Origin of the sequence: Brucella sp. NBRC 12950, assembly GCF_030268145.1 — a bacterium.
Classification (GTDB): domain Bacteria; phylum Pseudomonadota; class Alphaproteobacteria; order Rhizobiales; family Rhizobiaceae; genus Brucella.
On record NZ_BSQC01000006.1, the window covers coordinates 57,672 to 115,342 of the forward strand.

Consider the following 57,671-nt stretch of genomic DNA (forward strand, 5'->3'; position numbering starts at 1 on the left):
CACGCCTATGAAAGAGACCGAGATTGTAACCAGTGTCCAATATTGGGAACTTATCAGCTGTTCTGTCGTGCTAATTCCACTAAGCATTCTGACGGTAAGAATGCTTCTAAGGAAGAAATGCGCGGCAAGGATCGTGACAAAACCATGCAATGTGCGCTCGATCCATTTGCCTTGCATTAGCCCCCGCGACTGAAGACAAAGCGTGGCAATCATTGCGCCAAGCCCCAAATTGGATGCAACGGCCATATATTTATAATCCGCCCCCAATTGAGCCAGATAACCTATTACCGCCAGTGTTAGCACGCTAATCGATGCGCCCGCAAAAGGTGAAAACTGCTTGTCCAGCCGAAGCATGACGGCTTCACAGAAGAAAAGACCAGCCAAGAGATAAAGCGCTGTTGCTGTAAATACTGCCGCATTCAAACTCGGTAAGAGCTGTAAGACCTGCAGCAACAAACCAGCAGCAAAGGTTGCGAAACCAAGCCCGAAGAACAATATATGCCTGCGTCTGGTGTCTAGCATCCAAACACCAGACATTGTCGTCGCAAACAATATAATCAGGAGTGGCGGTAAAAATTTCACGAGCTATGATACCGTTTAATTAAAAATTTTATGGAACATCAAATTGCTTTTCTTTCAAACGACAATAAAGGATTCAAATCAAGAATAAATTCGATATAGAAATTTAAATATTATTTTCATTTACTACGTTATAATATAATTATTTTCTGATAAATAAATACAATCAATGCATTCCCAGCAAATGTTACCGTGTAAAGAATTTCGAAGGAACAACTTATCCCCAAATATCGATTTCAAAAAATTACTTAAATACGAGAGCAGCAAGCTGAAACACCAACATTACCTGTTACTAAATTTATTGAGGGCTTGGTCAGCAAGCTGCGAAATGCCATTTTATCGCTAGGCACAGCCCCAATGCGGAGAAAACATATGCGCCACCAGTTCGACCTCTTTGTCCCTTCTGCCGAAGGCGACTTTAAGCAGGCAGAACTGCGCCCTGCCCGCACCAAACTCGCAAAGGCGACCGGCCCTGACGAAGCGGAAATGGTTCAACGCCTGAAAGACAGCGGGCGCTATCGTATCTTGCAGCGGCTTGACCCATCGCCGACAGTACCCGATGCGGACACGGTTGCGTTTCCTCGGCTCGGGGTTGTGGTTGACACCGAAACGACGGGATTGAGTGCTGCGCAGGAAGAAATCATCGAGATTGGTGCTGTGGCTTTCCGCTATGCGGATGATGGCTCAATCGGTGATGTTTGTGCAACTTTTGGCGCTTTGCAAGAACCTTCAAAGCCAATTCCAGCCGATATTACGCGTATCACCGGCATTACCGATGAGATGGTCGCCGGGCAGATCATTCCGCGTGCGAAGCTTGAAGCGCTGATAGGTAATGCGGATCTCATCATTGCGCATAATGCAGGTTTTGATCGACCCTTTCTGGAACGTTTTTCACCAGTCTTTGGAAACAAGCCCTGGGCTTGTTCGGTCAAGGAGATTGACTGGACGGCACGCGGCTTTGAAGGCACCAAGCTTGGTTATCTGATCGGCCAGAGCGGCTATTTCCATAATGGCCATCGTGCAGAAGACGACTGTCAGGCGTTGCTCGCCGTGCTGAAGGAACAATCCGGCAAGACGACACCATTTGCAGAATTGCTGAAGGCCAGCCAGAAATCGCGCCTGCGCATTTATGCAGAAAACAGCCCTTTTGAAATGAAGGACAAGCTGAAAGAACGCCGCTACCGCTGGTCTGATGGCAGCGAAGGGCGCCCGAAATCCTGGTGGACGGAAATCGACGAAGATGAACTTGAAGCCGAACTCGAATATCTGCGCACAGAGATTTATCCTTGGCGTGATGCGGAGCCGCTGATTCAGAAACTCACTGCCGTCGATCGCTATAAAGAGCGAGCGCCATTCAGATCAAAATAAAGAAAAGGCCGCATTAAGCGGCCTTTCATTTGAGACGCGTGTGATTTTGTCTATCGGTAGCCGAAAATGGTAGCGTTCGAGAACCGGAGCGGAATGTACTTAAGGTTCGTGAGCACCGAAAGCGCAGAACGACGCCATTTTCAGTCAGCCAGAGGCGAAATCTAGAGAACTGGCCAAGGGCGCTGCGTTGGTCGCATATCTTCATATGCTTGGGCGAGACGCAGCACGCCCAGATCATCAAAGCGTTGGCCAAAAATCTGCAAGCCAATAGGCAGCCCGTTGAACGTATAGCCACAATTGAGCGAGATTGCAGGCTGTTCCGACATATTCATCGCAACGGTAAACGCGATGTGCTCGAATGGACGCTGCGGATCATTGACCGGAGAAGCCCATTCCGCCGGATAGGTCGGCATTGGAGCAGTCGGGGAAATGATGAAATCGAAATCCTTCGACGCCGCAAGGGCTGCATGGCGCATCGCATCTATTTGGGAAAAGCCGGAATAGACTTCCTCGCCAGTCAAACCTTCAGCGGTTTCAGTCCATTGATAGATATAAGGCAAGATTTTCGCACGGTTTTCCGGCGTCATCTTAGAGACGTCGGCCCAGGAGCGTGCGCGCCAAAAGCGATCAAGCCCATCGATCATGGCGCGATTGAGGAATGGAGCAACCGGCTCAATAATTGCGCCCGCTTCCGCGAACAGCTTCGCTGCCGCTTCCACAGCCGCGCGTGTTTCATCGCCCGTCGGCTCGCCAAAACCCGCATCGAGCCAAAGGCCGATTTTGAGACCTCTTACATTGATATCGAGGCTCATCCAGTCGATATCCTGATATGGCAGGCTCATTGCGTCACGGCGATCAGGACGCGAAAGCACCGACATATAAAGCGCGCTGTCTGCAACCGTACGCGTCATCGGACCGGCAACGCGACCAAGAAACGCCGGATCGATTGGAATACGCCCGAAAGAGGGCTTCAGACCAACCAGACCGCACCAGCCAGCAGGCAGGCGGATGGAGCCACCAATATCGGTACCGATATGCAGTGGCCCGTAACCAGCAGCACCAGCGCTGCCTGCACCAGCACTTGAACCGCCCGGATTGTTGTCCAAGTCCCACGGGTTGCGTGCCAGCATATGGAAGCTCGAAAGCCCGGAGGACAACATACCGAGATCAGGCATGGTTGTTTTAGCCAAAAGCACGCCACCAGCCTCGCGGGTGCGGGCTGCGGGCGGCGCATCGACGGCTGCAGGATTGAGAGGCAGTGCTGCACAGCCGAGCGGAACAGCAGTACCTTGCGTGGCAATATTTTCCTTGATCGTCAGCGGCACACCGTCAATGGGGCCAGCAGGCTCACCCTTTGCCCAACGTTCTTCCGATGCCTTCGCAGATGCTCTCGCGTTTTCCGGATCATAAGCCCAAAGCGCATTGAGTTTCGGCTCATAGGCCTCGATGCGCTCAATTACAGCTTCCGTAACTTCGACCGGCGAAAGCGATTTCGCCTTATAGGCAGAAACAAGATCGACAGCTGACAAATCGGCAAGTGAAGACATGGCGTTCCCTTATTTCATTCTCGTAATTTGATTGTAGAATTGAGCTTGCGGGCACGTTTGCGCCGTCCCGAAAATGGCTTCGGCACAGCATCAACCAATGCGAGCGTATATTCATGTTGCGGATTATCGAAGACCGCGTTGGTTTCTCCCTGTTCGACGATATTGCCGTGATAAATCACCGCTACACGATCGGTAATTGAGCGCACGACACCGAGATCATGACTAATGAAAAGATAGGAAAGGCCGAACTTTTCCTGCAGATCCATCATCAGATTGAGAACTTGCGCCTGAATTGAGACATCAAGAGCTGAAACGGGTTCGTCAGCAACGATGAGCGCTGGTTTGGTAATCAGGGCGCGAGCTATAGCGATACGCTGGCGTTGCCCCCCGGAAAACTCATGCGGATATTTTTCTGCAGACGCTTTTGGGAGACCGACAGCTTCCAGGACTTCTGTCACGCGCTCATCCCGTTCTTTGCTGTTTGTTCCGCGCTCCAGAGAAACAATCGGCTCCGAAATGATCCGCTTGACCGTGTGGCGCGGATCGAGCGAACCATAAGGATCCTGAAAGATCGCCTGAAAACCTTTACGCGCTTCACGCAGGCCTGAACGGCTAAGCGCGTAGATATCCTGGCCATTGACAAGGATTTGGCCAGATTGTGGCCGTTCCAGCCCCATCACAGCACGCGCAAGTGTTGATTTGCCCGAACCGCTTTCGCCCACGATACCAAGGCTTTGCCCTGCTTCGATCTCGACATTGACACCGTGGAGAACGCGCAATGATCCCGGCTTTGAAAGGAATGATGGACGCGGTAGCTGATATTCGCGGACGACATCACGAACCTGCAAAATCATCTTGCTCATGCCAGCACCTCGCCATCGCGCGGATGCAGACAGGCAGCGCGATGGGCGATGCCTTCGCTTTCACCGATTAGATCGAGCGGCGGAATGAGTTTTCGACAATCGCCTTCAACGAATGCGCAACGCTCAGCAAAGCTGCAATATGACGGGCGCGCGAGCGGATCCGGCACAACACCGGGAATAGCAGCGAGGCGCTGACGCGGCTTCGTATGATCGCGAACAAGATTAGCGCCATGTGGAGAAGCCTGAAACAGTCCCCGCGCATAAGGATGCGCCATACGATTGAACACGGCTTCGGTTCGCCCCGTTTCCACGATCCGCCCGGCATACATCACTGCGATACGATCGGTCATTTCCGAAACAACGCCGAGATCATGGGTAATTAGCATCAACGCTGTTGCTGTTTCGTCGATCAGCTCATCCATGAGGTCAAGAATCTGTGCCTGAACAGTGACATCAAGCGCCGTGGTAGGTTCATCTGCAATCAGCAGATCAGGCTCGCAGGCAATCGCCATGGCGATCATCACGCGCTGGCGTTGCCCGCCGGAAAGCTGGTGAGGATACAGATCGAGATTAAAGCGCGGTGCAGGCAGTCCCACGCGATCCAGCAACTCACGCGCTTTGCGTTCGGCATCAGCGCGGCTTTCGCCAAGATGCAGACGACGGCCTTCGGCAATTTGGGCACCAATGTTTTTAACCGGATTGAGCGCCGTCATTGGCTCCTGAAAGATCATAGCCATGCGACGACCGCGCATTTTGCAAAGTTCGGCTTCTGGCCTGTTTGCCAGATCCTGCCCATCAAAACGCAAGGTTCCGCGCACGCGCATCCGGTCAGGCAGCAAGCCCATGGCAGCAAGTGCTGTAATCGACTTGCCACTGCCAGATTCACCCACAACGCCCAGACGTTCACCACGGTTGAGGGTTAACTTAATGCCAGACACGATATCTGCAGTGCACGTGCCAAATGGCAGCTCGACAGACATATTGTCCATTTCAAGAAGAGGTGTTTTTGGCAAAGCTTTCATCATCTCTGCCTCCTTACGCGCGGATCAAGTATGTCGCGCAGACCGTCACCCAGCATGTTGAGGCCAAGGACTGCGAGTGTAATGGCAAGACCGGGGAAGATCGCCAGCCATGGTGCATCATAGATAAAGGTCTGTGCATCGTTGAGCATCTTGCCCCAGCTCGGCATTGGCGGCTGTGTGCCCAGCCCCACATAGGAAAGGCCTGCTTCCGCCACGATGGCGAGTGCAAACTGGATCGTCGCCTGAACGATCAAAACATGATTGATGTTGGGCAGAACATGCAGCAGCGTGATCGAGATATCCCCACGCCCTGCGCAACGCGCTGCCTGCACATATTCGCGCTTCCAAAGCCCAAGCGACGCACCGCGTGTGACACGGGCGAAGACCGGAATATTGAAAATACCGATTGCAATCATGGCATTGACCGCACCAGGGCCAAAAATAGCGGTGATAATGACTGCGGTCAGCAGCGCCGGAAATGCAAAGGCCAGATCAGTCATACGCATGACAAAGCCATCGACCAATCCACCGCGCGCTGCAGCAAAGGCACCGAGAGGGATACCTATACCCGCGCCAACAAGCACTGCAATAATCGACACGGCAATGGAATTGCGCGCACCGACCATAATCATGGAAAACACATCACGACCGAAATTATCCGTTCCGAACAAATGACTGAAGCTCGGCCCCTGCAGTTTGTCGCGGAAGTTCATGGCGGTCGGTGAATAAGGCGTCCAGAAATAGGAGACGAGAGCCATAGCCACCAGGATAGCGGTAATTAGCGAGCCGATCACAAGGCTGCGGCTTAAAAACAGCGTCCGAAAGCGGCTTGGCTTTGCAATTGTCGGAACCTCACTCATCGGCTGCCTCCTGTCGAAAGGCGCGGATCAATGAAACCATAGACAAGATCGACAATGAAATTGACCGTAATCACGGAAGCCGCAAGCAGCGTCACCAGCGACTGCACCGTTATCAGATCGCGCTGAGCGATTGCCTGAAATACTAGCCTTCCCAGGCCGGGAAGATTGAAGACATTTTCGATGATGATGGTTCCAGCCAACAAAAATGAGAATTGCAGGCCAATAATAGTGACAACCGGGATCAGCGCATTTGGCACCGCATGGCGCCAAAGTGCAGCGTTGCGGGTAAGACCTTTTGCGCGCGCGGTCCGTACGAAATCCTCACCCAGCGTTTCGATGACGGCGGAACGCGTCACTCGAGCGAGAATAGCAGCAAGCGGCAGGGCAAGAGCCAGCGCGGGCAGAAACAGCGAGCGGATACCATTCCAGAATCCACCTTCCCAGCCAGCAAAGCCAGAAGCTGGAAACCAGCCTAGCTGCAAAGCGAACAACAGGATCAAGAGCAGGCCGAGCCAGAAATTTGGGATAGCAACACCCACCTGCGCCACCCCCATGGAAAGTACGTCACCAGTTTTGCCGCGTTTGGAGGCCGCATAAACGCCCACGGGAATAGCGATCGCGACCGATAGAACCATCGATAGCAGCGCCAGCGGCAGCGTGACCATAATGCGTGGTCCGATCAATTCACTGATCGGAACGGAATAGGTGTAACTGGTGCCGAAGTCCCCCTTCAGAAAGCCGCCAATCCACGAAAGATACCGCCACCAAAGCGGCTGATCGAGGCCGAGCTGTTTGTGAAGCGCTGCCAGCGTTTCAGGCTGAGCATTGATGCCTAGGATAACTGCGGCAGGGTCACCCGGCAGCACTTGCATCAAAAGGAAGACGATGACGGAGGCCGCAAGCGTCGTAAGCAAGAGCGAAACTATTCGCCCGGAAATATAAGCCAGCAAAGCGACCTCCTAAGCACAATCTCGAGAAGTTGCCCGAGACTTTCCGGACAAGACTGTGCGTCATAAAAATGCAGGAATGAGCGCTTCGCGCCATTCACTCCACATTCTATTTCTTGCCGTGCCGCAGCCCCTTGGTTGTTATCACTGCACGACTTTTCGCGTAAAACCGCCCCGCCGAAAAACGCCGGGGCGCTGATGGTATTATTCGGCCCAGTAAGCCTGTGTCAGATCATCAGCCGGGATCGGCATGTTCTTCCACAAACCTTTGACGTTCTTATTCCAGACACCGATTTTTGGCAGCGCATAGAGGAAAATATTCGGCTCGTCTGCAGCAAGCTTTTCCTGAAGCTTCTTCACCAGTTCGAGCTGTTCCTCGTCACTGCCAGCCTCGGCATAGGCTTTGTAAAGCGCTTTATATTCCGGGTTGTTGTAATTGAAGTAATATTTGTCGCGGGCATAAATATCGAGATCACGCGCTTCGGTATGTGCAATGATTGTGGCATCAAAATCGGAGCGCTTGAATACCTGATCGAGCCACTGTGCGAACTCGATTGGAACGAGATTGGCCTGAATGCCAACTTCCGCCAGCATCGCTGCAATGATTTCACCACCGCGACGCGCATAGGCCGGGGGTGGAAGCGTGATGGTGATCGACGTGCCAGCCGGAACGCCCGCCTCTTCCAGCAGTTGCTTCGCCTTTGCCGGGTCATACGGATAGGTTTCCGAAAGATCGACATAACCCGGATCGACCGGTGCATAATGCGAGCCGATTGGCGTACCAAAACCGGAATAAACACCTTCGATCAGCGCCTTGCTGTCGATGGCATGGGCCAGTGCCTGACGCACCTTCACATTGTCGAATGGAGCCTTGGCATTGTTAAGCGAAAGCAGAACTTTGCCTGCAGTATCACCGACTTCGACCTGCAACTTATCATCGCTCTTGAAGCGACTGATTAATTCCGGCGCCTGGAACATCGGGAAGACATCAATGTCACCGGCTAGGATTGCAGCCGCCGCTGCCGAAGGATCGCTCACAAAGCGGAAAGTAACCGCCGAAAGCTTTGCGGGCTCATCCCAATAGTCCGGATTGCGGTCGAGTTCTACACGATCGCCTTGCACCCAGCGCTTGAACTTGAACGGACCCGTACCGACAGGCTTGGTCTTGTTATCAGCTGCCGAATTCGGAGCGATCATAACCGCGTCGCCCCACCCCATATTGAACAGGAAGTTCGAGGAAGGCCGCTTCAGCGTGACAACGGCAGTCGCTGGATCTGGACATTCGGTGCTGGCGATGGGTTCAAACAGACCCTTTTGCGCATTGGTGGAATCTGGAGCCACCGCACGCTCATAGGAGAATTTTACAACGGAACAATCGAATGGCGTCCCATCGTGGAACTTCACGCCCTGACGCAGCTTGAAGGTGTAAGTTTTCTTGTCGTCAGAAATAGTCCAACTCTCGGCCAGCTGTGGCTTCACTGTACCGTCTTCGACAATACGAACAAGACCTTCATAGAGATTAGCATAAGTAACTTGCCGGATACCGGCAGCAGCATTTGCCGTCGGGTCAAGGCCCGGCGGTTCCAGCACTTCGCCGACCACCAGCGTATCCTTTGCGAAGGCACCGTTGATCGATGCAAGCATCGTGGCTGTAATCAGCCCGGCTTTTAGCAGTTTACTCATCGTTTCTCTTTGGCTCCCCTTATCAATTCTCAAATCGAACGCCCTCCATCTACATCGAGCGCAACCCCGGTAATCATAGAGGCTTGAGGTGAGCAAAGGAAAGCCGCAGCTTCAGCCAAATCACCAGGTTTCAACAGGCGGCCCATCGGAATGGAATCGCGGAACTTCTTACGGATTTCTTCGGTATCCTCGCCCATAAACGTGGTGAGAAGTGGTGTCTCTCCCGCAACCGGGTTCAAAGCAACTACACGAATCTTCGCTGGTGCGAGTTCGATAGCGAGCGCCTTGGTCACCGAAACCACCCAGCCCTTGGTCGCATTATACCAAGCGAGATTCGGGCGCGGACGACCTGCGCCAGTCGAAGCGACATTGAGAATGACGCATTCCTCTCCCCTGGCACCATTGCTCTTAAAATGTGGGATGAGCTTGCGCGTCATCAGATAAACGCCACGCACATTGACGCCAAGAATGCGGTCGAACTCTTCCGGTTCAACCAGCTCAGCATTTTGCGGCTTATGGCCGATGCCAGCATTGTTGATGAGAATATCGACCCGACCGAACCTCGACAATGCTACCTCTACCGCTTCATCAACATGTGCTTCCTTGGAAATATCCGCAGCGATAGCCAGTGCCGCATCACCGATCTCGCATGCGACGCGCTCTGCCCCTGCCTTGTCGCGGTCGACAATGACGACCTTAGCTCCACCGTCAGCAAAGCGCTTTGCCATGCCCTCGCCAAACCCCGAACCTGCTCCAGTGATGAGCGCGACCTTACCTTCAAGCGACACTGCAATTCTCCCGAATTCTAATTTCAACCGTGGCACACGGAAATCGTCTTCAGTGAGGCAAATCCGTAGAGCGCCTCAAAACCCTTTTTCACGGCCATGCCCGGATATTTTCACGCTTCATTTTCATTCTCCTGTAGCGGCATTTCCGCCTCCAGTCTTGCCGTGGTTACGCGGATATGTGACCGCGCCAGCCGCTCAGCCTCTTCCCCATCGCGCGAGGCGATGGCTTCAACAATTGCTCCATGTTCGCGGATTGCATCGCGTGCTCGATCAACCGAAAGAGAAAAAGACGGCGCGAAAACCTGTGATGTCATGCGTAGCAGCGGCACGAAGGCAATCAGCGAGGCATTACCTGCAGCGTCCATCACCGCCATGTGAAAATCGACATTCGTCTGTGTATACGCTTTCGGATCCCATTGATCGACAACCGTGGCCTGCCCGGCAACGTGGGCACGCAGCTTCGCAATGTCTTCATCTGTTGCGCGTTCAGCCGCAAAACGCGCAGCAACACCATCGAGAACTTCTCTCACAGCATAAGCATCAATCAGACGCGTCAGATCAGCGGAGGCTACACGAACGCCCCTGCCCGGCAGGTGGATAACCAGCCCATCACGTTCCAGAACACGTAAAGCTTCCCGTAATGGTGTGCGGCTAATGCCAAATTCGGCAGCGATATGTTCTTGCCGGAGAATGGCACCCGGCGCATAAACGCCCGCATAAATTCTCTCACGAAGTGCTTCCGCAACTTCGTCCAGCAAACGGGTCTGACTGCGCCATTCAAAAGCCGCCAAAAGAAAAGCCTCCCAACTTTTCTGAGCAGAATATCCTGGATACAAAATCAGTCAATTTAAAATTCGTCGCGCTTTCTGAAAGGATTTATGCGTGCTGACGAAGGACCATTTTGGATACCATCCATCAGCCGAAACAAGGCGAAAATGCAAAAACGCCGCGACGAGCGCGGCGTCTTCTTAAAGTGTCTGAGGCTGCATGATCTGTAGATATGTTGAGCCGAAAACGGTCGTATCCGAGATCAGGCGCGCAGCGTGCTTAAGGTAGGTGAGTACCGGGAACGCAGTCGCGAATGCCATTTATAGGCGGAGAGAGCCCAAATGCTCGCTGTATCTAGAGGAAGCTTTCCGGTATCGGCTTCCACTCGCCATCCTGATTATCGAACTGCGGAATATGCGCGAGGCTGTGAAGCAGCTTCACATCTTCGCCCAGCACGTCCTGCCAATCCTTGGCTTCAGTAAGAATTACACCAATCCCCACGACTTCACCGCCAGCCTTGCGCACCAGCTCTGCCGAGCCCTTGATGCTCGATCCGGAAGCGACGACATCGTCCACCACGACAACGCGTTTTCCTTTAAGAAGCGGGATTGCCTGACGGTCAAGGAGCAGGCGTTGTTCACCTTTAGAGGTGATGGAAGAAATCGTCTGCACGAGTGCATCACCAAGGTGAATCTTAGGCGATTTCTGCAAGATAACGTAGTCATCAAGGCCAAGAGCACGCGAGACTTCAATCGCAACAGGAATGCCAAGTGTCGCAGCGCCAACAATCACATCCGGCTTCAACGGCGCAAGCTTTTCCGCCAGTGCCTTGCCTGTATGTTCGCCAAAACGAACGCCAAGATCGATGACCATCATCAACGAAATGGCGAAATTCGGATTGATCGGCACAATCGGCAGATCGACCTTGCGGCCCGCTACATCGACGGTCCAGACCTGACCGTTTCCAGAGAGTTTCGCGCTGTCTTCAGTCATCGTTTTGCATCCTTGGGATTAAGTCTCGATTCGACCAGCAGGCCGACATTACGCCATGTCGTACGCTTGCGCTTGGTGTCAAAGCCATAAATGGCAAGGGACAGTGAAATTGCATGAGCCATGCGGATCGCCTGAACCAGCAATGGCACCCCGCGCGCCAGCGCAAAACGCAGACGCATTGGGAAGGAAACATCGTCAATTTCCATTCCGCGTGCGCGCTGAGCATCCGCAATACGCTCGAAATCCTCGCGCAGCATCGGAATAATGCCGAATGTGAGCGACAAAACGAGTGTCACCATGGGCGGCAGACGTGCAGCACTGGCAGCAGCCAAAATAGAGCCGGGCGTGCTGGTTTCCATCACGAAATAGAAAGCTGCAGTCGTGGTCACCAGACGCGCAGCCATACCGGCTGCAATCGGCAAAGTATCAACAAAAGCAACACCTTGCAGAACGAGATTAAGAATCCAGCTTGCCATGACAAGCAGTGTCAGAAGCATGGCACCTTTGAGATAGCCACGCAGGCCCGGCACCTTAACCAGCACCAGAAAGGCGACCGTGACCAGCGCCAGTGGCACACCGTATTTCCAACCCGGCACGAGCCAAGCCGCAAGCATAACCAGAAATGCCGCTGCGAGCTTTACGAAGAAGTTCAGATCATAAAAGATTTTCATGCTGCTTCTCCTGTTTCGACAACACGCGGCTTGGGCCAGCCCAGCGCACGATAGGCATCGGAATCCCAGGATGCATCCACATCACCGTCAAAGGTGACATGGCCGCGATCCAGGATCATGACGCGGGAAGAAACGTCATCCACGAGTTCCAGATCGTGAGAGATCAACATGACCGCACGGTTTTCGGAGAGCGCCGTTTCGAGGAACAGTTCCAGCATTCGACGACCATTGAGATCGCGTGCCAAAAGCGGCTCATCAAGAATGGCAACCGAAGCGCCTGCTGCTTCCGCACAGGCAAGGCCTAGCAGAGCCTGCTGACGAGACGAAAGTGCAAATGGGTTGGTTTCCTCATGGCCACCAAGTCCATACTTTTGCAGGCAGGCCGTTGCGCGAGCAGTCACTGCATCGTCCTTTGCTGCACGGGTCGCGGCGGTGATCGCAAAGACCACTTCTTCCAGCACAGTCATGTTGAACAGGATGCGGCGCATGTTCTGCGGCAGGTAGGCAACCGAGCGGGCACGCTTTGCGGCCGTCCACTTGTCGGCATTCTCGCCGCCAATGATGATTGAGCCTGCTGCAATTTTCTGAAGCCCGAGGATCGACTGAAACAGCGTGGTTTTGCCCGCACCGTTTTTGCCGATCAGAGCGACGACTTCACCGGCGCGGATCTGGAAATTCACGTTTTCCAGAACCGGCTGGCCGTCCCGGCGCTGAAGCTGCGTCTTGATTCCAGAAACAGAAACAATAACTTCACCGCCGCTCTTCGCATCCGTCAGACGTTTGCGTGCAGCAATTGGTGGCAGAACGCCCGCATCTTCCCACGCAGCAGCATCGCTGATGATCGATGCAAGCGGCACGACGGGCGCTAACTTACCGTCTTTAACCAGACCGATATGGGTGACGACGGCCTGCAGTGATGCAGGGTCCTGCTCCGCAATCAGCAAAGCTGGAATTTCTGCACCAAGCTTTTTCAGAACCCGTACAAGACGCTGACGCGCTGCAGGATCAAGTCCGGTTGTCGGTTCATCAAGCACAAGCAGTTTCGGCTCGGCCGCAAGTGCCGCAGCCATCGCCACCATGCGCCGTTCACCGCCCGAAAGCGTCAATACGCGCCGCCCTCGCAATGCGTTCAGCTCAAGCTCACCGAGCAGCTCATCGATACGAGCACGAACAGCATCCTTAGCAAGTCCCCGATTTTCAAGTGGAAAGGCGACCAGATCTTCAACGCTCAGATCCCAGAGCTGATCTTCAACATTCTGCGAAACGACGCCGATTGTGCTAAACAGCTCATCCTTCGGCATGGAAGACATGAGCTTGCCATTGAGCGAGATTTCGCCATCGAAGACTTGTGGGGTAATCAGGCGCGGAACGATGCCCGATGCAGCGTTGAGCAGCGTGGTTTTGCCACTGCCGCCCGCGCCACAAACCAGAAGCCGTTCGCCGTCGCGAATTTCGAGGTTGGCTTCGGCGATTGCCAGAACGGAATCGCCAAAGCCTACTTTTACATTCTGTAGTTTGAGCACTTTTACTGCTCTCTATCAGAAACGTGTGAAACCGGACGGGTGAGCGCCCTTGAGAATCTTGAGGGCTGGAACAACCAGTAGCGGCGTACCGATCAGCATCGGAACGATGTCCGAAAGGCCAAGATACATTACCGCCCACCAGTATGGGAAAATGCCGAGATAAGCCAAGCTGGCCGAAACGGCGGCAACCATCAAGAGGCCAACAACAAGGCAGGTTGCTGCAATTTTAATCAGCGTTATGCGATTAAACGTTGTCGTCTTAGGATCGAACAACATGCCCGGGATCAGGCCTGTAAGACCGACCATGATGCCGTCAATGATCAGCGAATGCGCGGGAATGAACGTGCCTGCCAGGAGTGACCAGATGACTGTGCCGAGATAACCGCAGATAAATCCGCTCTTGCGGCCCAGAAGAATGCCGACCAGCGGTGGCAGAAATGCAAAAATTCGCCACTGGATCACGCCCGGAACGAGCTGGATCGGATTGGCATAGGCCCAGAGAACGCCGGTTGCAGCAGCTGCAACGATGGAAAGGACGATCGGAAACAGCGTATTTCCGTCGTTATGCGTGATCGTGGTGTTGGACATTGTCGTATTCCCGTAAAGTGCCTCCCGTCTGCAACAAGCAAAAACCGTGCCGTCTGGTAATTGCAGCAAACGAAGGGAACTTTGAGATGAAGGTGCTGGAGCTATCCTGTCGGCATTTCTGTAGCGCTATCAACAGGCAAAAACACCGCGTTTGCGATAGAGTCAAACAGATTCATTGCTTCTGACGCAATGAGTCACATCAAAACTGACGATTACAGCAACAATCGATCATTCACTCACAATATCGGCTAGCATTTGCACGAGCTGCCGCATTTGATCCGGGCCGTTCTCCATATGTTGAATGACGATTTCCATCGGCTCTACAAATGGTAATGCGGCTTCTTTGGGAACGATGCGATGCGAGGGCAACGCGACTCGCGCAGGCAACAAGCTGACGCCCAGTCCTTCAGCAACCGCACTTTGAACACTGGCGAGACTGGAACTGGTGAAAACGACATGCCACGACCTGCCAATAAGGTCGAGCGCTTCCATCATGTCACTCCGATAAAGTCCATTGGGCGGAAATGCGACGAGGGGCAGTGGATCGGCGTCTGAAACTGGAAAATCAGCACTTTCCAACCAGGATAATGGTTCGGGCCAATGCATGGTGCCAAGCGTTTCACCGCGCTTTTGTTTGATCATGACCAGATCAAACTCGCCCGTTTCAAAACCTTTCTGCAATTCGCGGCTTAACCCGCTCGTCACTTCAAGTTTCATCTTAGGATGCGCGCGCAAAAATGCGGCAAGCGTCGGCGTCACCAATCTCGAAGCAAAATCCTCTGCCAGACCAAGGCGAAAGACTGCCGTGAGCGCACTGCCGGTCATGGCAGCAGCAGCCTCATCATGGAGGTGAAGCATCCGCCGCGCATAGCCGAGCAGCTTTTCACCCGCATCGGTTGGCCGAACATCATGCCTTGCCCGCTCCAGAAGCGATTGTCCGGCAGCTTCTTCAAGGCGCAGAATTTTCTGGCTGACCGTGGATTGCGTCGAATGCAGCTGCAGCGCTGCAGCCGTAAAGCTGCGGCTGTCGACGACAGCCACGAAAGCACGCAACAGATCAAGGTTGAATATTGTATTCATAATTCGAATGAATGCCAGTTGAACATTTAATTTCTAAATATGTCTTATTGCAACTATTTTAGCAACGAATAAGGAGCACCGCCGATGCGTCAAACAATATTCAGCTTGGGTGCCTTGGCATTGATTGCAGGGACAATAGTCATGACCGAACCAGTTTTACCGGGCAGCCATGCCGTCGCACGCGCTGAAACAGCGCTCATTCAATCCGCTTCAGCGGGAAATCTTGCTGCGGTTAAAGAAGCGATCAAGGTAGGCGTCGATCTTGAAACCAAAGGCACTGCTGGTGAAACAGCGCTTCTTGCGGCCACACACGCCAATCATGTCGATGTTGCCCGCGCATTGATCGAAGCTGGCGCCAATGTGAATGCAAAGGATGCGATCAAGGACAGTCCCTATCTTTACGCAGGCGCACGCGGACATCTGGAAATACTAAAACTCACCCTTACGCATGGTGCCGACCTTAAAAGCACAAATCGCTTTGGCGGCACGGCACTCATACCCGCTTCAGAACGGGGGCATGTTGAAACCGTGCGCACGCTGATTGAAGCAGGTGTGAAAGTTGATCACGTCAATAATCTGGGATGGACGGCTTTGCTTGAGGCTGTGATCCTGGGCGATGGCGGTCAGCGCCACGTTGATATCGTAAAACTGCTGATTGATGCAGGTGCTGACGTGAACCTCGCGGACAATGATGGCGTTACGCCATTGCAGCATGCGCGCCAGCGCGGCTTTGCGCCCATGGTTGCGATGCTCGAGAAAGCAGGCGGCAAATGAGCAACGACCAGGAGTTTTTGCAAAAGGCAATCGCGCTTGCATTCGACAATGTCGACCTTGGCGGCCGTCCCTTTGGAGCCGTTGTCGTCAAAGCTGACAAGATTATCGCCATCGGCGTCAATCGTATGCAGGCCGATTGCGATCCGACTGCCCATGCGGAACTTCTCGCATTGCGCGCCGCAGGCAAGGTTTTGCAGTCGCCTCGGCTGGATGATTGCAGCGTTTACGCGAGCGGCCAACCCTGCCCTATGTGTTTCGCTGCAATGCGGATGTCCGGCGTCAATAAAATCATGTTTGCCTATTCCAACGAGCAGGCTGAACCGTTCGGTCTTTCGACAGCAAAAGTCGCCTCGGAACTGGCCAAGCCTGTGACAGAACAGACTGGCGTTCACTTTGAACATTGTTCGCCAGACGATGATGCAGCACTTTATCGGCGCTGGCAGGAAAAGAAGAAATAAAAGACTGAACTTATCATGCAGACCCAGCAAGCCAATGGCGGCACACAAGCCGCACCCGTAGCCCTTATCGCTCTCATTGTTCTGATTGGCCTTAATCTAAGGCCATTCCTGACCGCACCGGGACCAGTGCTTTCCGATATTGTCACAGATACCGGAATGGGCTTTGGCATGTTGTCTCTGCTAACATTCCTTCCCATGATGCTGATGGGCCTTGGCGCATTCATTGCACCACACATTCAGTCGATAATTGGCACGCGCCGCAGCATGTTCACAGCACTTATCATTCTTGCATTGGGTTCTGTTTTGCGGGGCTTCGTGCCAGATGGTTTTTCTCTCGCGCTTACCGCTGTTCTGTGCGGCGCAGGCGTTGCGATGATACAGGCGCTGATGCCGGGCCTGATCAAAGCAAATTTCCCAGCAAGTATTGCAGCTATTACCGGCCTTTATTCCGCAATGATTATGGGGGGTGGCGCACTTGGTGCACGTCTCACACCTTGGCTTGCGGGCACTGAACACAACTGGCGTCTCGCCCTATCTGTTCTTGCAATTCCTGCAGTGCTTGCGTTGCTTACTGCTATTCCAATTCTTAAAGAAACGGCGTCTTCTGGTTCAAAATCCGGCATCACCGGAAAGTTGCTCCGTCGCCCACGAACATGGATACTGATGGTGGCTTTCGGCCTTGTCAACGCAGGATACTCATCTATGGTGGCCTGGCTTGCGCCCTACTATCAATCATTGGGTTTGGAAGCTGCAGAAACCGGCAATCTGGTCGCCGTCATGGCAATCGCGCAGGCTTTGTCGGCCTTTGGCCTGCCGCTGCTTGCAAGACATAGCCTTGATCGTCGCCCTTGGCTTTTCTTAACACTGGCGATGCAAGCGACAGGTTTTGCTGGTCTGGCTTTTGCACCGCAGCTCTCACCTTATTTCTGGTCCGCGATCTGCGGCGCAGGTCTTGGTGGCAGCTTTGCGCTCGCCATGATTACCTCGCTTGATCATCTGCCCAAGCCTCACGAAGCAGGCGCTCTGGCCGCGATGATGCAAGGTGGCGGCTTTCTGATCGCAGCTCTAGGTCCAGTGGCAACGGCATTGCTACACAATTTAACCGGAAACTTTGCCTCGGGCTGGATCATGCATCTGGTTCTGGTTGCAAGCATCTGTCCGCTCTATCTGAGCTTTAATCCGCGCCATTACGCGCATGTGATGAATCTGGCGTTTCCTGCCGAAAGCGGCACACAATAGCGTTACCTGACGCAATAATGCGGGTTCGATCTATGTTCTGCGGGCAATTCTGAGCTAGATGACTTACTGCCCTTCCCATGAGGGTTAAGGTTGCTTAAAATTCCGCATTACTGGTCAATTGAATGAAGCACGAAGCAGTTATAGAGCCGAACAAGTCCACAATTCAGGACGGTTTGCCCAAGCCAAGAATTTACTGGTCGTGGGCGACCCTGATGGTCGGTCTCACACTCGCAGTTATCGACGGTACTATTGCCAATGTCGCGCTTCCCACCATTGCGGCTGATTTTTCGGCAGGACCAGCTGCTTCCATCTGGATCGTGAACGGATATCAGCTCGCCATCGTTATCACTTTGCTGCCATTTGCAGCTTTGGGCGAGATCTATAGCTACCGTCGCGTCTATTTGCTCGGCGTGTCGCTCTTCACACTTGCATCAATTGCCTGCGTTTTTGCGCGGTCACTTGAAGCACTCACGGTAGCCCGCATCATACAAGGCTTTGGTGCAGCAGGTCTGATGAGCGTTAATGCAGCATTGCTTCGTTATACGGTGCCGCAAGCAAAGCTAGGTACGGCAATTGGCTTGAATGCGCTTTTCGTGGCTCTCTCCTCGACCATAGGTCCGACACTGGCAGGTATCATCCTGCATTCGCTCACATGGCCTTGGCTCTTTGTTATCAATATTCCGCTCGGTGTTCTGGCTGTCGTTATGGGACTGAAAAGCCTGCCCTATAACGAACTCTCATCACGTCGGTTTGATTATCTGAGTGCTATCCTCACTGCCTTCACGCTCGGCCTGCTCATTACAGTCATTGATAGTGCAGGCAATGGCGTCAGCTCGACATTTCTGGCCTTACAGGCAATCGGCTGCGCGGTCGCAGCAACATGGCTGATACGGCGCTCAATGCAGACAACCAACCCGTTGCTGCCGCTCGATCTTCTGCGTATCCCAGTGTTCAGCCTGTCGCTCTGCACCTCAATCATGTCCTTTCTCGCACAGATGATGGCATTCATATCGCTGCCATTCCTGTTTCAGAACGTTTATGGCTTCCAACCCATCGAGGTTGGCTTTTTGATGATGCCTTGGCCGATTGCCCTGGCCATCGTTGCACCGCTATCGGGCAAGTTCTCGGACAAATATTCGCCTGCCACGCTCGGTCTGGTTGGGCTTGTGTTCTTCGCTGCCGGGCTTGCACTGGTCGGAACGCTGCCAGAACAACCTTCCGTGGTGGATATTTGCTGGCGCATGGCGATTTGCGGCATCGGGTTTGGTTTCTTTCAAGCTCCAAACAATCGCATGATTATAACGTCGGCCCCACGCTCAAGAAGTGGCGCTGCAAGCGGTATGCTTGGAACGGCGCGCTTGCTTGGTCAGTCACTTGGTGCTGCATTCGTAGCATTCCTGCTCTCGCATTGGGGCATCAACAACATACCTCGCATCCTGCTTGTTGCTGCCGGATTCGCGGCTTTTGCATCAATCATCAGCATTTCGCGCCGCAAGCGCTAAACACCCTGGCAAGATTGTGGTGATATGAAACTCGAAAATGAACAAGCCTGTGAATCTTTTGAAATATCTTAGTCGACACATGAAATTCCCTATTGCAATCCGGATTCCGTTGGTTCATATACCGCCTGCCTAACGGAAACGACTTCTCTCAGAGAAGACTGGCGCGAGCGGGTGTAGCTCAGGGGTAGAGCACAACCTTGCCAAGGTTGGGGTCGAGGGTTCGAATCCCTTCGCCCGCTCCAGTTTTTCCGAGGTGTTTTCCAGCAGCGTCATAATATTGAGCCGCAAAGGCTATAGCTGTATCTCTCTACCGCAATACGCATAATCAGACTGAGACTGCCTCATGATCCGTAGTGTACTTTTGTTGATCGTTGGTGTTGGCGCCCTCGTGCAGGGGATTTTACGTCTGGGAAAACCAGCTCAAACCGTTGAGCGAACCGGCTGGCTATATCAACAGTTCGGTGATCAGGGCGTCGCTTTTGGCATGATGGCTATTGGCTTGGTCGCGCTGATTGTCGGTGTGATCATGTTCAACAACACTTGGGTGAGAGCCATTCGCGAACGCAGAAAAAGCTGAAAATCTATTCATTAAGTAAAAGAACAACGATAGAATTCAGCTTTTAATTACTAGGCTCAGACCATCAATCGCATGCCAGCTATGCTTTATTATTTATTGTCCTTTGCTGTTTTTCGCCCCATATGCGAGATCAACGTCACAGGACGATTAATTCCATGAAACCGGATACTGTTGTCACCGCCGTTCTGGCGATGTGCCTGTTATTTTTGACATGGGCCATTGCGCAACGTGCTTTCGATGAAATGACACATTTGCGTGGTGGTGCCAGCGGACTTGCCTCGCCCGCTGTCTCCAATCAGCATCCTGCGGTAGATTGAAGCCGGATAAACTGATAACGCCTGTCAGACCAAGACCTCAAGGCTTGAGTGTTCTTTGAAGACTCAATGAAATTAAATTCGATAATTCGGCGTGGATATCTTTCCGCGATCTGCTGGTTTCCTCGCAAATCGGATCGATTTCCCCCACCGACTTGAGGAAAGCGCGCGCGTCTTCCTTGCACTCGGGCAGAAAACTGAAGTGATCCGCTCCTCGAACAGTGAGATAAGAGCTACCCGGTACCAACGCTGCCACTTCATCGGCTTTGACTGACAATGGCACCTCACCTTCACTACCCAAGTTGATAAAACTCAAAGGAATTTTGATATTCTTGAGGCTATCTTCGTCATAGGCTTGAGCCATCCCTGAATCGACAAGCACCGCGGCTTTGACGCGCTCATCAAGATTGGACTGCTCAAAGGCCGTTTGATCAACAGTGCGTAAATCGAGCTTTGGCACTGATATCGGCTCCATATTGGCAAAGCCGCGACCACCGGCATACCATGCACAATCCCACTGCGTGTAAGTGTCGCAATATTTGGCATAAGCATCGAGATTTATGCGAGCGCCAGCAAGTTTCATTGACGCGGCACCACCAAGCGAAAATCCGACAACCCCGATCCGTTCTGCATCGATGTGAGACTTCCAGTCTGCGCGCTCAGTGAGATAACTGATAACGGTCGAAAGATCGTTAGTTCGCTTCCACAGTTTAGGCGTTTCAGCGGGGAGCGAGTCGCCTGATGTCGTGCCCGGATGGTTAGGTCCGGCAACGATAAAGCCCGCCTTGGCCAGATCCGTTGCAAGCCAGTTTATAGCTTCAGCACGCCCTCCCGAACCATGCGAGAGAATAACGAGAGGAAAACGATTAACTCCAAATGATGCATCTTTCGACGCAGTTGTCCCCTTAAAAATCCTATCGGCACCAAAGAGTTCAGGATTGCCTCCCCCTGAGGTGGGGTACCAGATCGTTACTGCCAGTTCTTGCCCCCGCATTACAGAAGGCACTTCAATGGTGCGAACGCCCACCTCTGCAGCCATCACAGCAGAACTTAAAAGGGCCGCACAGAGCGCGATGCCGGACCAAATGAAACGAATGTTACTCATCTTGTATCTCCGTGTTTGCAAGATGAGCCAGGTTTTTCAAATCTCCTCAGTTCTGGCGTTCTCAATCACGATTTAGGTCGTCCAGAATCGCGATATAGATCATTAATTGGCGATAGCCCGCCCTTTGATAGCGAGAACGCTTTTGCTCTTCGTACCATTGCCCTTTGTCGTTGCTCTACTGCAGTTTATTCTTCTGGTTGCCATGTGGCGCTACCAGGGCAGAGCGACTGCAGGAAATCCGTTTCAGCTATTGGTCGCTTTGTGTGCGGTGCAATCAGCCGCGGTTGGCGTGCGCTGGGGGTACGGCGTCGAGGAAGTCCGCTATCTCATGCCGGTTGTTGCAAGCTGTCTGCCTCCGCTCATTTACGTTAGCTTTCGAAGCCTCGTTCACAATGATAGCAAATGTTTGAGCGATCGAAATCTCTGGAAAGTTGCAGTTTTCCCGGTAACAACAATATTCATATTGCTCATTGCACCTATATTTTTAGATGTCGCCTTGATCATTCTCTTCGTTGGTTTCTCTATTGCCCTGCTTACTCTTGCATGGGCCGGGCCTGATGCTCTGGATGAAGCACGATTTGACAGTGCGATTTCCGCTCATCGAGCGTTGATAATTGCGGCTGTCTCACTATGCATTTCCGCTTTATTCGACTTTGCAATTCTGATGGATTTCGGATGGGCAAACGGCAGAAATTCGGCGCTAATTGTGAGTAACGCCAATGTGCTCGGACTTTTGTTCGTAGGCATAACCGCATTGGTTGCAAGTCGATCCAAGCCAAATATTTTCAGTTGCAATGAACGCATCATCGATAAGAATGAGATTGAGCAGGACCGAGATACTTTGGCTCGCGTCGAAAACATGCTCACCCAGAACAAGCTCTACCTGGATGAAAACCTGACACTTGTTCGGTTGGCGCGAAAGGTCGGTTTACCCGCGCGACAAATATCGGGCAGTATCAACCGGCTAACAGGCAAGAATGTCTCGCAATATATCAATGATCTTCGTATTGCCGAGGCCTGTCGACTTCTACGGGAAACCGAGATGTCAGTAACGATGATTATGTTGGAGTCGGGCTTTCAAACGAAATCTAATTTCAATCGCGAGTTTCGCCGCGTGACATCGTTAAATCCCGCTTCGTGGCGGAGTCAGATCGGCGCAGAAGAAAGAAAACGCAAGCTCCCAGCTTAAAGTCTAATTCACGCTCACTTTAACATTCAACACAAAATATTTGCTCACTGGGTAATCGCCGTGCGGGAAGCTGTTTAAACCTTGTTTCCCGTCGGTTGCATCATGCCGATTCTCCCGCGCGTCTGTATGCACGTCGAAGCTTTATCGGTCGAATAGATCTGTCAGAGAATTTGTAGAACGAGTTTAAGGCTGGCATATGTGCGGTTACCCCGCCACAGACTTGGGTGTGTGTTCATACCACAACAGGCGTATGGTGTAAGGACGGGAGGCTCCTCAGAAATATCTAGGAGATCATCATGAATGCCCAGTCACTGCTCATTGCTATTTGTCTGTCGTTAATACACGCAGCTACGGCCTCTACAGGTTCAAACATCACATTTGAGAGCACTGCCACATTTCCAGCTGTTCATCCGGCTAAAACTATCATCCCTATGAGAACACCAGCAAAGCCAGCAGACGCAAAGCAGCCAAACTGTCAGTATCAGACTATGTCACAATGCTTGTCAGCCTGCGGGACTGGTCTTTGCATGTGGTGCTCAGGCAATGGAAAATATGCATGCGTTCCGAAGGCATGACCTTTGAAGCGAGAAATCGGTGGATGGAAGAAACGGTGGATGCGGTTTAATCGTGGTTGGGCTCCACACCCGACCGCATCGCGCGGCGGGGGTGATGCCTGAAAACGCGATGCAGCGGCACCTACTGCGAACAGAAGGCCCAACTTATAGATGGGGATAGTTGGGCATGACTACAATGAGAATTGCAACTGGCGGCACGATAGAGCAACTAGACACCAGCCTCACCAATAAGCGGCAGTGACCAATTTTAAATTGGGTATACGAGCGGCCCCAAGCGTGCTTGGCAATTGGGCAAGGCATCGATCAAAGATCGCGGTATTGCCGGCTCCATTCAAAATCTATCCGATTTTTTGGGGAGGAGCCTTACAGTGGCCGTGGAAATTATCCAGCACTTCACCACCATCAGATGGTTTAAGTTGAGGCGTTCGTCCGCGAAAGAGGATCGCCGATTGCGTCCGAGAGGAAAACTGATCATTTCCTATTCTAAAAGCGGTTCATCGCCAGGGAGCGCCTAGGTGGGACGTGGCAAAGCCGAAGAACCGGATGCCAGTGAAGTTTGACACTACGTTTGGCAATAATTACCAAACCGGGCGTCACGCTACCGGCAGCCAACAGAAGAAGCTCGTTCGAGACGATGAGTTTAACGACTTCTCGTCACGTTAATCTTTTTATGCGCTTGAAAAAGAAAATGGCGGAGGGGGTGGGATTCGAACCCACGGTACGATCTCTCGCACGCCGGTTTTCAAGACCGGTGCCTTAAACCGCTCGGCCACCCCTCCGCATCTGCACGAAGCAGATGTGAACGTCTCTTTATCGTTATCAAACAGCAGCGTCAATCTGCCACTTGATGTCATCCTCGATTAAATGACTGATAGTCTTGCTCTTCAGGTTGATGAAGCATAAACTTGAGCATAACAGTCATAAAGAAAAGGGAACGTATGAGCCTGGAATCGGTCAAGGCGTTTTTCGCAGACAAGGCACCCGAAATCGCGGTGATTGAACTGCCAACCAGTACGGCGACAGTCGCCCTAGCCGCCGAGGCACATGGTGTGGAACCGGGACAGATCGCAAAGACACTGTCATTTGCAGCGAAAAATCAGACCATACTTATTGTAACGCGGGGAGATGCGCGTATCGATAATCGCAAGTTCAAGGATCAGTTCGGAAGCAAGCCGCGCATGTTGGATGCAGAAAGCGTCTTGAATGAAACAAGTCACCCGGTCGGCGGTGTTTGCCCGTTTGGATTGCCTAGTGCCCTACCCGTTTACTGCGATTTGTCGCTCAAGGATTTCGACGAAGTTGTTCCGGCGGCCGGGGCTACAAACAGTGCAGTGCGGATCGCTCCCCAGAAAATGGCCGAGCTTGTTTCGGCTGAATGGATTGATGTTTGCCAGTAAGGCAAGTGTTGACCTTATTATCTAATCGCGATGACGTGATGAAATGATGTGCTTTTTTGCCCTTTAAAGGTGAGAAAACACTTCATATATTTTAAGAATAGTTCTAAAGTGGATTCGAAGTGAATGCACTCGCTTGGCACATATCCCTGAAATCTCCGGGCTCCGGAGGTGCCTGATGGGGTTGTGACGTAACCAACAGCAGAGTTTTCCGTGGGTAGGCCCATCAGGAAGGCTTGAGGATGTGCTGAAAGGAATAATCAATGCGTCTTACTCGTCAGACGAATTATGCCATTCGCATGCTTATGTATTGTGCCGCCAATGACGGCAAACTGAGCCGCGTTCCGGAAATTGCCCGCGCTTATGGCGTTTCGGAGCTTTTCCTCTTCAAGATTTTGCAGCCGCTTGTGGAAAACGGACTGGTTGAGACTGTTCGCGGCCGTAACGGCGGTGTGCGTCTCGGACGCGCCGCTAAGGATATCTCGCTTTTCGATGTCGTGCGCGTGACCGAAGAAAACTTCGCCATGGCAGAATGCTTCGAAAACGACGCAACAGAATGTCCACTTGTCGATAGCTGTGGTCTCAACTCAGCCCTGCGTGAAGCACTCAATGCGTTCTTCGGCGTATTGATGAAATACAGCATCTCGGATCTGGTTAAGGCGCGTCCGAATGTTCGCGTGCTTCTCGGACTTGATGAAGATCTCGAAGTGGAACGCGTTGCCAGCTGAATTGCAGGTTGGTTGAATAGAAAAAGGCTGAGAACCGGGCAGGTTCTCAGCCTTTTTGTTTGTGTCAAACATTTTAGATTGCCGAGGCATAGGCCGATTGTGGCAGCACGAATGGCACGCCTTGCGCTGGCGGCACACCGACCCTGAGAGAACATTCATAGACCCGCTCCAACCGATCATCAGTCAGCGCATGTTGTGGCGTGCCTATAGTATCAAGTTTGCCCTTGTGCATGACAGCGATACTGTCAGAGAACATCGCAGTCAGATTGAGATCGTGAAGGATAGCAATAACGCCGCCGCCAGCCGCTGCGAAATCGCGTGCAATTTCCATAACTGTGATCTGATGCTTTACATCGAGGCTCGAAATAGGCTCATCCAGGAACAGATAACGCGGTCTTCCATCCACGACTGGCTTCCAGACCTGACAGAGGACGCGTGCAAGCTGCACTCGTTGCTGTTCACCACCCGAAAGCTCCTGATAAAGCCTGCCGCTGAAGCCTGCGAGATCAACCTTCTGCAAAGCAAGATCGGGCAACTTTTCCTGCTCTGCACCAGTTACGCCGCTGAAACCACCCGTCAAACCGATATGGACGATCTCGCGAACAGTAAATGGAAAAGACAAAGCGCTGGCTTGGGGCAGCACAGCCCGACGCGCGGCCATGCGCCAAGGCTTTATCCCTGCAAAATCCTCGCCATCCAGATATGCAGAACCCGTATGAGAAATATCACCAGAAAGCGCGCGCAGCAGCGTCGTCTTGCCCGAGCCGTTAGGCCCAACAATTGCTGTCACCTCGCCAGGACGCGCAACAAAATTTATATTCTCTATGATCAGCTTATTGCCGATAGATACACTTAGGTTTTTGGTTTCGATCATTCCGCGCCTCACAGATCAAGAACGCCGCGCTGGCGCAGTAATATCCAGAGGAAAAATGGGGCTCCGCACACTGCCGTAATGATGCCAATCGGCAATTCGGCAGGTGCAACAATGGTGCGGCTTACCGCATCTGCAAGCAAAAGCATGATTGCTCCGAGCAGTGCTGCGGAAGGCAACAAGTAGCGGTGATCCGGACCAATGCTCAAGCGCAGCATATGCGGCACGACAATGCCGATAAAGCCGATACCGCCGGATATTGCAACCGTAGCACCAGTCGCCGCAGCAACAGTAACGATTGCAACGTTTTTAATTCGCTGCACAGGAATACCAAGATGGCCGGCTGCTGCCTCGCCCAACGCGAGCGCATTGAGACCCCGCGAAAGAAACGGTGTCGCAAAAAGTATGACCATGATAATCGGGCCAGCCGTGCCGATCTTGCCCCATGTCGCACCCGCGAGCGAGCCAAGCCCCCAGAAGGTAAGATCACGCAACTGTCGATCATCAGAAATATAGACGAGAGCGCCAGTGGCAGCACCTGTTAGAGCGCCAAGCGCGATCCCGGCCAGAAGCATCGTTGCGACAGACGTGCGCCCGCGACGCGTCGCAACGCGATAAAGGATAAGCGTGGTTATCAGGCCACCAAAAAATGCAGCAAGAGGCAGGGCGTAAAGACCGAGCAAAAGATAAAGCGGAGAAAGAGCTGTTCCACCCAAAACTATCATTGAAACCGCGCCAAGGCTGGCACCTGCGGAAACGCCGACAAGGCCAGGATCAGCAAGTGGATTGCGGAACAAGCCCTGCATAACAGCACCGGACACGGCAAGCGAAGCGCCAACCAGTATTCCCATGATGATGCGCGGCAAACGAATTTCCATAATAATCAAATGATCACGCCGGAATGCGTCTGCACTTTCTTGTGTTCCAAAGACGAGTTCGCGCAAAACGCTGATAACAGAGGCATCGGAAGCGCCCGCAGTCAGGCTGAACAGTGCAGTAATGCAAAGCGCAACAGCAAGAATTGCAATAGCCAAGCGAGCGCGTGCAGACCGATCTCCAGCATGACTGTCGTTGGCTTGATCACGCGCCGCAAAGCCCCCGGGTCTTGCCACGCGATCTTGGCTGGTCATTTCGATATTTCCTTATTGCGGGTTTCCGCGATATGCCTGCCTGCAATGACGCTCGACAGGTATATGTTTTAGTTAGCAGCCTGCTTGCCATAGAGCTTTTCAGACAATTCACGACTGGCAGCGCCTGTACGTGGACCAAAGCCGAGCAGATAGAGTGAATCCATCTGCACGATGTTACCGCTGCGTCCGGCAGGCGAATTAGCAAGAGCTGGGTTCTTCAGCAGGTCCTCTTTCTGAACGCTGTCCTTGCCAATATTCATGGTGAGTATCAGATCAGGGGCAGCCTTCTCAACGGCTTCATCGGTGAGCTGCTTATAACCCTGATAAGAGTCGATTGCGTTCACTCCACCCGCAAGCGTGATGATACCATTGGCACCTGTGCCAGTGCCGGAGGCCAAAATACGGCCTTCCTGAGCCGACATGATGAACAGCACGCGCTTGCGCGGATTCTGGTTTGCTGAAATTTTCTGCGCGGCTTCCAGGTCCCGCGATACATCAGCTGCGAGCGCTTTGGCTTTATCTTCCAGACTAAGCGCCTTGCCGACCGCCTTAATCTTGGCAATCACGCTTTCGCCGGTATGCTCTTCGGGAATGACAACCATCGGAACAGAAGCCTTTTTAAGAACTTCAATCGCCTCTGGTGGGCCACTACCCTCAAGCATCAAAATACCAGTTGGATTGACCGAAAGTACACCTTCTGGCGAAAGACGGCGCATATAACCGACATCAACGAGCTTCGCGGCTTCTTCGGGATAGGTGCTGGTTTGATCACGGGCGACGAGCTTATCGCCCGCACCAAGTGCATAGACGATTTCGGTGACAGCTCCGCCAATGGATACAAGACGCGAAGTATCGGTGATTTTCTCGACCGTAGCGGCTTTCGCAACTCCGCCAAAAGCAACCGAAGCGACAATAACCGCCAGCGCCGCGCAACGACCGATGCTAGATGAAATGATTGACATGTTCCGCTTCCCTAAAGCACGCCCGGGAAACGAGTTTTCTCGCAATCCAATGATGACGTGCATATAAATGTGGGCATAGAGTGTATTCCGAAGGGCGAAAACATCCGGAATACACATCAAAACTAGGTGTTAGCTGCGTGTTCGTTAAGCAGCGTTCGACTGCGGCAAGCGCGGCAGATTTTCCGCGATCATGCGCCAGTCAGCCAGCTCCGCTTCGCCCTCGTGACGCTCGCCGAAGAATTGGATAATCATCTCACCATTGGCATCATAAGCCTCAAGCGAAGTGACATGACCGTCCTTGGTTGGCTTACGAACAACCCAGGCATTGGCGATATGATCGGCGCGAAGGTGCAGATGGAAAGTCGGATCAAGCACATTGAGCCATGGACCCATTGTCTTGATTTCTGCAATCTTGCCGGTGTGAATCTGGATACAGCCACGGCTTCCAACGAAGCACATGATTGGGATCTGCTCCTGAACGACATGGTTCATCATCGCTTCGACAGCAGACAGATCAACGCGCCATGCGAAATCCTGCCCAGCAAGATGCACGGCCTGATGACGGTCAACCCCGAAATCTTTCAGAAGACCGATAAACTGATGAACATCGGTGAGTGCGCCCCAGCGTTCACGGAACGCATCGGTATCGATAGCCGAAACATCCGCTTTCTCTGCCTTGGCAGCAACAGGCTTTGTTTCGATCGAAGGCGTCTGATCATCGAGCAACAACAGAGAGACGAGCTGCTCATAGGCCTCCAGATTAGAAGCTGGGCGCAGATGAATTTTATGGACGGCTTCGCCCGATGCATCAAAGAACTGAAGGCTGCGGCGAACGTGTTCGCCATCAAGCTTGGCAACCGCAAAACCATGCACCCAGTGCTTTGGGAAGATGCGGAGATCGATTTCCTTGCCAAGCGTGAGCGACGCGTGCGGCCCCCAGATCGTCTTTTCGAAAGGACCGATCTTCTCGTGCACAGCACTTTCATTGCGTGTCAGTGCCATGACTTCGCCAAGCGAAGGAGCGTGTTTGAGCAAGGTTTCCACATCTGCGCGAATGCGGCGAGTGGAGATCGAGCTGTCAGCATCGGCACCGGTATAAGCCGCAATAAAATCGGCCTCTGATATCCCGAGACTCTGCGCAAAATCACGTTCACGCATTTTCGGGTTATCTGCCCGTGCCTTGAGTATCTGCTCTGGGGAGGGCTTGGTCTGGGTCGTCATCAGTTGTTTGCCTATTTGTTCAGGATGAGCTTGCCTTGACGGGTGATCTTCAAACGATAGAGAGAGCCGCCGTGCTCTATCGCCACTTCACGAGAGCCATTGAAGAGTTCGCGGCTGCCATAAGTTTTGAGTTGCGGCTCGTAGGACTGTTCAGAAACGTTCGACTTAGCTTGTCCACCCGTTTCAAGACGGGATTGAATTTCGGGCATGCGGCTGGAGACGCGTTCACGCGGCAACCGCACCTGCATGTCGATATGGATTCGCCTATTCATTTTTTTGCCTCTGCACCAGTAATGGAGCCGTCTTGTGAACTGACCGAATGGCAACCAAGTCCTTAGTTGACATTGAAAGTCATGTTTTATAATCACTGCCTTACTGGATTAATCGAGTCAAGTTTAATTCTTGTTTTATCCAGCGCAAGCCCGAAGGTCGCTCCTTCCAGCCAGCACAAATGCTCCTCTTGGGATGAGGAGACCATAACCATTTGTAACAATTATCTTTTTGCTGCTTTTTGGAGCGCAAGAGATTTTATTTGGCCTCAGGAGAGTGCAAGCCAATGCGGGCAATAAACGGGGAACAGAAGCGGTCATTTCTGACGAGCACAGGTCTCGCAATCGTATTTCTGGCGATGACATCGACTGCTTACGCGCAGGAACAAACTGCCGCGACTGACAGTGACGGCGTTGAGCTGAAACCTATTGTAATTAAGAACACACGCGGGACCAAGGGTTCGGTTTCCGATACACCTTTGGCGAACGTCACAACGGCTGACGACATCCGCAAGAAGGACATTGATTCCGTCCGGGATCTGTCCAATACGCTGGAACCTGGCCTTGCCGTCAGCTCAACGACCGGTAGCGTGAACATTCGCGGCCTTCAGGATGACCGCGTACTCACGACAATCGACGGCATTCCTATACCTTATCTCGACGCAGCCATCCGTACCGATGTGAACGGCGGCAGCAGCGATGCATATGACATTTCCGCCCTATCCGCATTTGACGTGCTTTACGGTGCCGATGCAAGCCGTCTTGGCTCAGGCGCAATGGGTGGCGCCGTAGCTCTCAAAACCCTGGAGCCTGAAGACTTGCTTGCTCCAGGTAAGGCGTTCGGCGGCATTGCGAAGCTCACATATGATGGCTCCGACAAATCGTTCATCGGTTCAGGCGCTGTTGCTCAAAAAATTCAGAACACCTCAGTTTTGTTTCAGGGTTCATATAAGCGTGGAAACGAAATCCAGGGGACTGGGGACGTAGGCGGATATGGCGCGGCACGCACCGAGTCCGACCCCAAAGATTATGATCGCAGCAACCTGATGTTCAAGCTGCGTCAGGAGCTAGAAGGCGGCCATACAATCGGCATCACTGCTGAGCGCAATCGTTATGATTCAGACACCAATCTAAGTTCGGACGTCGGAACGACATACGACAACAAGAACTACAATCAAAACCGCAAAAATGATCGTGACCGTGTGTCGTTGGATTATCGCTACCAAAGCCAAAACGATGGCCTTGTTAACAACGCCTGGGCGACGGTTTATTGGCAAAAAATGAAGCGCTTATACGAGACAGATACAGTACGCAAAGGAACGGTGGTTGGTCCTTATAGCCGTAGCTATACTCTCGAGGACGAACGTTACGGCGCGAATGGTTATGCAAATCTTGGATTTGATACCGGAATTTTGTCGCACTCTTTGACAATCGGCGGCGATTTTAGTGTGGGTAAGAACACGCAATCTATGACAGGTGACGACGCGTGCATTCGCGGAACGGCAACTTTCGTCGACAAGAATTTCGTCTGCCCGTTCCTGCACATCAATCAAGCTGACACCCCAGATGTCGATTCCTACCGTTTTGGCATTTTCGCGGAAGATCGCATTGAAATCGGTGATACACCGTTTGCCATCACTCCAGGCCTACGTTTCGATTGGTTCAAATATGAACCGGATTCGATCAGTGGATACGAAAACAATTCGGATAGCCGCATTTCGCCAAAGATTCGTTTCTCCTGGCAGGCCACACCTGGCCTTGAACTGTTTGCACAGGTGTCAACGACCTACAAGGCGCCAGAAATCGACCAGCTTTACGTTACTTACCTCTCGGCTGGGTACGGCACGATCGGCAATCCGGATCTCAACCCAGAAAAAGGATATGGTATCGATATTGGTGCAAATTTCGGTGACCAGGATTCAGGCGGCAAGATTACCGCTTTCGTAAACCGTTACAGCGACTTTATTGATACCGTCACGACGCGCACTGTAGAATATCCGCAAGGACTTACAGAGTACCGCAATCTCGACAAGGCGCGAATTGCTGGCATTGAAGTCAAGGCGCATCACAACTTCGTAAATGGCTTTAATGTTCATGGCGCTTTGGCTTATTCGAAGGCTATGAACCTTGATGACAATATTCCATTGGCGTCCTCACAGCCGTTCAAGGGCGTTTTCGGCGTGGGCTATAATACCGAAACCTGGGGCGTAGATACCAGTGTCGTTGCCGCCGCCTACATCAACCAGACTGTTTCAACGCGCGCAGGCACCGAAACGCGACGCCTGCCAGGCTACGGGCTTGTTAATCTTACAGGTTGGTGGGAGCCAAAGCAGTTGAATGGAACCCGCCTTCAGGCGGGCGTTTATAACGTGTTCGACAAGACCTATTATGACGCAATGAACGTCAATAGCGTGTCAAACGTGACCGAACGCTACTCGGAAGCTGGTCGCTACTTCAAACTGTCGTTGACGCAAAAATTCTAATCACATTCGGGAGGTTGCGACCTCCCAGAAACCAACCGTCGTATCGATGAAGTCCGCTCATCTCTGACCGCTGTGGTGGCCTTCATATCCCAAGATACGACGCGGCGAGTGCGGGCCCTACCACCGCACTCGCCGGAAAACCAGCAGGACACGACAGACCATCTGTGCGATTGTCCTGGAGATTTTTTGTAGCCAGTCCATCTTTGAAAAGAAAAGGATCAGCAATGTTCATCGCAATGAATCGATTCAAGGTTATCATCGGCAATGAAGCCGAGTTCGAAACCGTCTGGAGGAACCGCGATTCCCAGCTCGCCGAGCTTCCAGGCTTCGTAAGCTTCAACCTTCTTCGCGGCGCGACCAACGAGGAAGATGGCTACACGCTTTATTCTTCGCATACTGTCTGGAAAACGCGCGAAGATTTTGTCTTCTGGACCAAATCAGAGCAGTTCCGCAACGCACATCGCAATGCAGGCGACCGCAAGCCACTTTATGCCGGCCCACCTCAATTTGAGGGATTCGAGGCCGTTGAAGGCATTTGATCGCTCTTTTGAGTGTGTTTTCCACACGGTGCGGCGAAATGGCACATAAAGTTGAAACGGGGTCAAAATGGCCCCGTTTTGAATAGGTAAAAATGCTAATTAATGTTTAAAGATGGGCTGTTAACTCATATTTAGAATTATTCTAACTTATTGATTTTTAGAACGTTTCAAAAACATAAAATTTGACAGAACCACCCCACAAAAGCCATAACCTGACTTAATTCGGTGGGTTTTAAAAAGACTTATCGAAGTTTACCTTTGATGTTCGGGCCTTTAACCCCTGCAATTGGAGGAACCATTGTTCGGTTCAGAGTTGCGCCAAGCGCGCGTAGAAATAAATTTAACAGCTAATGGCTGTATTTCTGAGGCCTTCACAGGCAACGAACGGGTTTATTCCAACCGTATTGTGAATAATATACTTTCACATCGCATTGCAGATGCCGGAGTTTACTACTCATGCTAGTCTGCAGCTGCAATGTTATTACTGATAAAGATATCGAAGCCGTCGTCATACAACTTCTCGATGAAGATTGCTGGCGATTGATTGTCCCTGGCACCGTTTATAACGCCATGTCCAAGAGCGGCCGTTGCTGTGGCTGCTTCCCAAACGTCGTAGAAACCATCATAAGGGTTACCGAAGAATACCATCTTCGTCGCAACCATATGGACGAAAACGTCATCCAGTTCATGGATCGTGTACGTTCTCTACGAGAAAAATTCGGGAGTTCTTGGAATGAAAGGCGAACCAAAGGTCATCGAGCGGCTTAACGAGGCACTGTTTCTCGAGCTCGGCGCCGTCAACCAATACTGGCTGCACTATCGTTTGCTGAACGACTGGGGCTTCACGCGTCTTGCAAAGAAGGAACGCGAAGAATCCATCGAAGAAATGCAGCATGCTGACAAGCTGATCGACCGCATCATCTTCCTCGAAGGTCATCCAAACCTTCAGACGGTTGCTCCGCTGCGCATCGGCGAGAACGTCAAGGAAGTTCTGGAAGCCGATCTGGCTGGCGAATATGATGCACGTGCATCCTACAAGAAGTCGCGCGAAATTTGCGACGAACTCGGCGATTACGTTTCCAAGCAGCTTTTTGACGAACTGCTTGCTGACGAAGAAGGTCACATCGACTTCCTCGAAACGCAGCTCGATCTGCTCGCCAAGATTGGCGAAGAACGCTACGGTATGCTCAATGCAGCACCTGCCGACGCTGCTGAATAAAGTCGCCTGAATGAACGACCTTAAGCCGGGGCTATGCTCCGGCTTTTTGTTTAGGAAGGGGTTTTAGGACAGCTCGTGAGCGAATAGGCTTATCCCTACAAATTGAAGTCCATGGACGCTGCCAATGACCAATACAGCCATATCCATCCGTAAAGCCAAACAGGCTGATCTGTCGGCGATTGTTGCCATGCTTGCAGACGATGCACTTGGAGCAAAACGCGAAGATGCAAGCCGCCCATTGAACGCATGTTACATCGATGCCTTTCACGCCATAGAAAGCGATCCAAACCAGCTGCTTGCTGTGGTTGAACAAGATGAACAAGTTATCGGCTGCTTACAGCTCAGCTTCATTCCCGGCCTTTCGCGCAAGGGCATGTGGCGCGGGCAGATCGAGAGCGTGCGGATTGCAAGCAATATACGCGGTGGTGGCGTAGGCCGAAAAATGATTGCGTGGGCAATCGATAAATGCCGCGAACGTGGTTGCGGACTTGTGCAGTTGACGACCGATAAATCTCGCGCCGATGCCTTGCGTTTTTATCAATCGCTCGGTTTTTTTGACAGTCATGAAGGCATGAAACTGTCGCTTTAATGAATGCAACTAGTTACTTGATGTAAAAGAAAAAGGGCGCATCAAGCGCCCTTCCTTATTGGATCTTAAAACTGCTTATTGTGGCAGCTTGTCGTCAACGCCTGCGACGTAGAAATTCAGACCGAGCAAGGTCTTGTCGTCTGCCTGCTCGCCTTCCTTGAGCCACTCCGAACCGTCCTGCTTCTTGATAGGACCGGTAAATGGCTTGAAATCGCCCGACTTGATCTTGGCTTCGGTTTCTTCAGCCAGTTTCTTAACGTCGTCTGGCATGTTGGTGTAAGGCGCCATCTTGACGAGGCCTTCCTTCATTCCCCACCAGATGTTCTGCGTCTTCCAAGAACCGTCAAGCGCGGCCTTGGCGCGGTCGATATAATATGGACCCCAATCATCCACGATCGCGGTGAGCTGGGTTTCAGGGCCGAACTTGATCATGTCCGAAGCCTGACCGAATGCTTTGATGCCACGCTCATGCGCAACCTGGATCGGAGCAGTCGAATCGGTGTGCTGGGTCAGTATATCCACGCCCTGGTCGACCAGCGCCTTGGCAGCATCTGCTTCCTTGCCAGGATCGAACCATGAATTGACCCAGATGACCTTGACCTTGAAGTCAGGATTGACCGACTGAGCACCGAGCATGAATGCATTGATGCCCTGCACCACTTCCGGCACTGGAACCGAAGCGATATAGCCAGCAACACCCTTGGTCGACATTTTGGCAGCGATCACGCCCTGCACATAGCGGCCTTCGTAGAAGCGCGCATTGTAAGCAGATACGTTGTCAGCGGTCTTGTAGCCGGTTGCGTGTTCAAACTTCACATCCGGGAACTTGGCAGCAACCTTAATGGTTGGGTCCATATAACCGAAAGAAGTCGTGAAGATCAGCTTGTTGCCTGCACGAGCAAGACGCTCGATCGAACGCTCGGCATCCGCACCTTCCGGTACGTTTTCGAGGAAGGTCGTTTCAACCTTATCGCCAAGAGCTTCGATCATTTCCTTACGGGCCACATCGTGCTGATAGGTCCAGCCGAAATCTCCCGGAGGTCCGATATAGATGAAGCCAATTTTCAGCTTGTCTTCTGCATGTGCTGCCCCGCCAACCATAAAGCTGGCTGCAGTGGCAATCGCCAACAGCGTCTTTTTCATGTTCCCTGCACTCCTTGTTGTCACCCTCAAAACAAAACGGCAGGCCGTGGGAGCCGGTCTGCCGTTCAGAACTCATATTTACCTGTCCGGCACAAAAGGTTTGCCGAGCGACGCAGGCGTATTCATCATCGTCAGACGCCTGTTGCGCGAGATGATGACCAGAACCACAATGGTCGCGATGTAAGGCAAGGCCGAAAGGAACTGCGACGGAAGACCGAAACCAAGCGCCTGCGCATGAAGCTGGCCAATAGTTACGGCACCGAAGAGATAGGCGCCGATCAGAACACGCCATGGACGCCATGAGGCGAACACGACGAGCGCAAGTGCAATCCAGCCACGCCCTGCCGACATGTTCTCCACCCATTGAGGCACATAAACCAGTGACAGCTGCGCGCCCGCGAGCCCTGCACAAGCACCGCCAAACAGCACGGCGAGATAACGCGTGCGAACCACATGCACACCAAGCGCATGGGCTGAGCCGTGATTGTCACCGATAGCGCGCAATTGCAGGCCTGCTCTCGTGCGAAACAGGAACCATGTCACGCCAATCACCAGCAATATGGATATATAGAAAATCGGATCCTGCCCGAAGAGGAAGCGACCGACATAAGGAATATCGCTGAGATATGGGATACTGATCGCACCTAGACGCACGCCCGGCATACCGACGAAGCTTTCGCCCAACATGGCTGACGCACCAATGCCCAGAATAGTGAGCGCGAGACCTGTTGCTACCTGATTGGTCACAAGCGACAGTGTTAGAAAAGCGAAAATGCCCGAAAATAACGTGCCTACCAGAATGGCGGCAATCATGCCGAGCCACGCCGAACCGGTGAACTGCGCGGCAGCAAACCCCGAAACAGCACCCATCAGCATCATGCCTTCGACGCCAAGGTTCAAGACGCCGGAGCGTTCGACAACGAGTTCACCAATGGCTGCAATCAACAAAGGTGTTGCAGCAGTTGCGATGGTGAGGAGGATTGCCTGTGTCAAATCCATTGATCAGGCCTTTCCTGCTGAGCGACCCGCCACAAAGCGGATGCGATAGTGAATGAGCGTGTCGCAAGCGAGCACGAAAAACAGGATCATGCCCTGAAACACACGCGCTGACTTTTCGGAGATACCGATGGCAACCTGTGCCGCTTCGCCGCCAAGATATGAAAGTGCCAGCACGAAACCGGCTGCAATCGCACCAATCGGATTGAGCCTTCCAAGGAAGGCAACGATAATCGCCGTAAAGCCATATCCGGGTGAGATGACAGGGCGTAGCTGGCCGATGGCACCGGAGGTTTCGGCGATGCCTGCAAGGCCAGCCAGCGCGCCTGAAATTGCGAAGACAAAGAAGACCAGCTTACCGCGACTGAAACCTGCAAAGCGCCCTGCCCGTGGGCTTTGGCCTATAACCTTGACCTCAAAGCCTTTAAGCGTCTTGGCGAGCAGGAACCAGACCAGCACCGCAGCAACAATGGCAAAGATGAAGCCCCAATGGGCACGGCCCGATGCACTCCAGATTTCCGGCAAGACAGCACTTGGATTAAATTGGCGCGTTTCCGGGAAATTGTAGCCTTCCGGATTGCGCCATGGACCACGCACCAGCCAGTCGAGAAACAACTGCGCGACATAAACTAGCATCAGGCTGGTGAGAATTTCGTTGGTGTTGAAACGAACTTTCAGAAGCGCCGGGATGGACGCATAGGCAGCACCTCCTGCCATGCCCATCAGCATCATCAAAGGTAGCACGATCCATGTTTGCAGGTCAGGGAACATCACCGGCAGGATCGAACCGGTAATCGCGCCGATAATGAACTGGCCCTCAGCACCAATATTCCAGTTGTTTGACTGGAAACAAACACAAAGGCCAATAGCGATCAGAATAAGCGGCGTGGCCTTGACCAGAAGCTCATGCCACGACCAGACGTCAAACAGTGGTTCGATGAAGAAAACATAAAGCGCATGAAGTGGGTCTTTGCCCATCAATGCAAACGCGATACCACCAAAAATAAGCGTAAGCACCAAGGCCAGCAACGGCGAAACGGCGCTAAAGAGTTTTGAAGGCTGCGGTCGTTTTACGAGTTCAATACGCATCACGCTGCCCCCGCCTGATCCGAGCCGGAAACGCCGCCCATCAGAAGACCAATCTTTTCCAGCGTTACCTCTGCGATAGGCATGGGATGGGAAAGTGTGCCATGGTTCATCACGGCGATGCGGTCACTGATTTCAAGCAGCTCATCCAAATCCTGGCTAATCACAAGCACGGCTGACCCCGAGCGGGCAAGATCAACCAGCGCCTGCCGGATATGCGCTGCAGCGCCTGCATCCACGCCCCATGTCGGCTGATTGACGACCATTACAGAGGGTGAACGATCGAGCTCGCGTCCAATGATGAACTTCTGCAGATTACCGCCAGACAAGGCGGACGCTGGTGGATTTTCCGCGCTCTTGCGTACATCCATTGTTTGAATGATCCGCTTTGCGGCCGAGCGTAGTGCGCTTTCGGCAATAAGCTTCAAGCTGCCGCCGCGCATGAAAGCCTTTGCATCGGTCTTATAGCGTGAAAGGAAAAGATTTTCGGTCAGCGTCAGTGCTGGTACAGCGCCATGCCCAAGACGCTCTTCCGGCACAAAAGCTGCGCCCAACATGCGGCGCTCACTAATATCGAGTTTGCCAGCATCCGTGCTGCGAATGCGGACCGCCGACGGCGTAGATTGCAAAACCTCGCCCGAAATGGCTTCAAAGAACTCGCTCTGCCCGTTACCGGCGACGCCAGCAATGCCAACGACTTCACCGGCTTTGATGCTGAGCGAAATGTCTTTCAGTGCAGTCGAAAACGGGCCGCGCGGAGCTTGAGACAGGTTTTTGATTTCAAAAAGCGGCGCTGCCTGTATTTCTGAGGCTGCCATCGGGCTGCGTGCCACGACCTTGATGTCATTGCCGACCATCATGCGGGCAAGCGATGCAGCCGTTTCCTGTCTGGGATCACAATGCGCGACGACTTTGCCGTGACGCAGCACAGTGGCGCGGTCGCAAAGCCGTTTCACCTCTTCGAGGCGATGACTGATATAAAGGATCGACTTGCCTTCCGCCTTCAAACGCTCCAGCGTTTCAAACAGGCGGTCAGCTTCCTGCGGTGTAAGAACCGATGTCGGCTCGTCAAGAATGATGAGGTCCGGTTCCTGCAAAAGGCAACGCACAATCTCGATACGCTGGCGTTCGCCGACCGAGAGGTCACCGACATGGGCTTGCGGATCAATTGGAAGACCGTAAGCCTGCCCCACATCGCGCGCACGTTTGGCGACATCGGAAAGGGACAGCGAACCATCGAGCGACAGCGCAATATTTTCGGCAGCAGTGAGCGAGTCAAACAGCGAGAAATGCTGGAAAACCATGCCGATGCCGAGTTTTCTTGCCGTAGCTGGTTCGTTGATCGTTACCGGCTGACCTTTCCAGACGATCTCGCCCTCCAGAGGCTGGAGCGCGCCGAACAGCATTTTCACGAATGTGGATTTGCCAGCACCGTTTTCACCCAAAAGGGCGTGTATTTCCCCAGCTTCGATGACGAGATCTACCGCATCGCACGCTCTGAGTTGACCAAATACTTTAGTGAGCCGGCGGACATCCAAAAGAGGCCGGTCGGATAAAGGCGCTGACATTGTTCCCCAAGGTTATGTTTGAACGACCTTATCCAGCAAGTTCGTTCTTGAAAAGCCAAAAAGAAAACGGCGGAGGACATATGCACACCGCCGTTTCATTTCACGCAATTTATGATCCAAAAAGCCTCGCAACTTTTCGGGATCGTGCTCACAGCTTCTATATTACGGAAGCAGAATACTCGCACCCGTCGTCTTGCGCGCTTCGAGGTCTTCATGCGCCTTACGCACATCTTTTAGCGCATAGGTCTGGTTGATTTCGATCTTCACTGCACCACTTGCCACGACATCGAACAACTCGTTCGCCGTCTTCTCGAGTTCAGCACGCTTTGCAACATAATTAAACAGCGTCGGGCGGGTGGCAAAAAGCGAACCCTTCTGAGCAAGAAGATTGAGATCAAACGGAGGAATAACGCCGGAAGACTGGCCGAAGCAGGCAAACATGCCCAGCGGCTTCAGAACATCGAGCGAACCCATATAGGTGTCATGTCCCACAGAATCATAGACAACATTCACGCCCTCACCGCCGGTCAATTCCTTCACACGCTCAACGAAGTTTTCGGTGCGGTAATTGAAAACGTGGTCGTAGCCGTGCGCTTTGGCCAGAGCGATCTTCTCTTCTGATCCGGCTGTACCGATAACGGTTGCACCAAGATGTTTCGCCCATTGACCGGCAATAAGCCCGACGCCACCTGCTGCCGCATGAAACAGGATCGTGTGTCCCGGCTTCACAACAAAGGTCTGACGCAGAAGATATTGCGCCGTCATGCCCTTGAGCATCATGGCAGCAGCGGTTTTCAGCTCGATGCTATCAGGTACTTTAACAAGCCTGTCGGCAGGCAAAATGCGCTCTTCGGCATAGGAACCGGGCGTCGCTGCATAGGCAACCCGATCACCTACTTTGACGGTCTCGACGCCAGAGCCAACAGCCACAACAATGCCGGCACCCTCGTTGCCAGGGGTAAACGGCATCTGCGCCGCTTTATAAAGCCCCGTCCGGAAATAGACGTCGATGAAGTTCAGCCCAATGGCCTCATGGCGCACCTTGGCTTCGCCTACTCCTGGCTCACCAATCTCGATCTTTTCGTATTGCAGAACTTCCGGACCGCCCGTCTGGTGAACTCGAATAGCGTTGATCATGTTTCCTCAGCCTCTCTTCTTCGCTTCTGCAGCCTGTTCAGCCGCTATAACAGCAGCAGTTCGTCCAAGATTGGGGAAGAACTGCATGATTGCGCCGATGAAATAGATATATAGTCCCGTCACTGTGATGCCGACGCGCACCCAGAGTGGCGCATCAAGGGTATAATAAAGACCTGCAGCCCCAAAGGCACACCACAGTAAAAAGATCGTCAGATTGAGCGGGCGCAAACGCACCACACGCACTGGATGCAGGAAGCTGATCGGCAGGAAGGAAAGGATGGCCGACAGGACCACAATCGCGAAGGCTTCCCATTCCCCTGGCCGGACAATGAAGAGCGTAAACACCACCATATTCCAAACGACCGGGAAGCCCTTGAAGAAGTTTTCTTTCGTCTTCATGCCGGTGTCGGCATAGTAAATCGCGCTTGAAACCACAATAATTGCACCGGATATGAAAGACAGGTTCGTCCCCATGAATCCGCTTTGATAGAGCGCAAAGGCCGGGATCAGAACATAGGTCACATAGTCGATAATGTTGTCGAGCAACTCGCCCGACCAGTTCGGCAGCACATATTTGACTTCGAGCTTACGCGCAATTGGTCCATCGATGCCATCGACGAACAATGCAAGGCCAAGCCACCACCACATAGCGGTGTAGCGGCCATCACTTGCGGCCACGATTGACAGAAACGCCAGAAACGAACCGGACGCGGTGAGCAGATGAACAGAAAATGCCTTCGCCTGCGGCGCAGTCACTTTCTTGGCTTTGAGTTTTCCGGTTAGTTTGCTTTTCACGCCGTTTGCCATTTCTCTTGATCGCCGCCTTCAATCTTCCAACAAGGCGTGAGGCGGCAGATAAGACCTCCAACGCGAATGATCGGTGGAAGCCATGCTGTTGTACAAAGCTTTCCCCGAATAAGGCGAAAAGAGCAAGTAAGTCGTGAGACAAAACCGCCCTCATTCCACCAAAGATTGGGTTTTAGCTTATGCGACAATGGCCTTTGACCGCCATTTGCGATTAAGTGGCAACAAATACGACGCGATAAGAATCGCTTTGGGCCTGACGTTTCTGGCCAAGGATAGAGCACATGAATGACGTGGTTGTAGAAAAGCCCCTCACCGAAATCACAATCAGTGGCGGTGGCCCTGCTGGAATGATGGCAGCATTGGCCCTAAGCGCCAAAGGTTATCGCACGGCACTGCTTGGTCCGGAAACAGACAGAAACGACCGCCGCACCACAGCGCTGATGATGCCGGCTATCCGATTTCTTGAAAAAATCGGCGTTTGGAACGATATCACGCCCGAGGCTGCTCCTCTTGCTTCAATGCGGATTGTTGATGCCACTCAGCGTCTTATTCGAAGTCCCGCCGTAACATTCCGCGCAGGCGAAATCGATGAAACAGCCTTTGGATTCAACATTCCAAATGCAGCGCTGAACCAGAAGCTTGCGGGAGCCGTTGAAAACAACCCAGCGATCAAACGCATCACACAACCTGCAATCGAATATCGAAACAATGGCGATCACGTCACCATCACACTTGCAGGTGGTAATACACTGCATACGCGTCTGGTCGTGGCGGCTGATGGACGCAATTCCGCTGCCCGGGACGCCGCTGGTATTCGCACACGCCGCTGGAGCTATCCGCAGACCGCAGTGGTGCTTTCTTTCGCGCATGAAGTAGAGCATGAGAATATCTCAACTGAATTCCATACCGAAGAAGGCCCATTCACACAGGTTCCGCTCAAGGGAAAACGTTCGAGCCTCGTCTGGGTGGTTAATCCGGATCGCGCCGAAATGCTGCTCACACTCGATGACGCAGCCCTTGGTCAGCGTATTGAAAACATGATGCAATCCATGCTTGGCAAGGTGACTATTGATATCCGTCCGCAGGCGTGGCCGCTATCCGGAATGGTACCTCTTTCATTTGCATCAAAGCGCACCATCCTGATCGGCGAAGCAGCACATGTATTCCCTCCAATTGGCGCGCAAGGGCTTAATCTCGGTACACGCGATGTCGAAACACTGATCAGGGCCATTGCAAGCGATCCATCTGACCCCGGTTCGGACCGTGTGATCTACGCTTATGACCGTGGTCGTCGTCCTGATATTCTAGCCCGCACCGGCTCTGTGGATGCACTCAACCGTTCTCTGCTCTCACCCATGCTGCCAGCACAGATTGCACGCGGCGTTGGTCTGGAAATGCTGCGCTCTTTTGCGCCACTCCGCGCTTTCTTCATGCGTGAAGGCTTGCGTCCCGGTAGCGGTTTTTCTCAGCTCTTACCAAGGCTTCCGAACCTCCGTGATCGCGGGAAAAGTGCGACAAAATAATAAATCGCCTCAATAACCGAACCTGAAACCTCCCGCAGCTTTAATTCAGCGCGCGGTGAACTACATATGTCGTATGGGTATGGCACAGATAAAGCACGCTAAGTTTCAGATCGGACAGGTGGTCAAGCATCGGCTGTTTCCTTTCCGCGGGATCATTTTTGACGTTGATCCGGAATTTGCGAACACTGAGGAATGGTATGATTCTATCCCTGAAGAGGCTCGGCCGCGCCGCGATCAACCGTTTTATCATTTGCTGGCAGAAAACTCCGAGTCCGAATATGTGGCCTATGTCTCCGAGCAGAACCTCGTGCCGGACCTCAGCGATGAGCCGCTGCGTCATCCGCAGATCAGTGAAATGTTCGACAGGCTTGATAACGGGTCGTATCGTGTAAAACTGCACGCCAATTAAGCAAAATCTGGCATTTACACGGATTACTTAATTAAATGGACAAACAAAAAGGGCGCTAAAAAGCGCCCTTCTCGATTCATAGCAGCAGAGCAGCTTAGTTAGCCGCGCCCTTTGCCTTGGCCTGTTCAGCCTTCATCTTTTCTTCGAATTCCTTCTGGCGCTTTGCTACAGCGTCCTGAAGTTCCTTCTGGCGTTCTTCGAGTTCAGACTGCTTAAGCCCCGGGCCGGTAAGGGCTGCCGAGAAGCCGGTCAGAGCAACTGGAATAGGGTTCTGCTTGTTCTGATAGTTGACCGAGGTAAGCGTTACCTTGCTGCCCTTTTTGAGAGCATTGATCAGGTCCTCAGAAAGCGGAGCTTCCGCGATGCAGCGATCCGGAAAGCAAATGCCGTATTCGAGCTTGGTCGGCTTGTTGTTGTCGATCTGAAGACCAACGCCAGCAGGGATCAGGCGGCCGATTGGCACGGTAACCTGAAAGATCTTACGATTGATCTTGCCCTTGATCTCGATGAGGTTAACAGCGGTCAGCAACTGGCCGGAGTCTGCAGTGATAATGTTCTGCGTATTGCAGATGTCATTGTCTTCCTGCTTCGAGCAAACCTTGAACCAACCCTGAGGCGGCTGCTGTGCAGCTGCAGGCATCGTCGCGGAGGCAAGCAGGGCGAACGCGCCAGCAAATGCGGATGCGGCAGCGATTGTCTTCGTGCTGGTCATGATCAACAGGTTCCTTTCAACGCTATGATCTTCCGTCTCTGGTTGAGTCAGCGATAGACCGTCACTGATTAGAAAATGCGGCAACAGCGTGACCTTCGGGAATTAACATCCCATTCCGGGCGTCGTGTTACAACGACTTCTGATATGAATCCAGATGGTCGAAGCCATTCAACCAGCAAAATACGACATATTTTCTGTTTTAATCTACACTGTCGCGCGTCAGACACGCTGTTAATCCGCAAAAACTCAAGGTTCATGCTAATTTCGCCACACGAATCGATACTAAGATTTCACACTTATTTACAACGAACCTATTAAGTTGAACGGGAACCGAGAAAGTTGACTGGATTGTTTGCTATTTTCCGCAGCACAGCTTTAGCCAGCCTTATCGGCATTTGTGCCAGCATCGCTCCAGCGAGTGCCGAAAATCGTGCCGCACCAGATTATGCACTTTCGATGCATGGTGACGTGGCACTGCATGCTGATTTCAACAGTTTTCCTTATTCCAATCCCAACGCCCCAAAAGGCGGCACGCTGCGTATGGGCGTCGTCGGCACATTCGACAGCCTCAATCCCTTCGTTCTTAAAAGTATGCGTACAACCGCGCGGGCGCTTTTTAGCGACGCCGATTTTGGGAACTTGGTCTATGAAACGCTGATGCAGCGTTCGCGCGATGAACCTTTCACGCTTTACGGCTTGCTTGCTGAGAAGGTAGCAATCGACCCAGAACGAAAATGGGTCGAATTCACGCTTAATCCAAAAGCAAAATGGTCGGACGGTAAGCCGGTCACAGTTGACGACATCTTATTCACCTATGACATCCTTACCGAAAAAGGCCGTCCGCCGTACAATAACCGCATGAGCCGGATCGAGAAAATCGAAAAGACCGGCGAGCGCTCCGTGCGCTTTGTTTTCAATGACAAATCGGATCGCGAGTTTCCGATGCTGATTGCTGGAACGATGCCGGTGCTGCCCAAGCACGCTATTGATCCGGCGACATTTGGAAACTCGACACTCAAGCCTCCAGTGGGTAGCGGCCCTTACACCATCTCTGGCGTGCAGCCCGGTCAGCGCATCACTTATAAGCGCAATCCGGACTATTGGGGCAACGGCCTGCCAGTTCAGCACGGGCTGAATAACTTCGACACGATCTCGATTGAGTATTATCGCAACGAGACATCGCTGTTTGAATCCTTCAAGAAAGGCATTCTCGACGTATTCATCGATGCCAACCCGACGCGCTGGGAAAAGTCATACGACTTCCCTGCGGTCAAGGAGGGCAAAGTCGTTAAAGAAAACTTCGAGAAAGGAACGCCAGCAAATATGCTTGGCTTCGTCTTCAACACACGCCGTCCGGTATTCGAAGATCGTCGTGTCAGACAAGCACTCGGGCTTCTGTTCGATTTCGAATGGGCCAATCGCAATCTTTTTGCGGGTCAATATAAACGTCTCCAGAGCTTCTGGGAAGGCTCGGACCTGTCGTCGGTAGGCAAAGCTGCCGATGCGCGCGAGCGGGAGCTTCTCGCAGCTTTCCCTCATGCTGTTCGCAAGGATGTGCTGGAAGGTACATGGCATCCATCGACCACCGATGGCACCGGCCATGATCGCGGCCCGGCCAAGGAAGCTTATGAATTGCTCACGGATGCCGGCTTCTCGTTTGAGCATGGCAAGGCGATTGATCCATCTGGCAAGCAATTCCAGTTTGAAATCATGACGCGTTCGGCCGACGAGGAAAAGGTAGCGCTCGCCTATAAGCGCAACCTCGCCCGCCTGGGAATCGATGCCGAAATTCGCACCGCTGATGACGCACAGTATCAGCAACGTTTGCAGACTTTCGACTACGACATGATCCTCGGAGCCCTCACTGGCTCGTTATCACCAGGCAATGAGCAATGGATGCGTTGGGGTTCTGCATCTCGCGATGCACAAGGCAGCTTCAACTATCCCGGTGTTGCCGATCCAGCAGTCGATGCGATGATCGAAGCTATGCTTGCAGCGCGGGAGCGCGATGATTTTGTGAGTGCAGTGCGTGCTCTCGACCGCATTCTCATCTCCGGTGATTATTACATCCCGCTCTATTACCTGCCGTATCAGTGGGTAGCACGATGGGATCGGATCGGACATCCCGAGAAAACATCGCTTTACGGCTATCAGTTGCCATCCTGGTGGCAGGCGAGCAAGTAGACTGAGTTGGTCACGTCGTAATTCACCCAACATTTTTGATCTATAAAGATAAGCAAGTGGGAGGATAGGTCTCCTGCTTGGCGAACGGACGGAGCACCTTATGACCAAAAGAAAAATTACCATCGACGTTGTGTCTGATGTCGTTTGTCCATGGTGCTTTGTCGGCCGCAAACGGCTTGAACAGGCACTCGAATTAACGCCGGAGGTCGACGCGGAAGTTCGCTGGCGTCCTTATCAGCTCGATCCTTCTCTACCTGCTCAAGGCAAGGATCGTCAGACCTATATGCGCGAAAAATTCGGTACGGGCTCGAAAATTGACGATATTCACAAGCAACTAACAGAGCTTGGCGAAGAAAACGATATCGTTTTCGATTTTGAAGCCATTACGCGCGCGCCCAATACACTCGATGCGCACCGTCTGATCCATTGGGCTGCACAGGCCGGCCCCGGCCTTCAGGACAAGTTGGTTGGCAGACTGTTTTCGCTCTATTTCGAGCAGGGACAGGATATTGGTGATCATGAAGTGCTGGTTGATGCGGCAGCAAGCGTAGGTATGGAAGCGCCTATCGTTGCCCGCCTTCTGCAAAGCGAGGCCGATAAAGAGACAATCCGCGAAGAAATCGACACTGCAAACCGCATCGGCGTGCGCGGCGTTCCGTGTTTCATCATCGACCAGAAATATGCCGTCATGGGTGCGCAATCAGCCTCCGCTCTAGCTGACGCTATTCAGCAAACAGCGGAAGGCTTTGAGCCAGGCATTTCCGAAGACCGCTGATATTCGAATAAGAAACGAAAAAAGCCCGCTCGTTCACTCGAATGCGTGGGCTTTTTCTTTAAATATCAAGTAAATGTTTACATGCTTTCGTCGGATACTCGAACCAGAGTCCAGCACGGCTGCTTGGCAAATTCAAACTCCATATATTCGCCATTGTCGGTGCCTTTGATCACGACAACCTTATTGCCGTTTTCACCGTCTTTATACTCAGCCTGTGTTTTTCTTCCAGCCAAAGTTGCCACGTCCGGCATCACCGGCCATTCAACATCAGCAAGCGGAACTTCCTTGCTGACCTTCTTTGGCTCCGGGTCAGCTTCCATATCCAAGCTCTCAAAGATGACTGTCTGTGCCGTAGAAGCTTCCTGAATCGCAATTTCGTGGCTGAACCTCTTAACGAAGTGCTCAATCTCCTCAACCTTGCAATTGGGTGTGGTCAGAGCAAACGCCGATTGACAAATGAATAGGAGCGCAGCCGCAGCGCAGGAAACGTGCAAAGCATTCTTTAGCATCAAAGTTCTCTCCGTTTTAAACTTCAGAGCCTGGGGATGGCTCGGAACCCTCAGTGTTTAATGGATTACTGTTTAGCTTCCAGTAGAAATCTTGGCCAGTTGAGTCATAATGACAGCCGAGCCATTAAGACGCTTTTCGGGCGTTGCCCAGTCGCGAATGAAAACGATGCTCTGGTCTGGTCTGATCTTGGCCATGGAACCCTGCTCACCGATCATCTTCACCAGCCCTACCGGATTGTTGAAAGTTGCATTGCGGAACTGGATAACCACGCCCTTCGGACCAGCATCGAGCTTTTCGACATTGGCACGGCGGCAGAGGGCCTTAATGTAAACAATCTTGAGCAGATGCTGCACTTCTTCCGGCATTGGTCCGAAACGATCGATCAGCTCTGCGCCGAATGCATCGATTTCCTGCGGTTCTTCAAGGTCTGCAAGACGACGATACAGCCCAAGGCGCAATTGCAGATCCGGCACATAGGCTTCTGGAATCATCACAGCCGTACCGATTGCAATCTGCGGCGACCACTGACTATCTTCGACCTCAATGGTGCCCTTGAGGGTTGCAACTGCTTCTTCCAACATCTGCTGATAAAGCTCGAAGCCCACTTCCTTGATATGACCGGATTGTTCTTCACCAAGCAGATTGCCTGCCCCGCGAATATCCATGTCATGACTTGCAAGCTGGAAGCCCGCACCAAGTGTGTCAAGCGATTGTAGGACCTTGAGGCGGCGTTCGGCTGTCTGCGTCAGTGTGCGACCGGCAGGCAGTGTGAATAGCGCGAAAGCACGCTGCTTGGAGCGGCCAACACGCCCACGCAACTGATAAAGCTGTGCCAGACCGAACATATCGGCACGATGCACGATCATCGTATTGGCCGTCGGAATATCGAGGCCCGATTCCACGATGGTCGTCGACAGCAGCACATCATACTGCCCGTCATAAAAAGCATTCATAATGTCGTCGAGCAAACCCGGTGCCATCTGGCCATGTGCCACGGCCACTTTCAGTTCCGGCACATGATCCTTCAGGAATTCCTCGATTTCTGTGAGATCGGCAATGCGCGGGCAAACATAGAAACTCTGGCCACCACGATAGCGTTCGCGCAGCAATGTTTCACGGATCACCAGCGGATCAAACGGCGATACGAAGGTGCGCACAGCCATTCGATCGACTGGCGGCGTCGTAATAAGCGAAAGCTCACGCACGCCCGTCAATGCCAGCTGCAATGTGCGCGGGATTGGCGTTGCGGAAAGGGTTAGGACGTGAATATCCGACTTCAGTTCCTTGAGCCGCTCTTTGTGCTTCACGCCAAAATGCTGCTCTTCATCAATGATGAGTAGGCCGAGATTTCTGATCTTGATGGAGTTACCCAAGAGCGCATGGGTGCCAACGACAATATCGACAGTGCCGTCTTCAAGGCCCTTCTTGGTGGCGGCCAGCTCTTTGGTGCCGACGAGACGCGACGCGTGAGCGACATTGACCGGCAAACCATGGAAGCGCGTCGAAAAAGTCTTGAAATGCTGACGTGATAGAAGCGTGGTCGGTACGACGACAGCTACCTGAAAGCCACTCAACGCCGCAACAAAAGCAGCGCGCAATGCAACTTCTGTTTTGCCGAAGCCAACGTCGCCGCAGATGAGGCGATCCATCGGCTTGCCTGCACCCAGATCGTCCGTGATGGCATCAATGGCGCGCAGCTGATCTTCGGTTTCATCGTAAGGGAAACGCGCTGCGAATTCCGCGTAAAGGCCTTCAGGCGGCTGCATTACTGGTGCGCCACGCATTTGTCGCTCGGCTGCAATCTGGATCAGATGACCGGCAATCTCAAGCAGGCGTTTTTTGAGCTTGGCCTTGCGCATCTGCCAGGCGCCGCCGCCAAGCTTATCAAGAATGGCTTCCGAACCTTCCGACCCAAAACGAGAGAGCAGCTCGATATTTTCAACTGGCAGGAACAGCCGATCATCGCCCGCATAGTGAATCTCAAGACAATCATGCGGTGCACCCGCTGCCGTGATTGTCTTGAGACCTATGAAGCGACCAATACCGTGATCGACGTGGACCACGATATCGCCAGCCGAAAGCGAAGCGGCTTCCGAAATGAAATCCTGATCGCGCTTCCGGCGCTTGGAACGTCGGATAAGGCGGTCGCCTAGAATATCCTGCTCAGCCACGACAACCAGATCACCTGCGTCAAAGCCGCTTTCGACCGCGAGAACCGCAGCCGTGATCTTGTCACGCGATAGCGCCTTCACGGTTGATAGACGATCTACGGTTTCGATTTTTTCAAGGCCATGCTCATCCAGCACCTGCAGGAGGCGGTCGAGCGAACCTTCCGACCATGCCGCCACCAGCACTTTTTTGCCAGCCACGCGCAGATCGGCGATATATTTCACCGCCGCTTCAAACAGGTTCACATCGGTCGCAGCGCGCTCTTCCGCAAAACTGCGACCTTTATGAACATCAGCATGAACAACCGTGCGGCCTGAGACTTCTGGTGTGCCGAACGGTGTCAGATCAATGCGCAGACCATTCGTTTCTGCAATTGCTTCAACTTCGCGTGGCGTCAGATAAAGCGCTTCCGGCTTAACCGGCTTATACGGCACGGCATCGGTGCCAGGTTCTTTGCCTTCTGACTGTCGCAAACGCGACTCAAAATGATCGACGACCATCGTATGACGCTCGGTCAGCGCTTCATGCACCAGATGATCGAACACCACCGGCATGTCGCCCGTATGGTCAAATACGGTTTCGAGATTGTCATAGAACAGCGGCAGCCAGTGTTCCATACCGGCAAAGCGACGCCCTTCGCTGATCGCCTGATAAAGCGCATCATCGCGCTGTGGTGCGCCAAACATCGCCACGTAATTCTTGCGGAAACGGCTGATCATATCCGGCGAGAGCGAAATTTCGCTCATAGGCTGAAGCACGAATTCCTTGCGCGCGCCTGTGGTGCGCTGCGATGCCGGATCAAACGCGCGTATTGTTTCAAGTGTGTCGCCAAAGAAATCAAGACGTAGAGGTTCTTCTGAACCCGGCGCATACAGATCAAGAATGCCACCGCGCACAGCATATTCGCCAATGTCACGCACAGTCGAGACACGCTCAAAGCCGTTACGCTCAAGCCGCGCACTCAGATCATTCATATTGAGCTGATTACCGGGGCGTGCGGAAATCACCTGCTCGGCGATTGCGGCCTGCGGTGGCAGCTTTTGCAGAATGGCGTTGGCAGTGGTGATAATGACAGCTGGATGCGGCGTTTTCTTGAGTGATGCCAAGGCAGCGAGTGCCGCAAGCCTGCGCGCCGATGCATCAGCCCCCGGCGACACACGATCATATGGCAGACAGTCCCATGCTGGCAGATGCAGTACAGGAAGATCGGGCGAAACAAAGTTCAGCACCTGTTCCAGATCAGCAATGCGCTGTCCATCGCGCACAATATACAAGACAGGCCCGCGTTCTCCGATCTCTTCGACCAGACGCGCAAGACAAAAAGCCTCGAAACCATCGGCTACGCCGTCGATAACGATATGCTTGCCATTTTTAACGCTTGGGCCGGTTTTAAGACCAAATTTGCTGAATACGGGCATGGGGATTTATTCTCAGAATTCTATGCGGTCGCGGAAAGCGATAATGTCTCGGAATAAAGGTGTATCGTATTCCTGTGGTGTTTCGCTTTCGCCTGTCACCCACTTCAAAAGATCTCGGTCGAGCACCTCAAGAATTTGCTCAAACTCATCCAACTGTGCATCGGTGAAGTCTGGAAGATATTGATCGGCATATTGACCAAGGATCAGATCCATCTCGCGCATACCGCGATGCCAGGCGCGGAACAGAAGCTTGCGACGCCTTACATCAAGATTCCCTGCCGCAAGTGTGCTGCCAGTCATTGTTTAAGCGCTCCATTAATAAATATGTTGCCGGTATATAGCATCTGTTGGCGATGAGGGAACCTGTTTCCTCAATAAGAACAAAAATAGTACAAAACCATTTCAAAGGCTTGCACAGAAAAGCAAAGCAGTTAATGCTCCCCGCCATGCGTCCGTCTGTGCTCGATCCGTTTTTCGCTTCCGTCCGCTCACTTTCCGGCATTGGCCCAAAAGTGGCAGCTTTGCTTGGCAAACTTTTAGGCACAGACGTGCCAGGAGCTGAGCCAAAAGTTGGCCAGCTTCTCTTGCTGCCGCCTCACAGTGTGATCGACCGGCGCAATCGCCCTGGGGTAGCCTTTGCGCAAGAAGGCGCGATTGTCACGCTTGAGGTGATGGTCGATCAGCATCAGCCAGCACCGCGTGGACGCGGCAATGTCCCACATCGCGTGATTGCGCATGATGATACTGGCGAAATCATCCTCACATTCTTTCATGCGCAATTGCCTTGGCTTGAAAAGATGCTGCCCGAAGGCGAAACTGTAATCGTTTCTGGCAAGGTCGAATGGTTCAACGGGCGTGCCTCGATGGTACATCCGGATTATATCGCAAGCCTTGAAGATGCAGCCAATCTGCCCATGGTCGAACCCGTCTATCCGCTGACGGCTGGGCTTTCTTCCAAAACGCTTGGCCGCGCCATGAAAGAAGCTCTGACACGCGTGCCGGTGCTGCCCGAGTGGATTGACGGGCCGCTGATTGCGCGTGAGCGTTTCACCGCTTTCAAAGACGCACTCAACACGATGCATCTGCCGGAAGACCCCAGCGATATTGCGCTTGAAAGCATCACCCGGCGCAGACTGGCTTATGACGAGTTTCTGGCGGGACAGTTGGCGCTGGCTCTCGTGCGTGCCAAAACACGCCGCCTTTCAGGGCGTCCGCTGGAAGGCAATGGCCGCATCCTTGCTGAAATCATGCGCCATCTCCCCTATAAACTGACAGGGAGCCAGGATCAGGCGGTTCGCGAAATCATCACCGATCTTAAATCGCCTGAGCGTATGCTTCGCCTGCTACAAGGCGATGTCGGCTCAGGTAAGACGGTTGTTGGCCTTTTATCGATGGCACATGCTGCGGAATCTGGTGGTCAGTCTGCCCTGATGGCGCCTACAGAAGTACTGGCACGACAGCATTTTGCGACCATTGCACCTTTGGCGGAAAAAGTCGGGCTGAGAGCCGCCCTTCTTACGGGTCGTGAAAAAGGCAAAGAACGTAATGTCGTGCTTGAGGGCCTGAAAAACGGGGAAGTCGATATAGTCATAGGTACCCATGCGCTATTTCAGGAGAAGGTCGAGTATCACGATCTCGTCTTCGTGATCATCGACGAACAGCATCGGTTCGGCGTGCATCAGCGCCTGATGCTGACGGCGAAGGGCACCGCCCCGGATATGCTTGTGATGACGGCAACGCCTATTCCACGCACACTGGTACTGACCGCATTTGGCGATATGGATGTATCAAAGCTCACTGAAAAACCCGCTGGACGCCGTCCGATCACCACGGCAATTCTGCCAATGGAGCGTATGGGCGAGCTTGTGGAGCGCATTCGAAAAGCCGTTCACGAAGGACAAAAAATCTACTGGATTTGCCCGCTCGTGGAGGAATCTGAAGTGGTTGATCTAACTTCCGCCGAAGAACGCTTTGAATCGCTCAAGTCTGTTTTTGGCGGGAAGATTGGTCTCATTCATGGCCGCATGAGTGGTGCTGAAAAAGACGAAGCCATGCGTGCATTCAAACAGGGAGAGACACGGTTGCTAGTCGCCACCACAGTCATCGAGGTTGGCGTCGACGTACCGGATGCAACGATTATTGTAATCGAACATGCTGAACGTTTCGGCCTATCCCAATTGCACCAGCTGCGTGGGCGCGTTGGACGTGGTGACAAACCATCCACCTGTATGCTGCTATATAAAGGCCCGCTTGGTGAGATCGGACAGGCGCGCCTCAAAGTGATGCGTGAGACGGAAGACGGTTTTCGCATTGCCGAAGAAGACCTGAAACTGCGTGGTGAAGGCGAGTTGCTTGGCACAAGGCAATCGGGCACGCCCGGCTTCCGGCTTGCTTCGATTGAGGCACACGCAGACTTGCTTGAAACCGCCCGCAAGGATGCCCGTTATGTACTGACCTGTGACCCCGATCTTGTTAGCGAGCGTGGAAAAGCACTTCGTATTCTGCTCTATCTTTTCGGTCGCGATGAGGCAATCCGCCTGCTCCGAGCAGGATAGCAAACAAAAAGGGCCGCATCGTTGCGGCCCTTTTATTTATCTATCAAAATAAATCAATAAGACGCTGTTTTTATTCTATTCTACGGTCACCGACTTTGCGAGATTACGTGGTTGATCGACATCTGTACCCATCAAAATTGCAGTGTGATAAGCGAGCATCTGGATCGGCAGAGCATAGACCAGGGGCGTGATAAACTCAGGCACATCCGGCAGAACAATGGTCGCCATCGTATCAAGGCTCGCCGCAGCAGCACCCTTTTTGTCGGTGATCAGAATGATGCGACCGCCGCGTGCTGCCACTTCTTGCATATTGGAAACGGTCTTCTCGTAAAGACGGTCCGACGGTGCAATGACAATGACCGGCATGGTCTCGTCAATGAGTGCGATGGGCCCGTGTTTGAGTTCGCCAGCCGCATAGCCTTCTGCGTGAATGTAGGAAATTTCCTTAAGCTTCAGCGCACCTTCCATAGCGAGCGGGAAGGATGTTCCCCTGCCGAGATAAAGTACATGATTAACCTTTGCCAGTTCATGGCAGACGGCAGCAATCTGATCTTCAAGCTTGAGAACCTGATTGATGAAACGTGGAGCTTCCGAAAGCTGACGCACAAGTTCCTGTTCGCGCTTGTCGTCAATCGCACCGCGCGCTTTCGCAGCTGCAATCACCAGTGACGCCATGGTCGAAAGCTGACAAGTGAAAGCCTTGGTCGATGCAACACCGATTTCAGGACCGGCAAGCGTCGGGAACACGGCGTCCGATTCACGCGCAATGGTCGAACCCGTTACATTGACTACAGAAGCAATTTTCAGGCCCTGAGACTTGCAATAGCGCAGCGATGCAAGCGTATCAGCCGTTTCTCCCGACTGTGAAACGAACATAGCGAGCGATTCTTTTGAGAGCGGCATTTCGCGGTAGCGGAATTCCGAAGCAATATCGCTATCGACCGGCAGGCGGGCGATTTGCTCGAACCAGTATTTGCCCACCGAAGCTGCATAGAAAGCCGTGCCGCAGGCAGAGATCGTCAGACGATCAATCTTGCTAAAATCAATATTGACTGCTTCCTGACGCACCTTGCCGGTGGTGAAGTCGAGATAGTTGGCAAGCGTGTGCGAAATCACTTCCGGCTGCTCAAACATCTCTTTCTGCATAAAGTGGCGATGATTGCCCTTAGAGACCAGCATGTTCGCGGTCTGTGACTTCTGGATCGCGCGTTCAACCTCTACATTGTTCTCATCATAGACGGTCACACCCTTGCGGGTCAGAACAGCCCAGTCGCCATCTTCGAGATAGGCAATCGTGTCCGTGAACGGTGACAGCGCGATAGCGTCAGAACCAAGGAACATTTCGCCTTCGCCGTATCCAACGGCGAGTGGCGGTCCCTGACGCGCACCAATCAGGGTTTCTTCATCGCCTTCAAATAGGAAAGCGAGAGCAAATGCGCCCTGTAGCTTGGGTAGGCAATCGCGAACGGCTTCAACCGGCGACTTGCCTTTTTCCAGTTCGCGCGTAACGAGATGCGCGACAGCTTCGGTATCGGTTTCTGTCTCGAACTTGTAGCCTTCCGTTTCAAGCATCGTGCGCAGTTCGGCAAAATTTTCGATAATGCCGTTATGAACAACGGCCAGTCGAGACGTAATATGCGGATGCGCGTTGCGCTCAACAGGCTTGCCATGCGTAGCCCAACGCGTATGGCCAATGCCAATGACGCCTGGAAGCGGCTCGCCAGCCAGACGCTTCTCCAGATTGACCAGTTTGCCTTCCGCGCGACGGCGATCCAGCTTGCCATCCAAAAGTGTGGCAATACCGGCTGAATCATAACCGCGATATTCAAGCCGCTTCAGCGCATCAACCAGACGCGGCGCGACTTCGTCATTGCCGATAATGCCGATAATTCCACACATAGGGTGCTCCAGATCCGAGATTCACGCATTTAATTGCGATTTAAAGATTCTAACGCCGAACGGCAACCCAAAGGACATCCGTTCTATTCATCTGTTGGTCGTTTATTTCGAGGAGATTTTAGCCGCTTTGATGGCCGCATACTTCTCCCGAAGGATCTTTCCCCGACCTTCTTTGGTTTCCTGTCGCGCGCGACCGAAAGCCAGAGCATCTGCGGGCACATCATCTGTGATCGTGCTGCCGGATGCGATATAGGCATTATCTCCAATCGAGAGTGGCGCAACAAGCGAGCTATTGGAACCGATGAAAGCGTTTTCGCCGATTACGGTCTTGTATTTGTTATAGCCGTCGTAGTTGCAGGTAATCGTGCCAGCTCCAATATTACTCGACGCGCCAACGGTTGCATCGCCGATATACGTTAGGTGATTGATCTTCGCACCTTTGCCGACATGAGCATTCTTCACTTCGCAGAAATTGCCGACCTTGGATTTTTCTCCAAGATTAGCACCCGGACGCAAACGCGCAAACGGTCCGATTTCGGCACTAACGCCAATTTTCGCACCTTCTATGTGCGAGAAAGCATGGATCAGCGCGCCCGATGCTACTTGCACGCCCTGCCCGAAGAAGACGTTTGGCTCAATCACAACGTCAGCTTCAATCAGCGTATCATGCGAGAAAAAGACGGTTTCAGGCGCAATAAGTGTCACACCGGCCAGCATCATTTCCTGACGCTTGCGGTTCTGCCAAATGTTTTCAGCTTCAGCGAGTTCAGCGCGATTATTGATGCCAATCACATTATCGACCGGCACTTCAATCGCAACAACATTCAAGCCCTTGCCATGAGCAAGGCCGACAATATCGGTAAGATAATATTCGCCCTTGGCGTTCTTATTATCAACTGCATCGAGGAGAGCAAGCGCGTGGCTACCGCGAACGGCCATAAGTCCGCCGTTGCAGAAGCCGATTTTCTTTTGTGCTTCGCTCGCTTCTTTTTCCTCGATGATCGCGGTGAGCTTGCCACCTTCTTCGAGCAGACGGCCGTAGCCATGCGGGCTTGCAGGACGAAAACCGATAACGACAACATCTGCGCCTTCTGCAAGCTTGTTACGTGCTGCCTGCAATGAATGCGCTTCAATAAGCGGCGTATCGCCAAAGACGATCAGCAAATCGTCATAGCCGTGCTTAATTGCTTCGCGTGCGGCCAGAACTGCGTGTGCTGTCCCAAGGCGTTCTTTCTGCTCAAAAGCTGAAACCGCATCAGTTACTTTTTCCACAGCGCCACGCACTTCTTCAGCTCCGCGTCCGACGACCAGCGCAACGTCACTCTTACCTGTTCCCTGAACGGCTTTGACCACATGTGAGACGAGTGGCAGGCCTGCTATCGGATGCAGAACTTTTGGCAAATGTGACTTCATGCGTGTGCCTTCGCCAGCGGCAAGCACGATGGAAAGGCAGGTACGGTCTGTCATTGTATCGTCCAAAATGATTGAAGGCTTCTCTGCTCAATAGCATCAAAGCGTATATGGAAGCTTACGGCTCTTTATCCAAGTCTGCCCAATGCAGGAAACGTTTCAAGCAGCCAGAATGAGAATGACTGCATTCCGCCCGTCAGAAACAGAATGCCGGCCATGATCAAAAGTGCGCCCATCGCCTTCTCGACCTTTCCGAGATGCACACGGAAGCGTGACAAAAACCGCATGAACGCTCCAGAGAAAAGCGCTGCGATCAGAAATGGGATACCAAGTCCCAGCGAATATACAGCGAGTAGTGCAGCACCCTCGCCTACAGTGCTGCTACCGCCTGCCAGCGTGAGAATCGGGCCCAGAACCGGGCCAATACACGGCGTCCAGCCAAAGGCAAATGCCAAACCCATGATGTAAGCGCCCAACGGCGATGCGGGAGCATTACGCGCCTGAAATCGTGCTTCGCGCGAAAGAAAAGAAAAACGCAAGACACCCAGAAAATTCAGGCCCATGAGAATGATGACGACACCCGCCGCCATTGCGATTTCCTGCTGCCACATCCTCAGGAATGCGCCAATAGACGACGCTCCAGCGCCGAGAGCGACGAATACGGTGGTGAAGCCGAGTACAAAACAGATAGCCGCAAAAGCGAGCGAACGACGATGCGAGGGGGCAGCAGCGATCCGTGATTCTTTTTCGGCGCGAAAATCTTCAACACTTACACCAGCCATATAGCACAGATAAGGCGGCACAAGCGGCAGAACACAGGGCGAAAGAAACGACAGCGCACCTGCACCAGCAGCTGTCAAATAAGAAACACTGAGCACCAAAACCTCATTTTCACAAAAGAACTTTTCTTATCTTAACCAGATGAATCGTTCTATTGATTTGTTTTTGAACA

53 protein-coding genes and 2 tRNA genes (1 of these 55 only partly in view) are annotated in these 57,671 nt (G+C 52.7%); 21 read left to right on the forward strand and 34 right to left on the reverse strand.

What is annotated here, in order from left to right; all coding sequences use genetic code 11:
* Positions 1-582: the start of a GGDEF domain-containing protein gene (locus tag QSJ70_RS11540; RefSeq protein ID WP_285536535.1), read on the reverse strand. It extends 588 nt beyond the left edge of the window; the window shows 582 of its 1,170 coding nt (coding positions 1-582); it begins with the start codon at positions 580-582; the stop codon falls past the left edge of the window.
* A 369-nt stretch (positions 583-951) separates the two neighbouring features.
* Here QSJ70_RS11540 and QSJ70_RS11545 point away from each other — a divergent pair, with 369 nt between their 5' ends.
* Positions 952-1,947 carry a 3'-5' exonuclease gene (locus QSJ70_RS11545; protein WP_285536537.1) on the forward strand — a complete coding sequence of 332 codons (996 nt, stop codon included), beginning with the start codon at positions 952-954 and terminating at the stop codon, positions 1,945-1,947.
* A gap of 161 nt (positions 1,948-2,108) precedes the next feature.
* On the opposite strand, the gene QSJ70_RS11550 is transcribed toward QSJ70_RS11545, so the two are convergent.
* The 13 genes from QSJ70_RS11550 to QSJ70_RS11610 all read right to left on the reverse strand — a co-directional run bounded on the left by QSJ70_RS11550 (position 2,109) and on the right by QSJ70_RS11610 (position 15,280).
* Positions 2,109-3,494 (reverse strand): amidase, encoded by a 1,386-nt coding sequence (locus QSJ70_RS11550; RefSeq protein WP_285536538.1) that lies wholly within the window; start codon positions 3,492-3,494, stop codon positions 2,109-2,111.
* Positions 3,495-3,508: 14 nt separating this feature from the next.
* Complete coding sequence (locus tag QSJ70_RS11555) at positions 3,509-4,357, reverse strand: ATP-binding cassette domain-containing protein (protein WP_285536540.1); 849 nt, start codon at positions 4,355-4,357, stop codon at positions 3,509-3,511.
* On the reverse strand, positions 4,354-5,382 hold the full coding sequence (locus QSJ70_RS11560) for an ABC transporter ATP-binding protein (protein WP_285536542.1): 1,029 nt from the start codon (positions 5,380-5,382) through the stop codon (positions 4,354-4,356). The genes QSJ70_RS11555 and QSJ70_RS11560 overlap by 4 nt, the downstream gene beginning before the upstream one ends.
* Entirely contained in the window at positions 5,379-6,239 is an 861-nt protein-coding gene (locus QSJ70_RS11565) for an ABC transporter permease (protein ID WP_285536544.1), read from the reverse strand. Before QSJ70_RS11565 ends, QSJ70_RS11560 begins: the two co-directional genes overlap by 4 nt.
* On the reverse strand, positions 6,236-7,189 hold the full coding sequence (locus QSJ70_RS11570; RefSeq protein WP_285536546.1) for an ABC transporter permease: 954 nt from the start codon (positions 7,187-7,189) through the stop codon (positions 6,236-6,238). The genes QSJ70_RS11565 and QSJ70_RS11570 overlap by 4 nt, the downstream gene beginning before the upstream one ends.
* A 201-nt stretch (positions 7,190-7,390) precedes the next feature.
* Positions 7,391-8,869: an ABC transporter substrate-binding protein gene (locus QSJ70_RS11575; RefSeq protein WP_285536547.1), complete on the reverse strand. Its 1,479-nt coding sequence runs from the start codon at positions 8,867-8,869 to the stop codon at positions 7,391-7,393.
* A gap of 29 nt (positions 8,870-8,898) precedes the next feature.
* Positions 8,899-9,657 (reverse strand): glucose 1-dehydrogenase, encoded by a 759-nt coding sequence (locus QSJ70_RS11580; RefSeq protein ID WP_215778716.1) that lies wholly within the window; start codon positions 9,655-9,657, stop codon positions 8,899-8,901.
* Between the two features lie 110 nt (positions 9,658-9,767).
* A complete protein-coding gene (locus QSJ70_RS11585) occupies positions 9,768-10,448 on the reverse strand; it encodes a GntR family transcriptional regulator (protein ID WP_285536548.1) in 681 nt (226 codons plus the stop codon).
* 331 nt (positions 10,449-10,779) lie between these two features.
* Entirely contained in the window at positions 10,780-11,418 is a 639-nt protein-coding gene (locus QSJ70_RS11590) for a phosphoribosyltransferase family protein (protein WP_285536549.1), read from the reverse strand.
* The gene (locus tag QSJ70_RS11595; RefSeq protein ID WP_215778712.1) at positions 11,415-12,089 is read right to left on the reverse strand and encodes an energy-coupling factor transporter transmembrane component T family protein; all 675 of its coding nucleotides are present in this window, start codon (positions 12,087-12,089) and stop codon (positions 11,415-11,417) included. The genes QSJ70_RS11590 and QSJ70_RS11595 overlap by 4 nt, the downstream gene beginning before the upstream one ends.
* A complete protein-coding gene (locus QSJ70_RS11600) occupies positions 12,086-13,612 on the reverse strand; it encodes an ABC transporter ATP-binding protein (RefSeq protein WP_285536550.1) in 1,527 nt (508 codons plus the stop codon). The genes QSJ70_RS11595 and QSJ70_RS11600 overlap by 4 nt, the downstream gene beginning before the upstream one ends.
* Before the next feature lie 15 nt (positions 13,613-13,627).
* Positions 13,628-14,200, reverse strand: coding sequence for an aminotriazole resistance protein (locus tag QSJ70_RS11605; protein WP_215778702.1), 573 nt, complete (start codon positions 14,198-14,200; stop codon positions 13,628-13,630).
* 228 nt (positions 14,201-14,428) lie between these two features.
* Complete coding sequence (locus QSJ70_RS11610) at positions 14,429-15,280, reverse strand: LysR family transcriptional regulator (protein ID WP_215778700.1); 852 nt, start codon at positions 15,278-15,280, stop codon at positions 14,429-14,431.
* 141 nt (positions 15,281-15,421) lie between these two features.
* Between QSJ70_RS11610 and QSJ70_RS11615 the strand changes: the two genes are divergently transcribed.
* From QSJ70_RS11615 to QSJ70_RS11645, 7 genes are all read left to right on the forward strand, one after another.
* Positions 15,422-16,054 carry an ankyrin repeat domain-containing protein gene (locus tag QSJ70_RS11615; protein WP_285536552.1) on the forward strand — a complete coding sequence of 211 codons (633 nt, stop codon included), beginning with the start codon at positions 15,422-15,424 and terminating at the stop codon, positions 16,052-16,054.
* The gene (locus tag QSJ70_RS11620; protein WP_215778697.1) at positions 16,051-16,512 is read left to right on the forward strand and encodes a nucleoside deaminase; all 462 of its coding nucleotides are present in this window, start codon (positions 16,051-16,053) and stop codon (positions 16,510-16,512) included. Before QSJ70_RS11615 ends, QSJ70_RS11620 begins: the two co-directional genes overlap by 4 nt.
* Before the next feature lie 15 nt (positions 16,513-16,527).
* Positions 16,528-17,751 (forward strand): cyanate transporter, encoded by a 1,224-nt coding sequence (locus QSJ70_RS11625; protein WP_285536554.1) that lies wholly within the window; start codon positions 16,528-16,530, stop codon positions 17,749-17,751.
* Positions 17,752-17,873: 122 nt separating this feature from the next.
* Complete coding sequence (locus QSJ70_RS11630; protein WP_285536556.1) at positions 17,874-19,253, forward strand: MFS transporter; 1,380 nt, start codon at positions 17,874-17,876, stop codon at positions 19,251-19,253.
* Between the two features lie 167 nt (positions 19,254-19,420).
* Positions 19,421-19,495 (forward strand) — tRNA-Gly (locus tag QSJ70_RS11635).
* Between the two features lie 101 nt (positions 19,496-19,596).
* Positions 19,597-19,830: a hypothetical protein gene (locus QSJ70_RS11640; protein WP_215778692.1), complete on the forward strand. Its 234-nt coding sequence runs from the start codon at positions 19,597-19,599 to the stop codon at positions 19,828-19,830.
* A gap of 155 nt (positions 19,831-19,985) precedes the next feature.
* The gene (locus tag QSJ70_RS11645) at positions 19,986-20,147 is read left to right on the forward strand and encodes a hypothetical protein (protein ID WP_215778690.1); all 162 of its coding nucleotides are present in this window, start codon (positions 19,986-19,988) and stop codon (positions 20,145-20,147) included.
* Between the two features lie 37 nt (positions 20,148-20,184).
* Here QSJ70_RS11645 and QSJ70_RS11650 read toward each other — a convergent pair whose 3' ends face one another.
* On the reverse strand, positions 20,185-21,249 hold the full coding sequence (locus QSJ70_RS11650) for an alpha/beta hydrolase family protein (RefSeq protein WP_285536558.1): 1,065 nt from the start codon (positions 21,247-21,249) through the stop codon (positions 20,185-20,187).
* Between the two features lie 142 nt (positions 21,250-21,391).
* On the opposite strand from QSJ70_RS11650, the gene QSJ70_RS11655 reads away from it, so the two are divergent.
* Entirely contained in the window at positions 21,392-22,438 is a 1,047-nt protein-coding gene (locus tag QSJ70_RS11655) for a helix-turn-helix domain-containing protein (RefSeq protein WP_285536560.1), read from the forward strand.
* A 1,264-nt stretch (positions 22,439-23,702) separates the two neighbouring features.
* Here QSJ70_RS11655 and QSJ70_RS11660 read toward each other — a convergent pair.
* Positions 23,703-23,792, reverse strand: a tRNA-Ser gene (locus QSJ70_RS11660).
* Positions 23,793-23,951: 159 nt separating this feature from the next.
* Between QSJ70_RS11660 and QSJ70_RS11665 the strand changes: the two genes are divergently transcribed.
* Both QSJ70_RS11665 and rirA read left to right on the forward strand, forming a co-directional pair.
* Positions 23,952-24,410, forward strand: coding sequence for a YbaK/EbsC family protein (locus QSJ70_RS11665; protein ID WP_215778663.1), 459 nt, complete (start codon positions 23,952-23,954; stop codon positions 24,408-24,410).
* Positions 24,411-24,670: 260 nt separating this feature from the next.
* A complete protein-coding gene (gene rirA / locus QSJ70_RS11670; protein ID WP_285536563.1) occupies positions 24,671-25,135 on the forward strand; it encodes an iron-responsive transcriptional regulator RirA in 465 nt (154 codons plus the stop codon).
* Positions 25,136-25,208: 73 nt separating this feature from the next.
* Here rirA and QSJ70_RS11675 read toward each other — a convergent pair whose 3' ends face one another.
* From QSJ70_RS11675 to hemP, 5 genes are all read right to left on the reverse strand, one after another.
* Positions 25,209-26,009: a heme ABC transporter ATP-binding protein gene (locus tag QSJ70_RS11675; protein ID WP_285536565.1), complete on the reverse strand. Its 801-nt coding sequence runs from the start codon at positions 26,007-26,009 to the stop codon at positions 25,209-25,211.
* Positions 26,010-26,017: 8 nt separating this feature from the next.
* Positions 26,018-27,136, reverse strand: coding sequence for a FecCD family ABC transporter permease (locus QSJ70_RS11680; RefSeq protein ID WP_285536567.1), 1,119 nt, complete (start codon positions 27,134-27,136; stop codon positions 26,018-26,020).
* A gap of 68 nt (positions 27,137-27,204) precedes the next feature.
* On the reverse strand, positions 27,205-28,098 hold the full coding sequence (locus tag QSJ70_RS11685) for a heme/hemin ABC transporter substrate-binding protein (RefSeq protein WP_285536568.1): 894 nt from the start codon (positions 28,096-28,098) through the stop codon (positions 27,205-27,207).
* A 144-nt stretch (positions 28,099-28,242) separates the two neighbouring features.
* The gene (locus QSJ70_RS11690; RefSeq protein WP_285536570.1) at positions 28,243-29,319 is read right to left on the reverse strand and encodes a hemin-degrading factor; all 1,077 of its coding nucleotides are present in this window, start codon (positions 29,317-29,319) and stop codon (positions 28,243-28,245) included.
* An 11-nt stretch (positions 29,320-29,330) separates the two neighbouring features.
* Positions 29,331-29,591 (reverse strand): hemin uptake protein HemP, encoded by a 261-nt coding sequence (gene hemP / locus QSJ70_RS11695; protein ID WP_285536572.1) that lies wholly within the window; start codon positions 29,589-29,591, stop codon positions 29,331-29,333.
* Positions 29,592-29,875: 284 nt separating this feature from the next.
* Between hemP and QSJ70_RS11700 the strand changes: the two genes are divergently transcribed.
* The 5 genes from QSJ70_RS11700 (at position 29,876) to QSJ70_RS11720 (ending at position 34,418) form a co-directional block, all read left to right on the forward strand.
* On the forward strand, positions 29,876-32,071 hold the full coding sequence (locus QSJ70_RS11700) for a TonB-dependent hemoglobin/transferrin/lactoferrin family receptor (protein WP_285536574.1): 2,196 nt from the start codon (positions 29,876-29,878) through the stop codon (positions 32,069-32,071).
* A 224-nt stretch (positions 32,072-32,295) separates the two neighbouring features.
* Entirely contained in the window at positions 32,296-32,610 is a 315-nt protein-coding gene (gene hmuQ / locus QSJ70_RS11705) for a heme-degrading protein HmuQ (protein ID WP_215778652.1), read from the forward strand.
* A 456-nt stretch (positions 32,611-33,066) separates the two neighbouring features.
* Positions 33,067-33,378: a (2Fe-2S)-binding protein gene (locus QSJ70_RS11710; RefSeq protein WP_083898663.1), complete on the forward strand. Its 312-nt coding sequence runs from the start codon at positions 33,067-33,069 to the stop codon at positions 33,376-33,378.
* Positions 33,344-33,829 carry a bacterioferritin gene (gene bfr, locus QSJ70_RS11715; RefSeq protein WP_215778650.1) on the forward strand — a complete coding sequence of 162 codons (486 nt, stop codon included), beginning with the start codon at positions 33,344-33,346 and terminating at the stop codon, positions 33,827-33,829. Before QSJ70_RS11710 ends, bfr begins: the two co-directional genes overlap by 35 nt.
* 124 nt (positions 33,830-33,953) lie before the next feature.
* Entirely contained in the window at positions 33,954-34,418 is a 465-nt protein-coding gene (locus tag QSJ70_RS11720) for a GNAT family N-acetyltransferase (RefSeq protein ID WP_285536578.1), read from the forward strand.
* A gap of 75 nt (positions 34,419-34,493) precedes the next feature.
* Here QSJ70_RS11720 and QSJ70_RS11725 read toward each other — a convergent pair whose 3' ends face one another.
* From QSJ70_RS11725 to pcsA, 6 genes are all read right to left on the reverse strand, one after another.
* Positions 34,494-35,561, reverse strand: a complete 1,068-nt coding sequence (locus QSJ70_RS11725; protein ID WP_079212987.1) for a BMP family ABC transporter substrate-binding protein — start codon at positions 35,559-35,561, stop codon at positions 34,494-34,496.
* Positions 35,562-35,639: 78 nt separating this feature from the next.
* A complete protein-coding gene (locus QSJ70_RS11730; RefSeq protein WP_064321619.1) occupies positions 35,640-36,560 on the reverse strand; it encodes an ABC transporter permease in 921 nt (306 codons plus the stop codon).
* A gap of 3 nt (positions 36,561-36,563) precedes the next feature.
* Positions 36,564-37,646, reverse strand: a complete 1,083-nt coding sequence (locus QSJ70_RS11735; protein ID WP_215778644.1) for an ABC transporter permease — start codon at positions 37,644-37,646, stop codon at positions 36,564-36,566.
* Positions 37,646-39,211 (reverse strand): ABC transporter ATP-binding protein, encoded by a 1,566-nt coding sequence (locus QSJ70_RS11740; RefSeq protein ID WP_285536581.1) that lies wholly within the window; start codon positions 39,209-39,211, stop codon positions 37,646-37,648. Before QSJ70_RS11740 ends, QSJ70_RS11735 begins: the two co-directional genes overlap by 1 nt.
* A 162-nt stretch (positions 39,212-39,373) precedes the next feature.
* Complete coding sequence (locus QSJ70_RS11745; RefSeq protein WP_285536582.1) at positions 39,374-40,348, reverse strand: quinone oxidoreductase family protein; 975 nt, start codon at positions 40,346-40,348, stop codon at positions 39,374-39,376.
* A 6-nt stretch (positions 40,349-40,354) separates the two neighbouring features.
* Positions 40,355-41,155 carry a phosphatidylcholine synthase gene (pcsA, locus tag QSJ70_RS11750; RefSeq protein ID WP_007878870.1) on the reverse strand — a complete coding sequence of 267 codons (801 nt, stop codon included), beginning with the start codon at positions 41,153-41,155 and terminating at the stop codon, positions 40,355-40,357.
* A 281-nt stretch (positions 41,156-41,436) separates the two neighbouring features.
* Between pcsA and QSJ70_RS11755 the strand changes: the two genes are divergently transcribed.
* Positions 41,437-42,678: a UbiH/UbiF family hydroxylase gene (locus QSJ70_RS11755; protein WP_285536583.1), complete on the forward strand. Its 1,242-nt coding sequence runs from the start codon at positions 41,437-41,439 to the stop codon at positions 42,676-42,678.
* A gap of 73 nt (positions 42,679-42,751) precedes the next feature.
* Positions 42,752-43,087 carry a heat shock protein HspQ gene (hspQ, locus tag QSJ70_RS11760; RefSeq protein WP_215778637.1) on the forward strand — a complete coding sequence of 112 codons (336 nt, stop codon included), beginning with the start codon at positions 42,752-42,754 and terminating at the stop codon, positions 43,085-43,087.
* A 94-nt stretch (positions 43,088-43,181) separates the two neighbouring features.
* Here hspQ and QSJ70_RS11765 read toward each other — a convergent pair whose 3' ends face one another.
* Positions 43,182-43,799, reverse strand: coding sequence for an invasion associated locus B family protein (locus QSJ70_RS11765; protein WP_215778635.1), 618 nt, complete (start codon positions 43,797-43,799; stop codon positions 43,182-43,184).
* A gap of 348 nt (positions 43,800-44,147) precedes the next feature.
* Between QSJ70_RS11765 and QSJ70_RS11770 the strand changes: the two genes are divergently transcribed.
* Together QSJ70_RS11770 and QSJ70_RS11775 are read left to right on the forward strand one after the other, a co-directional pair.
* Positions 44,148-45,983: an extracellular solute-binding protein gene (locus QSJ70_RS11770; RefSeq protein ID WP_502871681.1), complete on the forward strand. Its 1,836-nt coding sequence runs from the start codon at positions 44,148-44,150 to the stop codon at positions 45,981-45,983.
* A 100-nt stretch (positions 45,984-46,083) separates the two neighbouring features.
* Positions 46,084-46,758, forward strand: a complete 675-nt coding sequence (locus QSJ70_RS11775) for a DsbA family oxidoreductase (protein WP_215778634.1) — start codon at positions 46,084-46,086, stop codon at positions 46,756-46,758.
* A 77-nt stretch (positions 46,759-46,835) separates the two neighbouring features.
* Here the strand turns inward: QSJ70_RS11775 and QSJ70_RS11780 are convergent, their stop codons facing one another.
* From QSJ70_RS11780 to QSJ70_RS11790, 3 genes are all read right to left on the reverse strand, one after another.
* Complete coding sequence (locus QSJ70_RS11780; RefSeq protein ID WP_215778632.1) at positions 46,836-47,267, reverse strand: hypothetical protein; 432 nt, start codon at positions 47,265-47,267, stop codon at positions 46,836-46,838.
* Positions 47,268-47,339: 72 nt separating this feature from the next.
* The gene (gene mfd / locus QSJ70_RS11785; RefSeq protein WP_285536586.1) at positions 47,340-50,855 is read right to left on the reverse strand and encodes a transcription-repair coupling factor; all 3,516 of its coding nucleotides are present in this window, start codon (positions 50,853-50,855) and stop codon (positions 47,340-47,342) included.
* 12 nt (positions 50,856-50,867) lie between these two features.
* Complete coding sequence (locus QSJ70_RS11790; RefSeq protein WP_064321612.1) at positions 50,868-51,155, reverse strand: FAD assembly factor SdhE; 288 nt, start codon at positions 51,153-51,155, stop codon at positions 50,868-50,870.
* Between the two features lie 134 nt (positions 51,156-51,289).
* On the opposite strand from QSJ70_RS11790, the gene recG reads away from it, so the two are divergent.
* Positions 51,290-53,410 (forward strand): ATP-dependent DNA helicase RecG, encoded by a 2,121-nt coding sequence (gene recG / locus QSJ70_RS11795; RefSeq protein ID WP_285536590.1) that lies wholly within the window; start codon positions 51,290-51,292, stop codon positions 53,408-53,410.
* Between the two features lie 75 nt (positions 53,411-53,485).
* Here recG and glmS read toward each other — a convergent pair whose 3' ends face one another.
* The 3 genes from glmS to QSJ70_RS11810 all read right to left on the reverse strand — a co-directional run bounded on the left by glmS (position 53,486) and on the right by QSJ70_RS11810 (position 57,597).
* A complete protein-coding gene (gene glmS / locus QSJ70_RS11800) occupies positions 53,486-55,309 on the reverse strand; it encodes a glutamine--fructose-6-phosphate transaminase (isomerizing) (RefSeq protein ID WP_215778626.1) in 1,824 nt (607 codons plus the stop codon).
* A gap of 102 nt (positions 55,310-55,411) precedes the next feature.
* Complete coding sequence (glmU, locus tag QSJ70_RS11805) at positions 55,412-56,776, reverse strand: bifunctional UDP-N-acetylglucosamine diphosphorylase/glucosamine-1-phosphate N-acetyltransferase GlmU (RefSeq protein ID WP_215778624.1); 1,365 nt, start codon at positions 56,774-56,776, stop codon at positions 55,412-55,414.
* A gap of 71 nt (positions 56,777-56,847) precedes the next feature.
* Complete coding sequence (locus QSJ70_RS11810) at positions 56,848-57,597, reverse strand: cytochrome c biogenesis CcdA family protein (RefSeq protein ID WP_285536593.1); 750 nt, start codon at positions 57,595-57,597, stop codon at positions 56,848-56,850.
* Positions 57,598-57,671: the final 74 nt, after the last annotated feature.

What these genes read in the sequence shown, in the direction of transcription:
- QSJ70_RS11575 (WP_285536547.1), bottom strand. Translation starts at nt 8,869, where the DNA reads ATGAGTAAACTGCTAAAAGCCGGGCTGATTACAGCCACGATGCTTGCA.
- QSJ70_RS11735 (WP_215778644.1), bottom strand. Translation starts at nt 37,646, where the DNA reads ATGCGTATTGAACTCGTAAAACGACCGCAGCCTTCAAAACTCTTTAGC.
- hmuQ (WP_215778652.1), top strand. Translation starts at nt 32,296, where the DNA reads ATGTTCATCGCAATGAATCGATTCAAGGTTATCATCGGCAATGAAGCC.
- bfr (WP_215778650.1), top strand. Translation starts at nt 33,344, where the DNA reads ATGAAAGGCGAACCAAAGGTCATCGAGCGGCTTAACGAGGCACTGTTT.
- QSJ70_RS11650 (WP_285536558.1), bottom strand. Translation starts at nt 21,249, where the DNA reads ATGAGTAACATTCGTTTCATTTGGTCCGGCATCGCGCTCTGTGCGGCC.
- QSJ70_RS11780 (WP_215778632.1), bottom strand. Translation starts at nt 47,267, where the DNA reads ATGCTAAAGAATGCTTTGCACGTTTCCTGCGCTGCGGCTGCGCTCCTA.
- QSJ70_RS11730 (WP_064321619.1), bottom strand. Translation starts at nt 36,560, where the DNA reads ATGGATTTGACACAGGCAATCCTCCTCACCATCGCAACTGCTGCAACA.
- QSJ70_RS11615 (WP_285536552.1), top strand. Translation starts at nt 15,422, where the DNA reads ATGACCGAACCAGTTTTACCGGGCAGCCATGCCGTCGCACGCGCTGAA.
- QSJ70_RS11685 (WP_285536568.1), bottom strand. Translation starts at nt 28,098, where the DNA reads ATGTCAATCATTTCATCTAGCATCGGTCGTTGCGCGGCGCTGGCGGTT.
- QSJ70_RS11640 (WP_215778692.1), top strand. Translation starts at nt 19,597, where the DNA reads ATGATCCGTAGTGTACTTTTGTTGATCGTTGGTGTTGGCGCCCTCGTG.
- QSJ70_RS11765 (WP_215778635.1), bottom strand. Translation starts at nt 43,799, where the DNA reads ATGACCAGCACGAAGACAATCGCTGCCGCATCCGCATTTGCTGGCGCG.
- rirA (WP_285536563.1), top strand. Translation starts at nt 24,671, where the DNA reads ATGCGTCTTACTCGTCAGACGAATTATGCCATTCGCATGCTTATGTAT.
- QSJ70_RS11720 (WP_285536578.1), top strand. Translation starts at nt 33,954, where the DNA reads ATGACCAATACAGCCATATCCATCCGTAAAGCCAAACAGGCTGATCTG.
- glmU (WP_215778624.1), bottom strand. Translation starts at nt 56,776, where the DNA reads ATGACAGACCGTACCTGCCTTTCCATCGTGCTTGCCGCTGGCGAAGGC.
- QSJ70_RS11630 (WP_285536556.1), top strand. Translation starts at nt 17,874, where the DNA reads ATGAAGCACGAAGCAGTTATAGAGCCGAACAAGTCCACAATTCAGGAC.
- QSJ70_RS11645 (WP_215778690.1), top strand. Translation starts at nt 19,986, where the DNA reads ATGAAACCGGATACTGTTGTCACCGCCGTTCTGGCGATGTGCCTGTTA.
- QSJ70_RS11775 (WP_215778634.1), top strand. Translation starts at nt 46,084, where the DNA reads ATGACCAAAAGAAAAATTACCATCGACGTTGTGTCTGATGTCGTTTGT.
- QSJ70_RS11755 (WP_285536583.1), top strand. Translation starts at nt 41,437, where the DNA reads ATGAATGACGTGGTTGTAGAAAAGCCCCTCACCGAAATCACAATCAGT.
- QSJ70_RS11710 (WP_083898663.1), top strand. Translation starts at nt 33,067, where the DNA reads ATGCTAGTCTGCAGCTGCAATGTTATTACTGATAAAGATATCGAAGCC.
- QSJ70_RS11700 (WP_285536574.1), top strand. Translation starts at nt 29,876, where the DNA reads ATGCGGGCAATAAACGGGGAACAGAAGCGGTCATTTCTGACGAGCACA.
- QSJ70_RS11690 (WP_285536570.1), bottom strand. Translation starts at nt 29,319, where the DNA reads ATGACGACCCAGACCAAGCCCTCCCCAGAGCAGATACTCAAGGCACGG.
- QSJ70_RS11745 (WP_285536582.1), bottom strand. Translation starts at nt 40,348, where the DNA reads ATGATCAACGCTATTCGAGTTCACCAGACGGGCGGTCCGGAAGTTCTG.
- QSJ70_RS11620 (WP_215778697.1), top strand. Translation starts at nt 16,051, where the DNA reads ATGAGCAACGACCAGGAGTTTTTGCAAAAGGCAATCGCGCTTGCATTC.
- QSJ70_RS11680 (WP_285536567.1), bottom strand. Translation starts at nt 27,136, where the DNA reads ATGACCAGCCAAGATCGCGTGGCAAGACCCGGGGGCTTTGCGGCGCGT.
- QSJ70_RS11555 (WP_285536540.1), bottom strand. Translation starts at nt 4,357, where the DNA reads ATGAGCAAGATGATTTTGCAGGTTCGTGATGTCGTCCGCGAATATCAG.
- QSJ70_RS11560 (WP_285536542.1), bottom strand. Translation starts at nt 5,382, where the DNA reads ATGATGAAAGCTTTGCCAAAAACACCTCTTCTTGAAATGGACAATATG.
- QSJ70_RS11595 (WP_215778712.1), bottom strand. Translation starts at nt 12,089, where the DNA reads ATGAAAATCTTTTATGATCTGAACTTCTTCGTAAAGCTCGCAGCGGCA.
- QSJ70_RS11675 (WP_285536565.1), bottom strand. Translation starts at nt 26,009, where the DNA reads ATGATCGAAACCAAAAACCTAAGTGTATCTATCGGCAATAAGCTGATC.
- hspQ (WP_215778637.1), top strand. Translation starts at nt 42,752, where the DNA reads ATGGGTATGGCACAGATAAAGCACGCTAAGTTTCAGATCGGACAGGTG.
- QSJ70_RS11565 (WP_285536544.1), bottom strand. Translation starts at nt 6,239, where the DNA reads ATGAGTGAGGTTCCGACAATTGCAAAGCCAAGCCGCTTTCGGACGCTG.
- QSJ70_RS11545 (WP_285536537.1), top strand. Translation starts at nt 952, where the DNA reads ATGCGCCACCAGTTCGACCTCTTTGTCCCTTCTGCCGAAGGCGACTTT.
- glmS (WP_215778626.1), bottom strand. Translation starts at nt 55,309, where the DNA reads ATGTGTGGAATTATCGGCATTATCGGCAATGACGAAGTCGCGCCGCGT.
- QSJ70_RS11610 (WP_215778700.1), bottom strand. Translation starts at nt 15,280, where the DNA reads ATGAATACAATATTCAACCTTGATCTGTTGCGTGCTTTCGTGGCTGTC.
- QSJ70_RS11740 (WP_285536581.1), bottom strand. Translation starts at nt 39,211, where the DNA reads ATGTCAGCGCCTTTATCCGACCGGCCTCTTTTGGATGTCCGCCGGCTC.
- recG (WP_285536590.1), top strand. Translation starts at nt 51,290, where the DNA reads ATGCTCCCCGCCATGCGTCCGTCTGTGCTCGATCCGTTTTTCGCTTCC.
- QSJ70_RS11725 (WP_079212987.1), bottom strand. Translation starts at nt 35,561, where the DNA reads ATGAAAAAGACGCTGTTGGCGATTGCCACTGCAGCCAGCTTTATGGTT.
- QSJ70_RS11605 (WP_215778702.1), bottom strand. Translation starts at nt 14,200, where the DNA reads ATGTCCAACACCACGATCACGCATAACGACGGAAATACGCTGTTTCCG.
- mfd (WP_285536586.1), bottom strand. Translation starts at nt 50,855, where the DNA reads ATGCCCGTATTCAGCAAATTTGGTCTTAAAACCGGCCCAAGCGTTAAA.
- pcsA (WP_007878870.1), bottom strand. Translation starts at nt 41,155, where the DNA reads ATGGCAAACGGCGTGAAAAGCAAACTAACCGGAAAACTCAAAGCCAAG.
- QSJ70_RS11665 (WP_215778663.1), top strand. Translation starts at nt 23,952, where the DNA reads ATGAGCCTGGAATCGGTCAAGGCGTTTTTCGCAGACAAGGCACCCGAA.
- QSJ70_RS11590 (WP_285536549.1), bottom strand. Translation starts at nt 11,418, where the DNA reads ATGACTGAAGACAGCGCGAAACTCTCTGGAAACGGTCAGGTCTGGACC.
- QSJ70_RS11550 (WP_285536538.1), bottom strand. Translation starts at nt 3,494, where the DNA reads ATGTCTTCACTTGCCGATTTGTCAGCTGTCGATCTTGTTTCTGCCTAT.
- QSJ70_RS11790 (WP_064321612.1), bottom strand. Translation starts at nt 51,155, where the DNA reads ATGACTGGCAGCACACTTGCGGCAGGGAATCTTGATGTAAGGCGTCGC.
- QSJ70_RS11625 (WP_285536554.1), top strand. Translation starts at nt 16,528, where the DNA reads ATGCAGACCCAGCAAGCCAATGGCGGCACACAAGCCGCACCCGTAGCC.
- hemP (WP_285536572.1), bottom strand. Translation starts at nt 29,591, where the DNA reads ATGAATAGGCGAATCCATATCGACATGCAGGTGCGGTTGCCGCGTGAA.